Raw genomic sequence first — 57,671 nt, 5'->3', positions numbered from 1 at the left:
CCGGAGCAGTAACCGCAGCACCAGCCAGAGAAACAGCAGTTCCGCCAGCAGCAGTGCCAGCGACACCGCCCAGCTGTAGCGCTGCAGCCAGTCCTCCTGAATCACGGCGGGTACGGGAGACTGCCCGTGGAGGATCCGCAGGACGTTGGTGTCGATGGACTTGAGCCGCGACGGGGCAGCGGTGTCGTTGCCGTTGATGACCAGGGCGACGCCGAGGCCGGAATGCGGAACCAGGGCCAGGTAGGTGTGGCTGTTGCCCCATTCGCCCTGATGCTCCAGGAGCGTCGGCAACGCCTCCTCAGGGACGGGCTGGGCTGCGGGATCGGCGGATTCCACGAGCGGCCGGGTGAACCAGCCCATGGCGTACCCCTTGGAGCCGTCCACCTGCACCCCCGGTTCGAACATCGCCGCCACGCTCCCGGGCCGAAGGATCCGGGCATCACCGTACCTCCCGCCGTCGAGCAGTGCGATCAGCTGATGGCCCAGGTCTTCAGCCGACGCGTACAGGGTGGACGACGGCATACCGGTGGTGGGTGCAGGCACGTTGGTCTGGCGCCAGAACGAGCCGAACCACAGCGCGTAGCCGGCGGCCGCATTGTCCGCGCGGGCGGCAGCCTGCGTCGGATGGCTGTGGGCCATCTCCAGCGGCCCGAAGACGTGCTGCTCCAGGTAGTCACCGAACGGCTGGCCGGAGACTGTCTGCACCAGGAGGCCCAGGATGTTGAAGTTGGCGCTCGCGTAGCGGAAGGCCTCGCCCGGTTCACCGGCCAGCGCGGAGCCCGACAGGGCGCGGACCCCTTCTTCGAGAGCCTCCGGGCCCTGAGCGTCGGAGGCTTCAAAGGCCGTGTCCTTGGATGACATGCCGCTGGCCTGGTGGAGCAAGTGGCGGACCGTGATGGCTTGCGAGCGGCTGTCGTTCAGCCTGAACCAGGGCAGGTACGTCTGCACCGGCTCATCCAGCTGCAGCCGACCGGCCTCCACCTGCTGCATCACGGCGATGGCGGTGAGGGACTTGCTGGTGGAGGCCAGCAGCACCGGCGTCTGGACGGTCATCGGCCGCCCGGATTCGTCGGCGCGGCCGAATGCGGCGGAGTGCACCTCGACGCCGTCCCAGACGACGGCGATGGCGGCGCCCGGAATCCCGAGGGTGTCTAGTTGCTCCCGGAGGAAGGTGTCCAGCGCGTCGTAGGTCTGCTCGGGGCTCTCGGATCCTGTGGCTGGCGGGCCGGAAGGGGCCGGTGCCGGTGTGGTGGCGCCGCCAAGGATCCCCACGGTCAGCAAGCACAACAGGAGACAGCGCGCTGACCAGGAAATAGCTCGCATGCCCGCACCTGCACTTCGGCTGACCGTCCCTTCACGGTATGGCCTGGCCGGGTGGAAAACAATGCATCCAGGCCCCGGCGTGGGGGAGTACGACGGCGTCGCCCGAGTTGGGTGCCGACGAAGAAGGGTGATGATCGTGAACGGCCTTGCCGAGCTCATCAACGCGAGCCGTCACACCATCGTCCGCCTGGAACAGGGCGAGAACGTTTCTTTGGAGACGGCTATCGCGGCGGTGCGGGCCTCGAGCGGAACATTGCCCTTATTCCGCGGTTCTCACGTTTGGACGTCAAGAGGTGACGCGGAACGAGCGGCTGGCGGTCTGGCTGCATGGCCGGCGGATTGCATGGCTCACGGGAACATCGTTGCGTCCGCGGCTTGAATACCTCCCGGACCTTGTGGCCGAGTACGGTGCCGGCGCGGCCCTGCTCTCGCTGTCCTTGCCGTTGCAGTCCAAAGCCATCAACGGTCCGGCAGGGAGGCTGGCAGCTGGGGGATGGACGTCGAGGAAGCCCGCTCCGGCGTGACGGGCCTGCTCGTTGCGGCGGCGGAGGCCCCGACATCGGTTCCCGAGCACCTCGCGCACCTGCCCGCCCTGTTGGCTGCTCGCGCCGAAGACCTCATTGCTGGCGGCACGGCACGCAGGCAGCTGTGACAGCACCAGGCCCGCCGCTTGGGTGCCGCAGCCGCGTGGGGAAGCGGAGCCTCTACGAACTGTCCGCTCAACGCTGGTTCGGTACCACTCGGCGCATGAACCGTACGTTTGCTTAGTATCTGCACGATGATTGCCGGAGGCATTGACCTGAGGGGAGGTCTGGCCTCCAGATCGCTGGACACAGGCGTCTTCGACAAACAATGGAGCAAATATGGGCTGGCTGGACCGTGAACACACTATTGCCCCGCCGGGGTTTAACCGCTGGTTGGTACCGCCAGCGGCGCTCGCAGTGCACCTCTGCATCGGCCAGGCCTACGCCACCAGCGTCTACAAGACGGCACTCGTCAAGCATTTTGATGCCAGCCTGACCGAAATCGGCCTGATCTTCTCCATCGCCATCGTGATGCTGGGCCTCTCCGCCGCGATCATGGGCACGTGGGTGGACACGAACGGCCCGCGCAAGGCGATGTTCACCTCGGCCATGTTCTGGGCGGGCGGCTTCCTTATCGGATCGCTCGGCATCTTCACCCACCAGCTGTGGCTCGTCTACCTCGGCTACGGCTTCATTGGCGGCATCGGCCTGGGCATCGGCTACATCTCACCGGTTTCCACCCTGATCAAGTGGTTCCCGGACCGGCCCGGCCTCGCCACCGGCATGGCCATCATGGGCTTCGGCGGCGGCGCGCTGATCGCAAGCCCGGTCTCCACTGCCCTGCTCAAGGCGTACGACCCCAACTCCGGCGCCAAGGACTGGGTGGCCAGCGGCGATGCCGTGGGCAAGCTCTTCCTGACCCTCGCCGTCGTCTACGTCGCCTACATGCTTTTCGGCGCCCTCACCATCAAGGTCCCGGCCGCAGGCTGGCAGCCGGCAGGGTTCGACCCCGCCAAGGTCAAAGCCGCCAAGCTGGTCACCACGGAAAACGTCTCGGCCAGGAACGCCGTCAAGACGCGCCAGTTCTGGCTGCTGTGGATCGTGCTGTTCTGCAACGTCACCGCGGGCATCGGCATCCTGGAACAGGCCGCGCCAATGATCCAGGACTTCTTCCGCCAGTCCGACGGCGTGTCCCTGGTGAGTGCCGCCGTCGCCGCAGGCTTCGTGGGGCTGCTCTCCATCGGCAACATGGCGGGGCGCTTCGTATGGTCCTCCACCTCCGACGTCACCGGCCGCAAGCGCATCTACATGGTGTACCTCGGCGTCGGCGCCGTCCTGTACACGGTGCTGGCGCTGGCCGGATCCAGCACCACGTTCCTCTATGTGGCGCTCGCGTTCGTCATCATTTCCTTCTACGGCGGCGGCTTCGCCACTGTCCCGGCTTACCTGCGCGATCTCTTCGGGACCTACCAGGTGGGGGCCATCCACGGCCGGCTGCTGACCGCCTGGTCCGCCGCCGGGGTGGCCGGGCCGTTGATCGTCAACGCGTTCCTGGATGCCCAGGGCAAGCCCGGCCAGCTGGATGCCGCGTCCTACCAGCCGGCACTGCTGACCATGGTGGCGCTGCTGGTGGTCGGCTTCCTGGCCAACCTGCTGGTCAAGCCGGTGGACGCACGATTCCACGAACCCCGCCCCGACCGCGGACGGGCACACGAACCTGCCATGGAGGCCTGAGATGAGCACTGCATACACCCCTGGCGCGGAGGCGCCCGCCAAAGTATCCATCGGTAAACTCGCCATCGCCTGGGCGCTGGTGGGCGTGCCGCTGGCATACGGCATCTATCAGACCCTGACCCGAGTGGCGGCGCTCTTCGGCTGAAGCCGGAGAACCCAGCCACATGCAGAAGGCGGCCGCCCGGTACACCCGGTCGGCCGCCTTCCACGTTTTAATCGGACCAGGTCTACTCCGTCACAGCCCACGGGAGCCGGCTCGCCAGCGCTTACAGCAGGTGTGCTGCGGCGGCGCCAGTAGGCGGACAGGACCGCGCCGGATACGTTGTGCCAGACCGAGAAGGTAGCGGCGGGCAGGGCGGACTCGGGAGTCAAATACTCCGGGACAGCGCTGCTGCGAGGCCCGAGTTCTGCATGCCGACCTCGATTGCGGTGGTGCGCCGCACGGGGATGGGCAGCCGGAACAGGCGGGCCGCACCGTAGCCGAGGGCGTATCCCAAGCCGTTGTGCAGGATAACGGCCGCGAGAACCAGCAGTCCGGCTGCGAAAATGGCTTTTGCGCTTCCGGCAACGACCGCGACCACCACAAGGGTGATGGCGAGGACGGAAATCCAGGGAAGGGCGGGCAGCGCCTTGGTGACGAGCCGCGGGAGGAAGGTCCGGAGCACGAGTCCCAGCAGTACAGGGATCAGCACAACCTGGACGATGGACCACGCCATCGAGCCGGCGTCCACCGGGATGACGCCCGCGGCCAGCGCCGGCGGCAGGCCGAGCGCCGCGGCGATCAGCCAGCCCAGGAGCGGCATGATGGCATATTGCGCCACAACCCCGATCACCACGGGGACCGGGCGTTTGGCGATGACGGCGAAGTCCGGGGGCGTCAGCGTCAGGCCCATGCCGAACATGATGACTCCGAGCAGGGGAGTGATCCTGGGGGCTAGCCCGCCCTAGTCCCACTGTTTAAGACCTCGACCCCAACCTCTGGCTGGGGTTTCGTCCTTGCCCGGGCCGGGCGGCGGGTGGCGACCATGGCACACCTGTATCCTGACAATGCAGGTTGAATGGCTACAGCGGCCATCAACCAAGCTCGGTTCGCGGCCGGATGACGGTCCGGAATCTTGGGCCGTAGCCTTGGACGTCGTGGAATCACCGCCGCAATCGCCAGTCTCCGATCGGCCCCCCGGACTCTTGGAATGGATCTTTATCACTACCGACACGCCAGCTCCCGTGGGAATTCCGACGTCGCCCCTCAAGCCCTCGCGCAGAGCTGCGGTGGATGAGCGTGCCCTCGTGACCTGGGCCGAGGCTGGTGACAGCATGACCGCGCGATGGCGTTCGGCGAACGGCAGGCCGGCGCCGGCGCGCGTCGAAGTGGTCGCCGACTCCCTCACAGCCGATGAGGCCAACCGGATGGCGTCACAGGGGATCGCGATGCTCTGGCACGGTGACTTCCACAACGCACGGCAGATCCTCAACGCCATGGACCGGCGGGTAAGCGCCGGAAAGAAAAAGTTTGCAGGATCTCCGGCCGATGGGTTCTATCGGCATCGCCAGTCCCGCTCGCATCGTGCACGCATTCTCGGCCTGCTGCTGATTCCTCTCGATCCGGGCCCTGTGGTGCCGCTGCGCCGCGCACCGGATATCCGAGAGGCCGCCGCTGAAGCGTACGGCGATATCGGCGAAGCTTCCGTTGTGTCCCTGCATGAGCTTGTCGGGGCAATTGGCGCCCACGAGTGGCGACGGAATGGCGTCTACGTCGATGCCCTGCAGGGCCGCATCCACCCGCACTATGGCACGTTCTTCCCCACCCGGAGTGAGTATGTGGATCTCGTGGCCGCCGCGGCGCTGCCCTCTGACACGCTGGCGTTCGACGTCGGAACCGGCACCGGGGTGCTCGCTGCCGTCCTCGCGCGCCGTGGCGTCCACCGCGTGGTAGCGACGGACAATGAACCGCGTGCCATCGCCTGCGCCGGTGAGAATTTCCGGAACCTCGGTGTCCAAGACCGTGCTGAGGCCGTCCTGACCGACATGTTCCCGCCCGGACGGGCACCGCTCGTTGTGTGCAACCCGCCCTGGATTCCGGCCACGCCGCATTCCACCCTGGACAGTGCCGTCTACGACCCCGGCAGCAGGATGCTGTTCCGCTTCCTGAACGAACTCTCCGACCATCTGGAGCCCGGCGGTGAGGGCTGGCTTGTCCTCTCCGACTTGGCCGAGCACCTTGGCCTGCGGTCGCGTGACGATCTGCTGGCCGCCATCAACGCGGCTGGGCTGAAAGTGATGGAACGGCTCGACACCAAGCCAACGCATCCGAAGGCATCGGACCGCGACGATCCTCTGTTCGAGGCGCGCACGGCCGAGGTCACGTCCCTGTGGCGGCTTGTTCCCCGGTAGTCACAAGCTTCGCCGCACGCGCGCCAGCCACCGGACAGAAGCAGGCTCCTTCGCCGTCCCGCTGGTGCTGGCGCTCACCGCGCTGATGGGCATTCCGTTGAGCGTGGTGAGCATCGCCTCGAGCCAGGGCATGTACGTGTCCACCCAGCCACATGAGCGCGGAGTGTCCGCCGGCATCTTCCAGACCTACCGCTACCTTGGCGCCATCACAGCCACGGTGATGATCGGCATCTTCTACGGAACCGGCGTGACCCAGGCCAATTGGGGACTCATGGTGATCACCATGCTGGTGCTCGGCGCCGTCGCGTTCGGCGTGACGCTGCTGTGGCGGGAGCGGAAGTAGGTTTTCCGGCTGACCCGGATCGCGCTCTGCGAGGCTGGTTTAGCTGGCCTATGACATGGCCGGCACTTCGCCGGCATCCAAGGAGCCGCCGTCTGCCTCCGGCAGTGTCAGGGTGACGGTGGTCCCCCGTCCGGGGCTGCTGGCCAGGGCGATCGTCCCGCCATGGTTTTCGATGATGGTTTTGGTGATCGGCAATCCCAGGCCCGCACCAGGAATGGCGGATGCGTGTGCGCGTGCGGCGCGGAAGAATCGGGTGAAGGCCTGGGCCTGTTCTTCCTGGGTCATCCCGATCCCGGTATCGGCGACCTCGCATCTGATGTTGTCCCCGTCCCGGCGGGCTCGGACCGTAACGGCCCCGCCGTCGGGGCTGTATTTGATCGCGTTGGAGAGCAGGTTATCGATAACCTGGCCGATGCGGGCCGGATCGAACCGGCCGGTCACGGGTCCGGACGGTTCAAGGTGCAGGCTGATGCCCGCGGCACTGGCGCGCGGAGTGGCGGATTCGATGCTGTGGCGGATCACTTTGGTCAGGTCTGCTGGCCGGGGGTTGATGACCAGGGTATCCGAGGCGACTGAGAGCAGGTCGGTCACCAGATGCAGCAGCCGTTCGGCGTTGCGTTTGGCCACCACCAGGTACTGGGCCAGGTCGGCGGGAAGGTCGGGGTGTTCGTCCAGGGCCAGGCCGAGGTAGCCCAGGATCGAGGTCAGGGGGGTCCTCAGCTCATGCGAGACACTGGCGACGAACTGATCCTTGGCTGCAAGGGCTGTGACCAGTGCCGTCACGTCGGTAAAAGCCAGCACGGCGCCGGAACTCCGGCCGGTGCCGTCCTTGATCAGCCGAGACGTTGCGGAGAAGGCGCGTTGACCGGTGCCGGTGCCGATCCAGATCAATTCGTCGGTGAACGCCTCGCCCCTAGCGGCTCGGCGCAGTGGGTGCCGGGCCGGCGGCAGCGGGCTGCTCCGGTCAACGCCGAACACCGGCACCTCCTCACTCCCGGGCGCCCGCGGGTTTTCGCTGAGGGTACCGGTGAGGTGGTGGCTTTGCTGCTTGTTCATGAGAATTTTCCGGCCCTGTTCATCGACCGCGCACACGCCGACACTGACGGTATCCATGATGGTGCCCAGCAACCGCTCGCGCTGTTCGCTGGCCGCGAGCAGGTCCTGCAGTTCCTTGTCCTGGTTTTCCAGCTGCAGCCGCTGACGCAGGACAGCGTTGGAGACCACATGCGCGGTGAGGGAGATCACCCCGAGGATGACCGGGAGCATTACGATCCGGATGAACGACGGCCCTGTGAAGCCCGTTCCAAGGATCAGCGGCGGAAGGACCGCACTGAGAATCGTGGCCGATACGGCCATCACAACCCCGCTACGGTGGCGGCCGAGGGATAGCCAGACGACGGGAAAAACCAGCAGGAAACCCAGCACAGTGAGGTATTGATCCGCCGCTTCGCGGGAGAACCCGATGGCCAGGCAGTCCAGGACCGGAATGACTACCCAGGCGCGGGTCGGCAGCCGCCCCCACGGCACCATTGCGCACGCGGCCAGAAGGACCAGATGGGCGCCCAGACCGTACAGGAACGGACCGGGCTGCAGGAGCCCGGGGCGAAATGCCTCCGCCAGGACGGTGACCAGCACCATCGTCACCGACAGCGGCAACTGGAATATCACCATCCGACCCCTAAGGTCCAGGCCCCGGAAGTAATTATCGAGCGAAAGGAGCGGCATCGCGTTACCCATTCGTGCTTCCTTTCAAATCTGTCCTGCCGTTTGTTTCCGCCGCCTGCAGTGCCGGGAGATTTCTGAATCCTACTGCCACCATAGGCCCGCTGGCATGATCCGTATTAGCGGTGAGTTCTTCTGAACCCGACGAGAGCACCCCTGGTTTATCAACCACAAGGGACCCCTTCCTCGCCCTGTTTCCTCGGCGTATTGACACGCAGATTTCGCAGGAATACTGTCTGCCTTAACGGGGCTTTCCGCCCCGTTCCTGAGTATATTCGGCGCTGGAGTCTGGGCCGCTTCTGCTAGGCGAGGGCGCCAGCAAGGAGTTCTAATGTCTTGGGAAATGACCGGAAAGTATGTCGCCAACTGCAATTGCCAGCTGATTTGTCCGTGCCCGGTGGATGGTACGCCCACGGGATCGGATGGCGAGTGCCGCGGCGTGGCTGTGTTCCAAATCGCGAGTGGCAAACTCGATGACACCGATCTGTCGGGCATCGCGTTCGCCTTCTGCAACTGGTTCCCGTCGAACCTCTCGGCCGGCGGCTGGAAGGTGGGAGTCGTCCTCGACGACGGCGCATCGGCTGCGCAAGCCACTGCCTTGGAAAGCATCCTTCATGGTGAGGCCGGCGGCCCGTTCGCGGATTTTGCGGCGTTGTACGGAGAATGGCTGGGAGTGGAGCGCGCCAGCGTCACATTCTCGGACGGCGACACCCCGTCCGCCTCGGTTGCCGGGCGGGTGAGCTACACGTTCGAGGCCCTGCCGGGACCCGACGGTGGTGTCACCACCGTCAAGAACGCGATGTTCGGGTTCGCCCCGGAATTCCGGATCGGCAAAGCGCAGGTGCACTCGGACCTCTTTGGCCTTGACTTCGACGGCGTCTACGGTGAGACCGCGGACTTCACCTTCGCCAGCGCGATGGCCGAAAACGCCCCCAAGGGCCGGGCATGAGCGCCGACAGCTGATGCTGCGCAGGAAGCAGTCCACCAGAGGCGGCGTGCGCCCGTCTGCGCGCGCCGCCGTTTCGCCTGCCACAGCGGCCGGTTCTACGGCAGCCGCGTCCCGGGTCGACCCGCGGGAGGCCGGCCTGATCGCGGTCCTGCTGATACTCGCCGCAGCGAGCTGGGTCTTCACGTCCACCCAGCTGAGCGGGATGGACATGGGCCGGTGGACTGAGCCGGGGCCGCTGGGATTCTTCGTCGCCACGTGGGTGGTGATGCTGGCGGCCATGATGTTCCCGTCCGTGGCACCCATGGTGGTCGCATATGGCCGGATTCAGAGCCACCGACGCAAGATGGCGCGGTATGCTCCGGCAGGATCCACCGCCGTTTTCGTGGCCGGTTACCTGATCACTTGGACGGTCTTCGGCGTCGTGGCGTATTCGCTCTACATGTCAGTAGCGTCGCTGGCTCCCGGGCTCTTCGCCGCGGATCAAGGCGGCCGGTACCTGGCGGCCGGGGTGATTATGGCGGCGGCGGCCTATCAGCTCACGCCCGCCAAGAACGTCAGCCTGATGAAATGCCGGACGCCCATGGACTTCATCCTGCACCGCATGCGCCCCGGATACCGTGGCGCGCTGCGCATGGGAGTTGAGCACGGGGCGTGGTGCGTCGCATGCTGCTGGGCGCTGATGGTGGCGCTGTTTGCGCTCGGTGTGATGAGCATCGGCTGGATGGCGCTGATTGGGGCCTTCATTGCAGGAGAGAAGATGCTCCCGTGGAAGCGGCTCGCCAACCGCTCGGTTGCGGTGGCACTGGCCGTGATTGCGCTCGGAGTTGCCCTCACGCCAGCGGCGTTGGTCGGGATGGGGATGTAAAACGGGGGGTTCTTGAATGGTCTCATGTACTAGAGGAGTCGGAAATGTCTGACGGGAATGGACTGATCCAGCGGTTTTACAAGGAGATAATCGAGGGCGGAAATCTGTCCCTCATTGACGAGTTGGCGACGGATGACTATGTCGATCACGAAGAGGCTCTTCCAGGGCAACCGCCCGGCAAGGACGGCGTCCGGTACTTCGTGAACGCGTTCCGGACGGCGTTCCCCGATATTAAAGTCAAGACGATGGAAGCGTCATTGGCTGAAGGAAACATGGAGGCGTGCCACGTAATTCTCACGGGCACTCATCGTGGCGAGATGGCCGGCATGGCAGCCACCGGCAAAAGCGTCGAATTCGGTACCACCGACATTATTCGCGTCGAGGACGGCAAGGTGGCCGAGCATTGGGGAACCACGGACAACCTGAGCCTCATGCAGCAGCTCGGTGCCATCCCTGCTTAGGGCTCATCTGACGGGCGTCCGCAATCGGGCCAACACTGGAAGGACCTTCCGCCGTCGTCCTAGCCGACGGCGGGAGGCCCCCTTGTGCGGCAGTGTCCCGTGGCGGTGCCGCACCCCTTGGGACCCGAAGGTCACTCTCGGGGTGCGGCTGGTCAGCACTACTGCCGATTGCCTCCAGCACGTGGGGCAGGCCGCGTACGCCAAGGGCCTGAACCCCTGACTGATACTGCCGAGCTGCTGGTGTGAGATCCGCCGTCGTGGGCCAGACGGACGGCGCACCGGGGAGATGGACGCATGGTGAAGATGTTGAACATTCCCCAATGACTGCAGGTCCGCGTAGTTGCAGCCCGGCCGAAGCTACGCGTCAGCATCAGGTGTCGGCCGTCCTTTACAGCCACAACGACCACGAAGGCTTCGTCACGATCGGCCCTGATGTGTTCACTGCGTGAAACGATGTGCTCATGGAGATTCCAGGGACGTTGGACGCGCATCGCCTTGGCGACGAACATCCTTCCGAAGCGGACATCGATCTGTACCGCGTGCTCAGCGCTGACATCTCAGCCGGCGTCGCCGTGGTTTCTACATTGCTGCACAAGCGCGACTACGCAGCAACAGTGACTGCTTTTCTCTCCGTCTCCTATGACCCGCCTACGATGCTTGTCAGTCTCTACGCGGGCTCACGCATTGGCGAGGCAATTGCCACGAGGGGTACGTGGGCGTTGAGTCTGCTGCGCAGCAAGCACCAAGGCGCGGCGGATTGGCTGGCCAGTCAAGGGACCCCCGTTCAGGGCCTGCTGGCCCAGGTTCCCTACCGCCGCGGCCCGGCCACCGGATCGGTGATCCTCGACGGATCGATCGCGTACTTCGAGCTGCGAACGGTTGCCATCCATCCGGCGGCAACGCATCTGCTCATCGTCGGAGAGGTACTTGCGATGGGTAGTGACGCTCCAGCGGCGGAAGTACCGGACCCCCTCATACATTTTGCTTCTGCCTACCACCGGCTGGCGCCCTAGAAGTTACCCACAAAGGCGGCGAAGACCGCTGATCTCCCGGGTTACCACCTGCCCGCACACGGCACCCCGACCTGAATCAAAAGCCACCATTGCCGGAGGCACAGCGGCACCTCAAGTGCCGGATGGGTCCAGTTGAGGGCAAGGGCCACCACGTCAAAGCCGGCCTGAAGCAGGCCGGCGAAAAAGTCAAAGGCGCCTTCAGGAAGCACGGACCGTAGCAGCACCCCGGCTGGATCCTCAGGGCGTCATGGAATCCTTCGCCTGCAGGGCAGCGGGGTGAGGCACACCGGACTTCAGCCCGCCTCGACGGTGGTCAGACGTCGTTTTGCTGGTTAGCTCGCGGCCGGCAGTGCGTCCGGGATCCGGGGTTTCGTGTTTCCTGCGAAGGTGAACTGCGCGTCGTCGCCCTCGCCGTCAACGTCCACCACAACGATGTCGCCCGGGTGGATCTCTCCGAAGAGGATCTTCTCGGACAGCTGGTCCTCGATTTCGCGCTGGATGGTGCGGCGCAGCGGTCGGGCACCCATGGCCGGGTCGTACCCGCGGGTCGCCAGCAGCACCTTGGCCGCGGTGGTGAGCTCGATGCCCATGTCCTTGTCCGCCAGGCGCTTCTCCAAGCGCCCAACGAACATGTCCACGATCTGGATGATCTCGTCCTGGGTCAGCTGAGGGAAGACAATGACGTCGTCAACACGGTTCAGGAACTCCGGACGGAAGTGCTGCTTGAGCTCTTCCGTCACACGGGCGCGCATCCGGTTGTAGCCGGTCTGCGTGTCCGTGCCGGACTGGAAACCGGTCGCGACGCTCTTGGAGATGTCCCGGGTGCCCAGGTTGGTGGTCATGATGATCACGGTGTTCTTGAAGTCCACCACCCGGCCATGGCTATCGGTCAGGCGGCCGTCTTCCAGGATCTGCAGGAGCGAGTTGAAGAGGTCCGCATGGGCTTTTTCCACTTCGTCGAACAGGACCACGGAGAACGGACGACGGCGGACCTTCTCGGTCAGCTGCCCGCCCTCGTCGTACCCGACGTAGCCCGGAGGCGCACCGAAGAGCCGCGAAACCGTGTGCTTCTCCGAGTACTCGGACATGTCCAGCGTGATGAGGGCGTCTTCCTCACCGAACAGGAACTCAGCCAGGGCCTTGGCGAGCTCGGTCTTGCCGACGCCCGTGGGGCCGGCAAAGATGAACGAGCCGCCCGGACGCTTCGGGTCCTTCAGGCCCGCACGGGTACGGCGGATAGCCCGCGAAACCGACCTAATCGCCTCCTCCTGGCCCACCACACGCTGGTGCAGCTCGTCTTCCATCCTTAGCAGACGGCTGGATTCCTCCTCGGTCAGCTTGAAGACCGGGATGCCGGTGGAGTTCGCCAGCACCTCGGCGATCAGTTCCTCATCCACTTCGGAGATGTCGTCCATGCCGCCGGTCTTCCAGTGGCGCTCCTTCTCTCTGCGCACCTGGACGAGCTTCTGCTCCTGGTCGCGGAGCGAAGCGGCACCCTCGTAGTCCTCCGCATCCAACGCGGACTCCTTCTCCAGCTTCATGGCGGCGATGCGCTCGTCCATCGTCTTCAGCTCCGGCGGGGCGGTCATCCGGCGGATGCGCAGCCGGGCACCGGCCTCATCGATCAGGTCGATGGCCTTGTCCGGCAGGAAGCGGTCCGAGATGTAACGCTCCGAGAGATTCGCCGCTGCGACCAGCGCGCCGTCGGTGATGGTGACCCGGTGGTGCGCCTCGTACCGGTCGCGGAGGCCCTTGAGGATCTCGATCGCGTCGGCCACGGAGGGTTCCTTGACCTGGATCGGCTGGAAGCGGCGCTCGAGTGCGGCATCCTTCTCGATGTGCTTTCGGTACTCATCCAGCGTGGTCGCGCCGATGGTCTGCAGCTCGCCCCGGGCCAGCAACGGCTTCAGGATCGAAGCCGCATCGATCGCACCCTCGGCCGCACCGGCACCGACAAGGGTGTGGATCTCGTCAATGAACAAGAGAATGTCGCCGCGGGTGCGGATCTCCTTCAGGACCTTCTTCAGCCGCTCCTCGAAGTCACCGCGGTACCGGGATCCTGCCACGACGGAGCCCAAGTCCAGGGTATAGATCTGCTTGTCCTTGAGAGTCTCCGGCACATCTCCGCGGACAATCGCCTGGGCGAGGCCTTCGACGACGGCGGTCTTGCCGACGCCGGGCTCACCGATCAGGACCGGGTTGTTCTTGGTGCGGCGCGAAAGGACCTGCATAACGCGTTCCATCTCGGACTCGCGTCCGATCACCGGGTCCAGCTTGTTCTCGCGCGCAGCCTGGGTCAGGTTCCGGCCGAACTGGTCCAGGACCACGGAACCGGCAGGAGTACCTTCCGCCTGGCCGAGGCCCTCGCCTGCGCCCGTGGTCTCCTTGCCCTGGTAGCCGGAGAGGAGCTGGATGACCTGCTGGCGGACACGGTCCGGGTCCGCGCCGAGCTTGACCAGCACCTGAGCGGCCACACCCTCACCCTCACGGACGAGGCCCAGCAGGATATGCTCGGTGCCGATGTAGTTGTGCCCCAGCTGCAGGGCCTCGCGCAGAGCCAGCTCCAGCACCTTCTTGGCCCGTGGGGTGAAGGGGATGTGGCCGGACGGGGCCTGCTGGCCTTGGCCGATGATCTCCTGTACCTGCTCGCGCACGCCGTCGAGCGAAATGCCCAAGGACTCAAGAGTTTTGGCGGCAACACCCTCACCCTCATGGATCAGACCCAAGAGAATATGTTCAGTACCGATGTAACCGTGGTTCAGCATGCGTGCCTCTTCCTGGGCAAGCACAACAACGCGACGGGCACGGTCCGTAAATCGCTCAAACATTTCACCACACTCCTGGCTGCCGCCTACCTTGATGCTACGTCGCCGCGGGCCCTCATGGGGGTATTCGCCGAGAGGCAAGGTATTTGTGAGTTTTCAGCGGTAAGTGTCCTGTTTTCGCAGCATTACTTGTCCTGGCGCATCAACTGGTGACTTGATGAATTCGCGACCTTCCTATTTGGTGTGAAGTTCCCGTGGCCGTCGGTGTCTGTGGTGCAGCGCGTAGCTGTCAAACACCTCCGACGACGTCGTCCCTGGATGGCCGAACTTGCCGCGGAGTACCTCTGCGAGATCGTCCAGCGCTGCATGAAGCATCCGTCCGGCAAACCGGAGTTCCGGGTTTTCACTGAGTTTGGCCTCAGACGCCAACTGGTGGGCATAGGCAACGGTGGCCGGCAGGGAACCCCTCTGCTCGACTTCGCGGAAGTAGTAAGTTTCATGGAACGACAGCAAATCTATGCTGACGGAAGCCACGTTTTGGGCCAGCGATTCGAGTAGCCCGGCGGCATGCCGTGGTTCCAGCGAAGTTAAGCCCTCGGGACCTGCCGCTTCCCTGAACAGGTTCAGGTGGTGGGCAACAGCCCGGCGCCGGCTAAGGGCCGGGTATGTTTGCAGGATCCAAGTGACCGTGGCCGTCAGCAACCCGAACCCTGTGACGGCCTGGAAGGCCGCGACGAGTCTGAGCAGCGGATGCGCTGCGACAATTTCGCCGAACCCCACGGTGGAAAGAGTGACCATCGAGATGTAGAGCGCTTCGGCGAAGTCGCCCCGCTGTGGCACCCCGCCTTCGTAAACGAAACCTTGGGGCAGATGTGGCAGGTACAGCAGGGCCCAGCCTATGGCCGCCAGGCCGGCCCAGGCGCCGATAACGGCAGCCATCGCCAGGGGTGCCGCGATGGTGGAGCCCCGGCCCCTTAACCTTCTCGACAGAAGCCAGAATCCGCGCATTATCGTCCGGCCCACAGGACCGGACCCGTGCGGATAAAGGAGCGTGTGAAAGACGTCTGCGGCCATCAGCAGAATCAGCCCGGCGCCCATCACCGTCCAAAGCGCGTCCTCGAAGTCCATGCCTCATCTTAGAGGCGGAGAATTCTCTTGCGGTCTTCATGGCACCGGTGAATCCAAGCTTGTTCGTTGTCGAAGGGCTCTCCATCCGACACCCCCTTGGCAGCGCAGGCAAACGCGGGTGCGGTGGCCTCATGCAGAAAATGTATTAACACGATGTAAGCCTCCCGGATGGGGAAGTACGACGGCGGCGCCCGGGGTTGGGTGCCGCCAGTCGCTTTTAGGTGTACATGAGGGAGCCCGGGGTGGTGAGCTTTTCGCCGGTTTCCAGTCAGGTCTTCAGCCCAGCGCCGGCCGGGCAGTCAGTTCTTGTAGTAGCCCGCTACTGCGCAGCCGGGGCATCCATCGGCGTCTCCCGGATCGAACGTCTTCGGCAGCACTACCTTGACCTTCCTTGCCGATGTTCAGCGGCAGGGTTGGGTATGTGATGCCATGTCCGTTGTCGCGCTTCTTATCAAAGCGGTCGAGGCCGGCGATCAGTTGGCCGCCGGAGTTGCCAGGCTGTTCCCTCAAACGAGGCTACTAGGTGCGTGACGGGTGAAGATCGTGAACATATCAGAAATAGCTACGAATGTTCACTATCTTCACCATCTGTTTCTCATGCCTGTTATGGTGAATATATGGAACATCCGGCTGATACTCCGTTCTTCCGCGCCATGGATTCGAAATCCTTTGGCGCTTCGGTCCGTAGCGCCCGTCAGGAGCGGAAGCTGACGCAGAGCGGCTTGGCCGAGCTCATCAACGCGAGCCGTCACACCATCGTCCGCCTGGAACAGGGCGAGAATGTTTCTTTGGAGACGGCTATCGCGGCGGTGCGGGCCCTTGAGCGGGACATTGCCCTTATTCCGCGGTTTTCACGTTTAGACGTCAAGCAGTGAGGCGGAATGAGCGGCTGGCCGTCTGGCTGCATGGCCGGCGGATTGCCTGGCTCACGGGAACGTCGTTGCGTCCGCGGCTTGAATACCTCCCGGACCTTGTAGCTGAGTACGGTGCCGGCGCTGCCCTGCTCTCGTTGTCCTTGCCGTTGCAGTCCAAAGCCATCAACGGTCCGGCAGTGCTGAACTTCTTCGATGGACTCCTCCCGGAAGGTCAGGTTCGTGCGCACTTGGCCGACCTGCATGGCGTTGCTTCCATGGACATCAAAGCGTTGCTCGCGGCGGTGGGCGCTGACTGTGCCGGCGCGGTGCAGGTCCTTCCCGACGGCGTGGATCCCGAGGAGGGGGGAGAACTGCTGCCGATGACCGAGCAGGAAGTCGTGGCCGCCGTCGAGTCCCTCCCCGCTTGGGACCTCCCTGCGGACTTCGCCATCACCACGTCCCTTGGCGGTGTCCAGTCCAAGGTCCTGTTGTCCAGCAGCTTGTCGCCAGGCGACAGTGGCTGGTATTGGCCGGCCCGGGGCGCCGCCTCCACGCACATCATCAAACCCGACCCGCTTGATTCACCGATCCCGGACTTGCTGGCGGCCGAACATTGGGCGCTTGAGCTGGCCCGGGCGGCAGGCCTTCGTGCGGCACGGACACGGATGGAGACGTTCGGCACCCGGGATGCCCTGGTAGTGGAACGCTATGACCGAACCGAGGACCACAAGCGGATTCATCAGGAAGACTTCACCCAGGTTCTGGGGATTGCGTCTGCGGCAAAGTACGATCAGTCGGCCGCGGCACCGTCACGCCTCGCGCAAGTGGCTGCGATCGCGTCGCCGCACAGCCGAAATGCTGCGGCTTTCAAGAGTGAGTTGTTGAAGGCTGTGGCTTTCAATGTCCTTATCGGCAACGGCGACGCCCATTCCAAGAACTACTCGGTGCTTATCCGGGAAACGGGCGAGGTGCAGTTAGCGCCCCTGTATGACGTCGCGCCAACGCTGCTGCTATATGCGCGCAGCTCCAATGCAGGGCATTCAGTGGCCGGTCAGGCCCGGCTGAACTACATCACCCTGGACCATCTTGTGAGGGAGGCTGGCAGTTGGGGGATGGACGTCGAGGAAGCCCGCTCCGGCGTGACGGGCATCCTCGTTGCGGCGGCGGAGGCTCATACGTCCGTTCCCCGGCGCCTCGCGCACCTGCCCGCCCTCGTGGCTGCTCGTGCAGAAGATCTCATTGCTGGCAGCACGGCGCGCAGGCAGCTGTAACCGGACCAGATGGCGCTGGCCGGAGCCGCCTCAGGTGTACATGAGTGAGCCCGGCGTGGTGAGCTTTTCGCCGGTTTCCAGCCAGGTCTTGAGGCCGGAGAGGATCATCGGCCAGCCGCCGTAGAGCTGTTCGTTGGCGCCTTCGCGGAGCTGGTCGTGGGTGACGGTGAGATGGCAGGAATCGCCCACCGGTTCGATCTCCCAGGTGATGCGTGAGGTGCCTTCGGCCTTCACGTCCTCGCCCCAAAGCGCAGTCATGGTCTGAACGAGTTTGCGTGGGGGATCGACTTCGATGTTCTCGCCTTCGCCCAGCAGCGCTCCGTCGGCCTTCGGGTTGCCCATTTCGAAGCGGCTGCCCGTGGTCCAGTCGGATTTGATGCTGTTGCCGAACTGGTACTTGCTGCGGATCTCGCTGGTGGTGATGGCTTCCCAAAGCCGCTCCGGAGTGGTCTTGATGTAGATTTCGAAGATCTTTTCCATGGGACTTTCCAATCTGGTTTTGAGGTCGCTGAGGGCAGCGGCCCATGGTTGTGCGTATTTGCTGACCCAGCGGTCGTGGACCAGGCGGATGGGCACCGGATTGAGGAAATGAAGTTTCTCCCGGCCCCGACGGCGGGTGACCACCAGGCCGGCTTCCTCCAGCAGCTTGAGGTGCTTCATGACCCCGTAGCGGGTCATCTCGAAACGGGCCTCGAGCGCGTGCAGGGTCTGCCCGTCCTCCCGGAAGAGCTCATCGAGCAGGTCCCGGCGGGTGGGGTCAGCGAGGGCCTTGAATACGGCGTCCACGGTTCAAGAATAGGTGACCATTTAGTCACATGTCAACGGGTTTTAGATGCCGTTCCCACGAAGACCTGACCCGGGAAAGGCGTGTCAGTGGGCAGGTCCAGGTGGGACGATGAATCCGTGGACCAATTCTTCGACTTCCTTCGCCACTACTGGTGGCTCGTCTTCCCTCTCAGCGGAATGGCCGGAGGGTGGGCCAGGCAGTGGTCCAAGGCCAGCGAACGCCGGCACCGTCGCCGGCTGGAGCTGTACAAGCTCAAGAACCAGGCGGTGCAGGCGGAACAAGCCAGCCAGGCCCAGGTCGCCGCCCTGTTGGCAGCGCATGATGCCGTGAACCGGCGGTGGCTACGTCGCGGAGCGGGAAGCCAAGCGGATCAAGGACAGCAACTTCACGGGGCCCGAACGCCAGCGGCTGGCAACGGCCAGGAAGCTGCTCAACATTGCCTCGGACAGTGCCGCCACGCCGGCGGAGCGGCAGACAGCGTACAGGCGCGCCCGGCGCGAGCTGGATGGGCTCATCGTCCTGCCCGAAGCGACGCTGGCCGCCCTGGAGCAGAAGATTGCCGGCGAGCTCGACTCGCCGCGCGCCCCGGAGTAGGTTCGTGACCCAAAGCAACGATGCACCAGACTTAGGGGCGTGACGAACAGACCCCGTCCCGGCCTCGCGATCGCTGCGCTCAGCCTCGGCACCTCCCTGAACCCGCTGAACTCGTCCATGATCGCCGTCGCGCTGGTGGTTCTGCGGGAGGATTTCGCGCTCGACGTCGCCACCGTCACCTGGGTGATCACCTCGTTCTACCTCGCGTCCGCGGCCGGGCAGCCGCTCATGGGCAGGCTCGCGGACCGCTTCGGGCCGCGCCGCCTGTTCACGTTCGGGATGGCCCTGGTGGCGGTGACCTGTGCGCTGGCTCCGTTTGCGCCCAACTTCGCGCTGGTCTGTGTAGCCCGCGCGCTCATGGCCGTGGGGACCGCGACGGCGTACCCGTCCGCCGTCGTGATGGTCACCGAACTGAGCCGGCTGGCGAAGCTGCCGTCCACCCGCCCGCTGGGCCGGATCCAGATGGCGAACACGTCAGCGGCCGCGGTGGGACCCGTCGTCGGCGGTTTGCTGGTGAGCCTGCTGGGCTGGCAGGCGCTGTTCGCCGTCAACGTGCCGCTCGCGCTGCTGGCGCTGATTGTGGTGCACCGGGCGGCGCCGGCCGATGCCGGACGCGAAACCGGGAAGCTTTCAACCCTGATCCGTGACTCCGACATCCCCGGCATCCTGGCCTTCGTCGCCTCGCTGATGCTCGCGATGATGGCGCTGCTGAACGTGATGCCGGGATACCGCTGGTGGCTCCTGGGCGCGGCGACCTTCATTGCCGCGCTGTTCGCGTGGCGGGAGCTGCGCTTCCGTCCGCCGTTCCTCGACTTGCGGCTGCTTGGCCGGAACAGGCCGCTGCTGCTGGTGTATCTGGTGTTCGTCGTCTTCAGCGGCGTCTACTACTTTGCGTTCTTCGGCCTGCCGCAGCTGCTGCAGGAGGCGGGACATTACGACGCCGGGCTGGTGGGCCTGCTGATGCTGCCCCTGGCGGCGATGTCCGTGCTGGTCACCCCTGTGACGGTACGGCTGATTGAGCGGTTCGGCGTGCGTTCGGTGATGATCGCCGGCGCGCTGATCCTGCTGGTTGCCTCGGCCGGCCTGGGGGCGTTGACGTTGTCCCTGTGGCCGCCATTGGTCTTTGTGCTGACCGCGTTGATGGGTGTGCCGTACGGAGTGGTGAGCACGGCGTCGAACCAGGGACTGTACGTGTCCGCCCGGCCGGAGGAGAGGGGAGTGGCGGCCGGTATTTTCCAGACCTGCCGCTACCTCGGCGCCATCACGGCGACGGTGCTGATCGGTGTGCTGTACGGGCCGGGCGTGAACCAGGCTAACTGGGGGCTGATGGTTCTGGTGATGCTGGGGCTGGGCGCCGTGGTGTTGGGGTTGGCGGTGGCGTGGAAGCGGAAGGGCGCTTAGGTACATTGACACGGGTGGTCGCATCACCATCAGGCGTCGCTGTGCTGATTCATGAGAAGCCGAAGACCAGCGGGAAGATCACAACCACGATCGCGGCCCTGGCCCCGTAGACCGGGAGGTACCGCGTCTGCCCGCGCTCGAGCACCTTCGCGCAAAGCACGGGTGCTGCGGTGGCGCCAGGAAGCCGCCAGGACGTGCATTCCCTCCTTCAAATCCGGCTTTCGGCCCTCCCAGGGGCGCAGTGCTTGCCCCGCTCGTTGAAACGCCGCTGGACTCCGGTTGTCGTTCCGATCGAAGGTATTGACCCGGTTCCCGCTAGGGGCTATCGTGACGCCGTGGCCACGGCCACGGCCATGACAGGAGGGACCATGAGGATCCGCGCAACGGTTTCGAGGCCGGGCGCCAAGCACCAAGCGTCGCAACCTGTCTGGCCGTCCCAGCCTGGTCGACCGGGCTCGCACGCGACGGCGTGCTGCCGACCCTGAGAAAGGACGCCTCATGAGAAGGCTCCAATTGGAATCGCGCACCGAGCTGGAGTCTCCGGCTTCGAAGGTCTTCGACTTCGTCGCAGACCACACAAACGCGCCCCGATGGCAAAGCGGCATCGATGAGATACGACGCATCACGCCGGGTCCTATCGGCGTTGGCACGGAACATGAACTAACGCGGCGATTCGCAGGGATGAAGGTGGTCGCCCGCAACCGCTTCACCGCCTACGAGCCCGGCCGCTTCGTCGCCTTCGAGATTCCTTCTGGCAAGATGACCGGAGTCGCCTCCTATCTGGTCGAGCCCACGGGTGCCAACAGCTGTCGGCTCATCAGCAACGTGGATTTCCAAGTGGCCGGGCTAGCCCGGTTCGCCATTCCCCTTCTGAAGCGGATATTCAAGCGGGACGACGAGAAGGCCCTGGCCAGGCTCAAGGTCCTTATGGAGCACCCTTAGCGATTGATTGTTCCCCTGTGTCGACGCACCGCCACCTCGACGAAAAAGGGAGGGCTAAGGGGCGGGATCGGCGTTCCGTTTTGTCGGCCGATAGCCGGCGATTGCGGCGCGGACGTCGCCCTCCTCGTGTTCGCCCTTCTTCTTGCCGAACGGCAGAACTTTTAGCAGCGGGTGCACGATCGCCATGACGAGGAGGCCCCATGCGAGTCCGAGGAAGGCCGAGCACAGGGTGTTCACGAGCCAGGCCAGGAAGCCGCCCACCACCGGGATCCCGACGAAGGGGGCCTCGAGGACATGGACGAAGTCATAGGGCGCGTGCCAGCCGAGGTCGTATGCTCCCTGCAGCATGATGTGGCCACCAACCCAAAGCATGGCGATGGTCCCAATAAGGGTGATCGCAGCAAGCACTGAGGGCATCCCCTTGACGAGCAGCTCGCCGAAGCGCTGGGAGCCCGCGGAATCCTTGGCGGCCAGGTGAAGGCCGACGTCGTCCATCTTGACGATGAGTGCAACGGCACCATAGACGAGCACCGTGATCACGAGGGCAACAACGACCAGAATGAGAGCCCGGACCCACAAGGACTCGTCGGCCACCTCGTTCATCGAGATGACCATGATCTCGCAGGACAAGATGAAGTCGGTGGTGATGGCGCCCTTGGTAACCTTCGCCTCCGCCTCCGGTCCCCGTTCGACTGCCGGCGCATCTTCGTCCGCGGAGTGGTGTCCGCGGAGCTTGTGCCAGGCCTTCTCGGCACCCTCGTAGCAGAGGTACGTGCCGCCCGCCATAAGGATGAACGGGATGGCCCATGGGACGAAGGCGCTGATGAGCAGCAGGGCCGGCAGGATGATCAACAGTTTGTTGCGGAGCGAGCCCCAGAAGATCCGCTTGATCATCGGCAGTTCGCGGGACGGGTCCGCCCCCGACACGTACTGCGGGGTGACGGCGGCGTCATCGATTACCACGCCGGCGGCCTTGGCCCCCGCTTTGGCCGCTCCGGCAGCGACGTCGTCCACCGAGGCGGCCGCTATGCGGGCCAGGGCTGCGACGTCGTCCAGCAGGGCGACGAGACCGCCGCTCACAGATCGCCCCGGTGCTGCTCGAGGGCGGACGGCTGAGTGTGGATGCCTCGGTCGAGGCGTCTGATTGGCATGTTTGGAGTATATCGACGGCGGGCCTTCGCTAGCCCGCCACCGCCGCCTTCGCGCTGCGAGGCCTTCATCCACTCGCTCAGCCACGGAGCCCTGCTGGCCGCCTCGATCAGCGAGTCACAAGAGATGTGCGCGCGACCTGACTAGTTAGCAGGCTTTCATACGGACGGCCAGTTCGCGGCGCCCGGTCCGTCTAACAAAGCGCTGGTGCTGCTCTGAGGCACCACGACGTGGACGGCGTTGCGCTGGACGGTGAAGTCAGTGGGCGTGGTGGTCGCGATCTCGCCGTCGAGGTTCACCGGCAGCGGCTGCTCGGTGACGAGCCGGACGCTTCGGCTGGTGAGGTGGTACACCCGGTCGTGTTCGATGAAGCTTCCGTCCTTGAGCAACCGCGCGATACTCACATGCTCCCGGAGTGGCCCCGCCAGGATCGCGTAGATGTCGAGGGTGTGGTCGTCGATCCCTGCCGTGGGGGAGACCGTGTTGCCGCCGCCGTAATGCCGGCCGTTGCCGACGGCCACCTGAAGCAGGCTGTCGAGTTCCATCGGCTCGTGGTCCCCGTCGGGGAACTCGAGACGGGCCCGGAACGCCTTGTGCCGGGCATAAGCCGTTAGCGTGGCGATGCTGTACGCCAATGGCCCGATGTACCGCTTCAAGCGGGGGCTGAGAGCCTCGGTAATAGCCACTGACAGGCCCACGGACGCGACGTTGAGGAATGGCTCACCGTTGGCCCGGCCGAGGTCGATGTCCACCACCTTCCCTTCTGCAACGGCAGCGCACGCCTCGGCAAGATTGTTCGGTATCTCCAGCGTGCGGGCGAAGTCGTTGGCGGTCCCCAGTGGAAGAACACCGAGCACAACGTTGGTGCCGGCAACCCGACCGGCGGCGTAGGACACCGTCCCGTCGCCGCCACCGACAACAATCAGGTCGTGCCCGTCCGCAAGCACCCGATCAAGCGTCCCGGCCAGGTCTGCCCCCGACAGCACGTGGTGCACGGCGGAGATGGGCACGCCTGCCTTTTGCATCGTGTCCACCGCAAGTTCGTGTGCCGCCCCTCGGCGTGATCCGGCGTTGATCACAACGGCGGCAGAGCGTGCGTCCCGGGCAGCCTTCATCTGGACATGTTAGGCCGTGGACCTGTGAATCAGCCCGCCACCGCCGCCTTCGCGGCCTGCGAGGCCTGCATCCACTCGCTCAGCCACGGGGCCCGCACGCTCGAGGTGATCCGGCAGTCGGCCACGAAGGTTCCCTTGGCGCCGGCGTCGATCCAGTCTGTGAGCGCGGCAAGGTCCGCCAGTGAGCGGATGATCGCAGACTCGGCACCGAGCGCGCGGGCGATCCCGCTGAAGTCCACCTCGGGGATCAGCATGGGCTTTTCGGTCAGGCCCTGGGAGCCGTACTGGTGGATTTCGGCTCCGTAGGCGGCATCGTTGTAGATCACGACGACGGCGCTGCTCGCCGCGCCAATGAGCGATTCGAGGTCGGACAGGCCCATCAGGAAACCGCCGTCGCCGGAGGCCAGCACCAGGGTGCGGCCGTCCTCCACTGCGCGGGCTGCCCCGACGGCGCTGGCAAGGCCCAGCCCGATGGCCTGGTAGGCGGTCCCCACCATGACCAGATCCTGCGGCCGCGGGATGCGCCAGTACATGGGTGCCCAGCCGACGAAGTGCCCACCGTCCTGGACCACCGTGCGGCGCTCCGGCAGCACCGCATCCAGTGCCGTGGCCAGGGAGCGCGGGTCCAGCCGGCCGTCCGGGGTCTCGTCGGAGCCCGGGTGATGCGCCGGTGCTTCGGCCAGGCGCCTGCGGGCTTCCGCACGCCAGGCTTCTGCGCTGCTGGCGTCCGGCGAGGCCGGGCCATCCAGCATCCCCAGGATGTGTCCCGCGGCGGACTTCACGTCCGCGCTGACGAACATGTCCACCCGGGGGTGCGTCGGCTGCAGGGCGGTGTCGATCTGGATGACGGTGCTGTCGGGGCCGAGCAGGTGCCCGAAGCGCATGGTGAAGGGGCTCAGGCTGGCCCCGGCCACGAGGACCACATCGGCCTCACCCATGAGCCCGGCCGCGGTGTCCGTGCCGAAGCCGCCCGCGACGCCGAGGTATCCGTCGCCCTGGAGGAGGTTGAGCGCCAGGGCGGTTCCGCCGGTCAGTGCGCCCAGGCGGTCGGCGAGCTCCCGGAGTTCCGGGCCGGCTCCGGCGAGATGCGCACCGCGGCCGGCGAGGATCAGCGGCCGCTTCGCCCCTGCGAGCAGGCGGGCTACCTGCCCCAGGCCGCCGTCGACGTCGTCAATTACCGCTGCTGCCAGCGGCTCGGGAACCTCTTCGTCCGCAGCCTCGAGTGCCGCGAGGTCGTAGGGGATGGCAATGACGACGGCGGTGCGCCGGGTGAGTGCGTACTCCACCGCCTGCCGGGTGATGGAGCCCGCGGCTTCGCGGGTGACGGTGAAGGTGGCCGCGCCGAGGCCTGCGGCGATGGCCGCCTGGTCCACGTCCTGGGGCCGGGCGCCGCTGCTCGGAGCGTCCCCGGTGACCAGCACCACGGGGATTTGGGCCTGGACCGCCTCGGCGAGGGCGGTCAGTGCATTGGTGTAGCCGGGGCCGTAAGTGGTGGTGCCCGCGGCCAGTCGTCCTGACGTCCGGTAGTAGGCGTCGGCCGCGGCGATGGCGGCGCCTTCATGGCGGACGGGGGAGAAGCGGAGGCCCAGCTTTTCCGCGGCGTCCAGGAAGTAGACGTTTCCGTTGCCCATAACGCCGAAGACATCGCTGAGGTAGCTGCTGAGAACCTGTGCCACGCGGCCGGAGACGGTAAGTGAAGTCATGCAGGAAGCTTGTGCGCTGGGTCACGGATAGGCAAGAGAGACGAATTTGAGTGGGATATTTGGCAGGAGGAGGTAGGTACTAGTGAAAATATGCGCACTTGTGGCGTGCATCACCCGTACTTAGCTGGACGGGCGGGATTCCTGCTCCGACAGCCGGCTCAGGAGGCCGTCGTAGCGGGGCGGCATGAGTTCCAGCACGGAAATGGCTGTGCTGGTCCGTTGGATCCCCTCGATTTCCAGGATCTGGTTGGTGATGCGGTAGAGATCGGCCGTGCTGCGGGCCACCACCTTGGCCATGAGGTCCGCATCCCCGGTGGTGGCGTGCACCTCGATGACCTCCGGAATTGCGGCGAGCCCGTCCTCCACCGCACCTGTCCGCGTCTGGCTGATGGACAGTGAGAGGAAGGCCATCAGGTCATAGCCAAGCGCGGCGGGATCCAGTCTCCTGCTGAAGGAGCGGAGGGCGCCGCTGCGCTCGAGCCGTGCCAGTCGGGCGTGGACCGTGTTCCGTGCGACGCCGAGCGTCCGCGATAGTGCCAGGGCGCTGGCTTCCGGATCCTTGTCGAGGGCCAGGATGATCCTGCCGTCGAGCGAATCCACGGTGCGGGGGTTCGGGATGGTCATATTTTCACCACAGACAGTAGAAGTTGAGCAGAAGTCCCAATGGGTTGAGCGTATCTTGCATTGTGGGCCGGGTCACAACATGATCGTTGCTCATGACCCGTGATCAGCTCCTGACCGCACCGGACACTGCGCTTCCCACCCTTCGCAGCGCGGTGTCCGGCCTCCCGCCCTACGTCCCGGGCCGGCGCACCGCCGGCACGGACATCGCGGCCCTCGCCAGCAACGAAAGCCACTACGAGCCACTACCCGCTGCCGCCGCTGCCGTGGCCGCAGCGGCCGGTACGATGAACCGCTACCCTGACAGTGCCGCCGTCGAACTCCGCGAACGGATTGCGCAACACCTCGGCGTCACCGCCGGAGAGGTCGCGGTGGGACCCGGCAGCATTGGCGTCCTCCAACAGATCATCACCGGCCTGTGCGACGCCGGAGATGAAGTGATCTTCGCGTGGCGCTCCTTCGAGGCCTACCCCATCCTGGTTGAGCTTGCAGGCGCCCTGCCGGTCCGCATCCCGCTGGACGACGTGGAGGGCCACGATCTCGATGCCATGGCCGCGGCCGTCACTGCCCGCACGAAGGTGATCCTGCTCTGCACCCCCAACAATCCCACCGGCGTGCCGATCAGCCACGAACGCATCGAGGCCTTCCTGCGAACCGTCCGCTCGGACATCCTCGTGGTGATCGACGAGGCCTATGTGGAATACGCCGAAGCGGGCAGCGGCCCCGATTCCCTGGCGCTATACCGCCAGTACCCGAACGTCTGCATCCTGCGCACCTTCTCGAAGGCCTACGGGCTCGCCGGCCTGCGCGTGGGCTACGCCGTGGCGGCGCCGGCCATCGCCGAGGGACTGCGCCGGACGGCCCTTCCGTTCTCGGTGAGCGCGCTGGCCCAGAAGGCGGCCGTCGCATCGCTGGACGCCGCGGAGGAGATGGAAGCCCGGGTCGCCGCGGTCAGGCAGGAGCGCGAACGGATGGCCGCGCAGCTGGAAGCCCAGGGCTGGAAACTGCAGGCGAGCCAGGGCAACTTCCTGTGGATCCGTGCGGATGACGATCTCTGCGCGAGGCTGGTGGACGCCTTTGACCGCGCAGGCATCCTGGTCCGGGCGTACCAGGGCGACGGCGTGCGGATCACCGTTGCCAGCCCCGCCTTCAACGATCGCGTGCTCCGGCTCCTGGAAGCCCACGCAGCCTGACGAGGCGACTGACCTGAAATTCAATCCGTTCCACCTACAACCAGAGGACTCCCCAATGGAACAACAGACAAAGACGTCTGGCCGCGCACTGGGCGCGGCACTCAAACCCCGCCAGCTCACGATGATGGGCCTCGGAAGCGCCATCGGCGCGGGCCTCTTCATCGGCTCCGGCGCCGGCATCCAGGCCGCCGGGCCTGCGGTGCTGATCTCCTACCTCGTGGCCGGCACCCTCATCATCCTGGTGATGTGGGCCCTCGGCGAGATGGCCGCAGCCAATCCGGACAGCGGTGCCTTCTCCGTCTACACCGCCAAGGCCTACGGGCCGGTGGCCGGTGCCACGGTGGGCTGGCTCTGGTGGCTGCAGCTCGTGGTGGTCATCGCGGCCGAAGCGCTCGGTGCTGCAGGCCTGCTGGCCACCATCTTCCCGGCCCTGCCGGTGTGGCTGATGGCCTTCGTGTTCATCGTGGTGCTCACCGCCGTGAACCTCACCAGCGTGAAGAACTTCGGCGAGTTCGAGTTCTGGTTCGCCCTGCTCAAGGTGGCAGCAATCGTCGGGTTCCTCCTGGTGGGTGCGGCCCTGCTCTTCGGCTGGCTGCCGGGCGTGCAGTCGCCCGGCCTGGCCAACTTCACCGGCCCCGGGTTCGCGCCCGACGGCTTCGCCGGGATCGCCACGGCACTTTTCGTGGTGGCGTTCGCGTTCGGCGGCACCGAGATCGTGTCCGTGGCGGCAGCTGAGACCGCCGAGCCTGCCCGCAGTGTGCGGACAGCAGTCCGGACCGTGCTGTGGCGCATCCTGGTCTTCTACATTGGTGCGATCTTCGTGATCGCGGCAGTGGTTCCCGTGGGTTCGGCGGGGCTGAAGAGCCCGTTCGCCGCGGTGTTGGAGGCCGCCGGCATGCCCGGTGCGGCCACCGCCATCACCCTGGTGGCCGTGGCGGCACTGCTGTCCGCCCTCAACGCCAACCTCTACGGCGCCTCCCGGATGGCGTTCTCCCTCGCCGAGCGGGGTGAAGCACCACGCCTGCTTGCTTCCGTGTCCAAGGCCCGGGTCCCGGTTGTCGCAGTCCTGGCCAGCGTCGCCTTCGGCGTTGTCACGGTTGTGCTGGAGCTGGCTTTCCCCGAGAAGGTCCTTCCCGTCCTGCTGAACATCGTGGGCTCGACCTGCCTGCTGGTGTGGACATCCGCGCTCCTCGCCCAGCTCGCGCTGCGCCTCCGCGCCGACCGGGAGGGAACGGAGCTTCCGCTGCGGATGCCCGGCTTCCCGTGGCTCACGTGCTTTGGCCTGCTCATCCTCGCGGCGATCTTCACGGTGGGCTTCATCGGCGAGGACTCCCGGCCCCAGCTCCTGAGCACTTTCGGGCTCGTGGCGCTCCTGGCGGTGGCGAACTGGCTCCACCACCGTTCCGGCAGGATTGCGCCCGTTGTCGAGTATTCGGATGGTGCCAAGCGGCCGGTGCTCATCGACTGATTCAACAGCGTTGAATCACTTGGGGGTTCGATGCCCGCGGAGGGCGCGTCCGGTTTGGCCGGGCGCGCCTCCGCGAATTACACCGGAGGAGCGTATCGAAACCGGTGTTTCTGTTCGGAATCGATGTCTCTGGTCCTGATAACAGTGGTGACGGGCATGAAACGAGTTATCGAGCTAGCCCTGGTGCGCTTTAGTCTGTCGGTCTAGGAGACCCAATGGTGTTGCTGATGCCAAGCGAAGTAATGTCGCGATTTGTTGTCATGGGCTAGGCACCGTCGGCTTGCAATTGCTTGCCCGCGATCGATCACCACGTACCGGTGAGACTCCTTGAACCTGGTCCGGGAAATGAACTCCTCGCCACCGAGCTCGTGCCATAGCTCTATCGCTTTGCGAATGCTCGGCGACTCTAGATCGGCCCAGGAACTCTTCATACGTTTATTCATACCGGATGTCGGAGTAATAAGCGGTCAAGGCCCTTCGTGGCTCGCGCATTCGAGCTACTAGTGACAACCGCGCTGGCGTTTCCTGAAGAAGGTGTCCTGCATGCCAGCGTCTGCCTGCCCCAGTAGAGTCAGCTCATGATCAACGAAGATTCGGACCTGCCCGACGACATTTTCGCGAAACTTCCAGGTTCCTCCGCTGTTTTGAACCACGCGGTATCCGTGGATACTGACCGCTGGAAACGCGCTCTTGGCGCTCGCGGGTTACCCCCAGCTCAGGGGAAACTTGCAGGATCCGGAACCATATCAGTGACACGCAAAGAAGTATTCGACCTTGGAGACCAGGTCCTGACAGTCGAGAACGCCTTTCAGTTGTTTTACTACTCTCTTGCGTGGGGCTTGGGCACCCGAGCGCCGCGGCTACATCAGCGGCTGGACGGACTAGCTGCCGACCCGGAGAAAGCGGGGAAGCTTCTCCTTGCCGCATGGACTTTGGTGCGGGATGGAGCCCCTGCTTGTGATGCCTACGGCACGCTGACCACCAACCGAGGCGCCGGACGAATACCGTGGTTCGGGCCAGCGTTCTCTACCAAATTCCTCTACTTCGCCCAAGGTAGCGTAGCCAATCCAAAACACATCATCCTGGATCAGGTTGTCTCGAAAAATCTGCGGCTAGACGCGTGGCCACAGGCACCAACTGCAGGTTGGTGGCCAGAGACATACGAACGTTACTGCGGACTACTTGGACGTTGGGCTGATCAAGCAGGCGAACGGCTGCACGGGGCACGGCGTGTTCGAGCCGATGAGATCGAGCTAACCCTTTTCAGACGTCACCTTCCAATCACATAGGGTCGTACGAGCCAGCTCGAAGGGGAAGGTTGCTGGCTCCGGAGCCGGAAGCGTGCGCGGAGTTAGGGCCGTTCACTGACGCCGGGTGTGGTGGAAACCTTGGACGAGCGGGCAAGCGTAAGAATCGCTGGTGGCTTCTGGCCGGCCGGCGGCCGGCTGGCTTTACTCCGGAAGATCCACCTTTTCGGCGCGCGGGGCTTCGGGGAATCGACGTTCATCAAGCCCGGCCCGTCCGCCATCCCGGTGGTGTTCGAGCTCGGGGGAGTAGGTTCGGCTTGACGACCTGCTGCGACCTGAGTAAAAACGTACATGCCTCGCGCGTTCCAACCTTTTAGTGACGTCCGCTCGGGTGCAGAGGCCGCTCGGCTAACGCCGCGTCACCAAGCCTGCCGTGAACCACTGAACTAACGTTGCGGCGGTCATGACGGCTACCTCTGCCGCTTCGTGTGTAATCACAAGATCAGGGTCATGATGACCCCCGTGGCGGTCTGCCTGTCCGGCCCAGAGCATCTTCATCATGGACAACAATGTGGAGCTTGCTGGAGTATGTTCGTCTTCGCGTTGAAGAGGGAGAGACCAATCACCTGTATTCCTGATCTGCGAGTTGATCTTTCCCAGCGTCGCGCTGGTGTCATTGGGGCTGACCACCGGAATGGCGGCGTCTTCAACGGCCTTCACGGAAAGCGAGTAAGCAAGCGAAGGATTTGGGTCGATACCATATATGGCTGCCCATGCCTGAGCGAGGCGGGCACCGGCATGACCGCCAAAGAGGATGGCGTTATCCACAGCAGTTTGGACGGAATCTGGCACTCTGCGGACTAAACCTCTTGATCCGGACCGTTCTCCTACTCTCCACATCGATCCCGACTCTTCAAGCACGATATTCAACTTGTCAGCCGCATGCTCGGTAGATCGAGTTGCTAGCAAAAAATCAGCAACGCGCAATTGCGCTTGCACGACTTCTGTTGAGCCTCGTATTTCTGACATCCCAGTTTCTGCACTATATCCACGATATGGAATCGCAACCCTGCACCGTCTCTCCACCTGCCGAACAAGGTCTTGATCCAGGAAGTAGTCCAACGCGCCGGGATACTCCTCTGAGCGTTGAGAGAGCAGGAGCTGTGTCCTCATCCAATCCCAGAACGACTCTGCCATCCAATCGGGGACGCCATCGTGCAGCGCATCGTATGTGGTGGTGTCGGACTCGAATCCGAGCGGTCGCCAGTTGTCATTCACGGCTCAAGTTTGCCAGACAAAATGACGCTGTTGTTGTCAGGGACGTGCCGAAACATGGCCTCAACTTCACGCGGTCGCGTCTTGTGGAATTGGAGATGTGGGATTTTTACCTTTTCAAGCTGGAACTAGTATCAAAAAGGCGATCCTCCCGAGATCAACTGCTCGTGTTAATGAAGTCATGTAGCGACGGCGAAGGACGCTGTTGCTCACCGACCCGGGGAAAGAATCATCATTTTCAATGCGATGGCAACGTGGCGCCAGCGAGCTCGCGGCAGGCCCATATAAGCTCGTCGTGTTTAGACACCTAAACCAGCCGATGGCTGACTAGGTGCCGCGTCAGAGTGCACTGATCTTGTCGTGACGAGGAGATGAGCAATTGGATACCGCTGTTCGAACGCCCTTGGAAGTGTTCACTATGCCTCAACATCTAGTAGTGCCCCTTTTTCAACGCCCTTATGTCTGGGACCAGGAAAATCAATGGGTACCGCTTTGGCAGGATATCCGGCGCTTGGTGGAAGTGCGGCTTACTAACTCCGTTGCCTCCCCGACGCACTTTCTTGGCGCGCTGGTGTTGCAGTCCATGCCCGGCCAGCTGGGCTCTATGCAGTCTTGGTTAATCATCGACGGCCAGCAGAGGCTCACTACGCTCCAGTTGTTGTTTGATGCTGCTGCCTCTGTGTTCGAGTCGAGAGGGTTGGACCAGATTACGGGGCAACTTGAGGCCCTGACGCAAAATCCAAGTGCCTTTGTGCAGGACGATGATGTCTCTCTCAAGCTGCGCCACACCAATCGAGATCGAGCAGCTTATGACGAGATAATGCTTGCAGATCCGCCAGTCAGCTACGCAGCCCTAACCCATGCTTCGTCATTGGTAACCCGAGCCCACCGGTACTTCGCGGAGCAAATCACGTGTTGGACCGGAGAGGCAGGAGAGGAGAAGGCGGCGCTAAGAGCGAGTGCGCTGGCTAATGTCCTCACTCAGTCCCTTCAGATGGTCGTCATCGGGTTGCGTGCGGACGAGAATTCTCAGGAAATTTTTGAAACCTTGAATGCTCGCGGTACGCCTTTGACCGCTGCCGATCTAATCAAAAATTTTGTTTTCCAACGCTTGACGGCAGAGGGCGTCGACACACACATGGCCTATAAGGAGTTGTGGCCTTTTGACACGAAGTTCTGGGAAAAAGAAATCAGTGTCGGTCGATACCCGATTTCACGGGGTTCGCTATTCCTTAACCAATGGCTTGTCTCAAGAGTGGGCGAGGAGATCGGTCCAAAATCAACGTTTACCCGGTTCAAACATTATGTAGAGCACGAGGCCGACCAGTCTATGGCGGCGCTGCTGATGAATATTAAAGAGCAAGCGGGACGCTACCAGGGGTGGACTGAACGAGCAGCCGACCCCCACGCAGCCCTGAACGCCGCTGAAATGTGTGTCTACCGCTCTCAAGCCGCCGAAATTGAAGCGCTTAAGCCTGTTTTGCTGTGGCTTCATGAGCCGGGTTCCTCGATCGCTTCAGGCACCAGGAACTTGGTGATTGCCATGATGGAAAGCTGGTTCATGCGTCGGGCATTGTTGAGGCTTTCCCTGGGGGACATGGGCCGGGTGATAGCGGACATAATTAAGACTCACCGGGGTACTCCTGATTCAGAGCTGACTCAGGGGATTAAGTCCTATTTGACCAGGCAGAACGCCGCCAGCACTTACTGGCCGGGTGATGTAGAGCTGCGAAAAACTCTTGCTGACGATGCGGCGTACCGCCGCTTCAAACGTGGTCGTTTGCGGATGTTCATGGAAGCTGTCGAGGACCATTACCGCGGGTATACCGGCTCAACCCCCTCACGGACTGGGACTCGAGTCCCACGTCTCGGCTTCCCTATCGAACATATGATGCCCCAAAATTGGGCCGAGCATTGGCCGGTCGCCGACCTGGGTCAAGAATTGGAGCGTGAGGCGCACGTCCATCGGCTAGGAAATCTCACCCTTCTGACTTCCTCTCTGAATTCCGCTGTTTCTAATGGACCATGGTTGGGAGAGATGGGCAAAAGAGCCAAGCTTGAGCGTCATGATGTCCTGCTGATGAATCGGCGGATCTACGAGTCCGCCACCGATGGCTGGACCGAGGAAAAGATTGACAAGCGCACCGCTGAAGTTGTGGAGGCACTCATCGCCACTTGGTCGGTGCCGGAGGGGCACACAGGGACCGTTAGCACGGGTACCTTGGCCGCCATTCCAGAGACCACCACGCGAGAGCTGGTCGCCTCTGGCCTGCTTCCTTCAGGCACGATTCTCCGAGCCCGCTATGGACAGTGGGGGGATCGACGCTGTGAGGTTTTGGAGACGGGCGAGCTACGAACTGATGATGGTAAGAGATTCACAACCCCTTCAGGCGCCGGCCACCATATACGCAAAGGCGCAACAAACGGGTGGGCGTTCTGGGAACTGCCCGACGGTCGTCGGCTCAGCTCTTTACGTATCGAATATCACTCCTCACGGCGGAGCTTGGAAGATCCCCTGGGACAAGAACCAACGCTATTTACCTAGTTCCTCCCGTCCCCAGCTGCGACCCTCACCTGCTGCTACTGGCAGGCAGGGGGCTGTTGTATGTGGCGAAGTACTGGGAAATGCAACATTTTTGAAACAGCCAAACAAAGGAATCGTGAGGCTCATCCGCTAACCTGGCGCTGTGACTAATTCCATTGGGGGAGTGGTGGCGGAGCAGCTGCCCGAAGGCTTATACGAACTACTGAAAACCGACCTAGTTGGCCAGCGGTTGGGCCGCGAAGCAGAATTGCAGCCGATCTTCGCGAACGTAGACGACGAAGACACCCCGGCCATCCTCTCCCGCCACGTTGCCGACGCCGTACGTCAAGCCCTCACCATAGCCAAACCCGGCGACAGAGTTGGTCTAGCCAACCGCCTGCTCCAGCAACTGAACACAACAGACCGAATCGAAGACGGCCCCACCCAGCTCCAGTCCCTTCACCGCGCGGACACACTCAAACGCCGCCAACTCCGCCGCCCCACTACGAAGCTGAGTGACTCCGCGCTCCTCACCAACAGCAAGGACGAGCCGAATCTCGCCGCGGAGCTCCGGGCCGAGATCGAGTCCGCCGACAATGTGGATCTGCTCTGTGCCTTCGTCCGGTGGACGGGCCTTCGCCTGCTCGAGCCCGCCCTGGAGCAGCTCAAGGAGCGGGGAGCCCGCCTGAGAGTCCTCACCACCACCTACATGGGCGCCACCGAACGCCGAGCCATCGACGAACTTGTCAATCGTTACGGCGCCGAGGTGAAAATCAACTACGAAACCCAGGCCACTCGCCTGCACGCCAAAGCCTGGCTGTTCCGGCGCAACTCCGGCTTTGACACGGCCTACGTAGGAAGCTCCAACCTCAGCCAGGCTGCGCTGCTCGATGGTCTTGAATGGAACGTCAGGCTCAGTTCAGTCGGCACGCCCACTCTGCTGCAGAAGTTCGAGGTCACCTTCGACAGCTACTGGGAGCAACGCGCATTCCAGAGCTATGATCCGGAACGCGACGGCGAAAAGCTAGATGCAGCATTAGAGCGAAACGGCGGCAGGCGAACCGCAGCGCCGGACGCGACTACCGGACTGGAAGTCCAGCCGTACCTCCACCAGGAGGAGATGCTAGAAGAGCTGGAAGCCGAGCGGCTCAAAGGCTTCAACCACAACCTCCTGGTCGCCGCCACCGGCACCGGGAAGACAGTGATCGCGGCTCTGGACTACAAGCGCCTGCGTGAGGCTGCCGGCCGCGATCTCAAGCTCCTCTTTGTCGCGCACCGGCAGGAAATCCTCAAACAGGCTATGGGTACTTACCGGGACGTTATGCAGGACGGTGCCTTCGGCGAACTCCATGTAGGGGAGCATAAGCCGAACGGTTGGAAACACATCTTCGCCTCCGTCCAGTCCCTGTCCTCGCTCGGCATCGAACAGCTGGAATCGGACTTCTTCGACGTCGTCGTCATCGATGAATTCCACCACGCCATGGCGCCCACCTACCGGCGCCTGCTGGATCACCTGAAGCCACACCAACTTCTCGGACTCACCGCGACGCCGGAACGCGGCGACGGTGTTAACGTCGCCAAGATGTTCTTCAACGGGCGCACCGCCAGCGAACTGAGACTGTGGGACGCCCTGGACGCTGACCTGCTGGTTCCGTTCCACTACTTCGGCGTCTCGGACGACGTCGATCTGAGCCAGCTGGAATGGAAGCGCGGCAACTACGACGCAGCCCAGCTCAGCAACCTCTACACCGGCAACGATGCCCGTGCTGCCAAGGTGATCCGCGAACTCCGCGACAAGGTCACCAGCACTGACCAGATGCGGGCCCTTGGCTTCTGCGTATCGGTCCAACACGCCCACTACATGGCTGAGGTGTTCAACCGTGCCGGAATAGCGTCCGTTGCCGTCGACGGCAGCACCGACGATGCCGACCGGGCAGCGGCACTAGAGTGCCTCCGCCGACAGGAGATCAACTGCATCTTCGCTGTGGATCTCTTCAACGAAGGCCTCGACCTGCCGCAGGTGGACACCATCCTGCTGCTCCGGCCCACGCAGAGCGCAACAATCTTCCTCCAGCAGCTGGGGCGGGGGCTGCGCCGTGCTGAGGGCAAAGCCGTGCTGACAGTCATGGACTTCATCGGCCAGCAGCGGCGGGAGTTCCGCTTCGATTTGCGCTACCGGGCGCTGACCGGTTACGGGCGCAAGGAGCTGGAGAAGGCTGTCGAGGATGAGTTCCCGTACCTGCCGTCCGGCTCCCAGATCGTGCTGGACCGGGTGGCGCAGAAGGTGGTGCTGGACAACATCAAGGCACAGCTGCGGTTCAACCGGGCACAGCTGGTCCGGGACATCGCCTCGTATGCGGAGACCGAGCTGGAGTCCTATCTGGAGCAGTCCGGGAACAACGTGAAGTCGATCTACCGTTCGACCAGGGACTCCTGGACCGGCTACCTTCGACAGGCGGGGCTGATCGAAGGGTTCTCGCCGCTGGAGTCGGTCCTCCGCGGGAAGATCCAGGAACTCTCAGATGCCGATGAGAGTAGGCTCCTGGGCCGCATGGCTGCGCTTATCCATGTGGACGATCCGGAACGTGCCGAGGCCTATTCAATGCTGGTCAGCCCCGATGCGCCCCGATGCGCGGAGCTAGGAACGCGGGAGCAGACTTTCGCCCGCATGCTGTTCTACACCCTGTGGGACGACGGCGGCGGTTTCAAGACGTACGACGCCGGCCTGGACTACCTGCGCGGCTACCAGTTTGTCTGCAGCGAGATCCGCCAGCTCGTGAAACTCGGAGTGGCCGCGTCCAAGCACGCTGCAAAAGGCCTCGGAGCGGGGCTGCAACATGTGCCGCTGCTTTCCCACGCGACCTACCGGCGCGAAGAGGTCCTGGCGGCCTTGCAATATGGATCGCTGGAGCTTGGCAAGAACGTGCAGCACCGTGAGGGCGTGGCCTGGTGTCCGGCGACATCCACCGATGCCTTCTTTGTCACCCTCAACAAGGATGACAAGAAGCACTCGGCGACCACAATGTACAAGGACTACGCCATCAGCCCGGAACTGTTCCACTGGGAGTCGCAGAACGCGACCTCGCCGGGGAGCCCAACGGGCAAACGGTACCTGGAGCGGGCCTCGCACGGCTCGAAGATCCTAATATTTACGCGGGATACTGCGGACGACGAGACCGGACTGACCGTTCCCTACACGTGCCTCGGACAGGTGGACTACGTTCAGCACGCGGGCGAGAAGCCGATTGCCATTACGTGGAAGCTGCACCGGCCGATGCCGGCTGATGTGTTCGCGACTGCCACCGCCGTAGCTACATGATGTGCCCGGAGGTCCTGACATGCAGGATGCAACTAAAACCACAGGGGTCGAATCGTGTTTAGTGGCTTTCTGGCGTAATTGCTTCGAAAACATAATGGAGTCGCCACACTACTGTAGCGACCCTATTACGACCGGTAGGTCCAATGATAATGACTCTAAATGGACGAGGTCCTAGGATGCTACTCGAAGCATGGTTGCCACAAAATTGAGCAGATGATGACCATCGCGGCCGCCATGAAGCGGATGGACTCGGGGCACGCAAAGCCGCGACCACAGCATGCAACGCGCAAGACTCAGAGATACCGCCTTACCGACCGCTTCACGGTGGAAGAACTGGCACAACTCGTCGCCCGGTACCAAGCTGGCGAGATGAGCACGGCGCTGGCTCGTGAGAAGGGCGTCGCCAAGTCGACCTTCCTGCGCCTGCTCGCCGAGCACGGTGTCTCATCCAGGCATCGCGGTCTGACGCCAGACAAGGAGAAGGAGATTCTTCGGCTCCGGAAGCCTAGAATGGTCATCCGAGAGATAGCCAAGCGCGTCGGCTGCAGCTATGATAATGCCCGATTGTTTCTACTAGGTAGTACTTCAGACTAGTGTGTGGACTTATCGTCCTTGTTTCGGTCTTCGTGCGGCGGTGAGAGTGTCGCTTTGGTGACTGTGCTGAAGCCCGGCTTCGATCCGGACGATGCCGTAGGCAATGATTGCCGCGCCATCAGCGCTGCGCATATTCGCGTAGCTTGTCCTCGATCCAGTGCCCTACCTTGGAGGAGATCTTGTCCGGGTGCTTCTCCCGCATGTATTCCATGAAAGGGAGCATGCCTGCCTCCTGATTATTACCGTAGGCGTCCACCGTTGGACGCTCGATAAGATCATCTAGATCAGCTTTGGTTAGTTCTTCAGCTATAACTTCAAGCCTCATCAGCATGACGTTGCTATGATCATAGCTACGGGTGAAGTCGGCTTCTGCAAGCCATTTTTCCTTCAGCACTCGGCGCACCGATGATGACTTCAATTCCTCTGGCAGGTTGATGCTATCGAGCCATCGCCCGCCTTCGAACAATCGGTAGAAGGCAGAGGCTGAAAGGCTACGTCGCTTGGCGCTGATGAGATCCTCGACCTCGGCAATCACTTCGTCGCTCACGTAGCGTGTGATCAGATCGTAGGCGAGACTTGCGAGTGAGATGTAGTGTAGCGCGAGGTTTGACTCAAGCGGCGTTGCGGGAGTGTGCGCTTTCTCGTTCCGCAGGAATTGAATCGACATGTTCAGATACTTAACTCCATCATAGAAGTCTTTCTCGGAGGGGTTGCGGCTAGCATGACCGAAAATCTTCGCCTGGTTTGATGCTGCGAATGCATCAGTGGCCTTCTCGCTGCCGGTCTTCTCGCGGAGCTTTTCTCTCACGAGCTTGTACGACTCCTCAACCGCGTGAAAGTAGTCTCCATTGACCAGATACTGGTCAATATGGTTGTAGATGTCCTCATGGATCTCGATCTGAATCTTATTGGCCGCGACTGTCGCCTCCGTAGTGAAGCTAGCGTGTACGCCACCGGCTAACGGTGTCTTCGTATCTTCCGCCTGCTGGCTGCTCAAGCTGCGCGCGATGTCATGTATTCGGACAACCTGCTCATCAGTGATCTCGGCTCCCAAAGCAGCTGCCGCTTTCTTGGCATCGAGGTACTCAGCGAGTGCATGCAGGGAAGTGGCAACCTCGACGTCGGATCCGCTTTTCCAGAGAGCACGGATCCGATTTGCCTTTGAATCGCCGAATCCGGGGTAGCGTTCAGCATCGTAAATATCGATGTTGAGTTCACGAAAGAAATTCGCGAACGAGGCGTTCGAGAAGTCAAGAACGTACCCACTTGTCATGCCGAGAAGGGCTTCGAGGTACGTCTTGTTAGCTACGCTGAGTCGGCTCATTCGATATCTTCTTTCCTTGTCTGGGCGTCCTGACCGAGTGCTCGGGCGGCGTCCGACATTTCAGTTTCGTTTCGATCACGAAGCAGGTTGTAGAGCCAGTCAGGAACAAGTGGTGCATCACGTCGAAGTGCAAAGAGCTGCGACTGCCATGCGACGAGTTGCTCCGGTTGAATCGGCGCGGTGCGATTGGCAGAGATTGCGTCCTGGATTTCGTTAGCGAGTGCCTCTCTCTCGCGTCCAGCGGCACGCACTTTTTGAAACTCATCCCAAGCGTCCAGTAGAGGGGGCATGACCGGGATGGCAACGACCAGCAAGAAGGTCGCCAGGCTGAAGCCGCTAGCAATGGAGATTGTTACCGCCATAATCGCCCACGCGACCAGCAGGCCAAACCACAGGGCCGCGTTCCGGTCAAGGAGCCGTCGGGAATACGCGACGTTACCGCGTTGGGCAATCGCGATAGCGACGGCGCCAGGCACATTCTGCTGAATCGAATACCAATCGCGGAGTCTCTCTATCGAGTAGGCATAGCGCCTGCTCGCTCTTGCGCCAGCCCCAGCACCGGTGAGCTGCGATATGTCTTCGGGAAGCACGCGCAGTTCCCGCACTGCGATCGTCGGCATTCCGAAGATCGTTGTATCAAATTGCTCCTGTATGGTCGCCGCGCGGGTTGCACCACGACGCTCCAAGAATTTGAAGAGAACATGATTTAGGGCGTACCAGACTGCGGCCACGGTAGCCGCGGGGACCGCAGCCTCTGGCCAGATAGCGGTCAGGATCGGTGCGCCGATCGCTACGACACCAACTCCCACTCCACGAACGCTCGTCCAAATCTTCGTCTTTGAATAGAGTCGCCGCTGAGCGAGTAACAGCTTTAGGTTGGCATCAAGGTTCTGTGCCTTCGCAACATCGTTTGCTGATGGGGGCTTGTAAGACGGATCTGCCATTGAGCTCACCTGTTGAACAGCAGCTTCAACTGCTCGATTGCCATAGCCTCATTGCCTTGCTTGTAGTGGTCGAGTGCCTTACTCGCCCTGCTGACAGCAGTCGAGAGCTTGGAGAGGGCGTCGGCCCTAGTTGCGTCAGAGGAACAAGCCGTGAACCGTGAGCCAAGCCCGGTTGGATCGTTCATAGCAGCCAGGCTGGCTGTGTGGAGATTGCTCAACGCGAGGTATAGATCGTAGATATGGATGTACGACTGCTGTCCATCCATGTACTTCGCGGCGCGCATTTCCAAGTAACAAGATGAGATGGGCACTTGACGCTTGTACTTCCAGACCTTGAGATGTCGCGCGAGAGTCTTGACGCCGCCGTTGAAATTCTTGTTCACGGTGTTCACATACTCGTTGTGGGCTGCTGGGTAGGTCTTCATCCACCCACCAGGCAACGTAGGGTCGGCAATCCAGTACCCATAGCCGCTGGTCGTATCAGTCACGTAGCCTGGCACAACCTCGACCTCGCAGTCCGAGAAACGGCACACGACCGCTGGACTGCGAACTGAGATCGTCGTAGTCGGGAACCGAGCCATTAGGGCCTCGCGAACCTTGTTAAGCATGGTCGTTGAGGATGCCGGCCGAATGCCTTTCAAGGAAGCGAGGTAGTCGGCATCACTGAACTGCCAGACGCCAGTACCTTGGCGAAGCGAGCCGATCTCAAACATGCGATGGACGCCGATCACGTAGTCGAGCCGCACCTCGATCGAGGCCCTATGGCTCTTCGCGGCGTCGAAATGAGTAGGTAGCGGCGTGTAGAGCGAATTCAAACCTGCAAGCCACGAAGCTACAGACTCTGCCATTACTTATCCCCCTGACTGCTCAGTCCGAAAAACCGTTCAAAGAAGGCGCCGAGCTTTTCGAGTACGCGTTGCTTCTTCTCGCCATGGCCGCCCTTGGCTGAGAATCGAGAAACCGGAGGGAGTACTTTCGTGATCGCAGTGCCTGTTGTCTGGATGCTACCGTCGCGGAAGGCTGTCTCTACAAACACGCGGGTCTCATCCGGTCGCAGGCTCTCGGACTCGATGATCGCATCAAGTTCGGCATCTTTGCGGCCGGCGATGAACGCGCGCCATTCCTCGTCAACTTCTCCGGTCATGGAGACAGAATCGACGAACGCTTCGATGAGATCCTTCTTGTTGCGCAGGCTCGGGCTGGCATCGATGGCACGCGTAATCTCGGCCCTGATTTCTTTGTCATCGCCGTCACCACGCTGATCACGATATTTCTGAACGAGCATGAGGATGTAGTCGACGTTGATCTCAACCTGCTTGATTAGCTCGATCTCAAAGACGACGTCATCGTTTATCGACTCTTTGTCCGAGACCTTGTCACGGCGGAACTCGGCATAGAGGTCGAGATAGACGCTGCGGTAGTCCTGACCTTGTCGAGCCGTCAGAATCTCTTGGCCGGCAAAGTCGTCAAAGGACGTCAGGATGTTCTGGAGCCGAAGGATGGTGCCGAAGAGGGCGATAAACGTCTTCTGTGCCGCCTCGCCATTGATCGGCGTACCGAGCGGGAAGTTATCCAATAGCTCAGTGACCTTGTCGGCGTACTCGTCGTAGTACTCGCCGTATGGCTTGAGGATCACGATGCCCTGGGCACTCTTGTTACCAAAGAGCGCGATGGCGTCGTTGGTCTCTTCCTCGAGATCGCGGAAGGTGATGATGTTGCCGTAGGTCTTGACTGAGTTGAGGATGCGGTTTGTTCGCGAATAGGCCTGGATGAGACCATGCGCCCGCAGATTCTTGTCAACGAACAACGTGTTTAGCGTCGTGGCGTCGAAGCCGGTGAGGAACATGTTTACGACGATGACGACGTCGATCTCGCGTTGCTTGAGGCGCAGCGAGAGGTCCTTGTAGTAGTTCTGGAACTTGTCAGCGGACGTGTCAAAGCTGGTGCCGAACATGTCGTTGTAGTCCTGGATTGCATCCTCCAGGAAGTCGCGCGACGATGCGTCGAGTGCGGTTGTTTCGAAGCCCTCCTCGTCGAGTGCGCCGTCCTCGACTGCTTCGTTCGCTGCGTAGGAGTAGATCAGACCAACCTTTAGCTGGCGAGCCGGCGGGAGGTCACGTTGCTGGATGAAGAACTGATTGTAGTAGCGCTTGGCGGCCTCAATCGAGGCGGTCGCAAACAGCGCATTGAAACCATGCACGCGCTTACCAGCGAGCGAGTAGTGCTGAGCGCGCTTAGTTTTCTGGTCGAAGTGCTCAAGTATGTAGGCGGTGACCTGTCGCAGCCGCTCCGGTGCAAGCAGGGCCTGTTCCGTGTCGATGGCGGACACCTGTTTGTCCGTGAGAGCTTCCGGGAGTTTGATGGTGTTGACGTAGTCGATACGGAACGGCAGAACATTCTTATCGGTGATCGCGTCAACGATCGTGTAGGTGTGCAACTTGTCGCCAAAAGCCTGCTCAGTAGTCTTTAGCTGCGGGTTACCACCACTGCCGGCATTTGCGGCGAAGATTGGTGTGCCCGTGAAGCCGAAGAGGTTGTATCGCTTGAACGCCTTCGTAATTGCGGTATGCATGTCACCGAACTGTGAACGGTGGCATTCGTCGAAGATGATCACAATATGGCCCGAGTAGATCTCGTGGCCCGTGTTCGCCTTGATGAACGTCGCAAGTTTCTGGATCGTTGTGATGATGATCTTTGCCTGCTGGTTCTCGAGCTGCTTCTTGAGCACTGACGTTGAAGTGTTCGAGTTGGCAGCGCCCTTCTCGAACCGGTCGTACTCGCGCATCGTCTGATAGTCGAGGTCCTTGCGGTCCACGACGAACAGCACCTTGTTCACTGTCGGCAGTTTTGAGGCAAGCTGCGCGGTCTTGAAGCTCGTCAGTGTCTTGCCCGACCCCGTGGTGTGCCAGACATAGCCGCCCGCGGCGACGGAACCCAGCTGCTTGTAATTGGTGGAGATGTCGATCTTCTTCAGGATCCGCTCGGTGGCCACGATCTGGTAGGGCCGCATGACCAGCAGCATCCGGTCGGCAGTCAGGACGCAATACTTCGTGAGGATGTTCAAGAGGCTGTGTTTTGCGAAGAAGGTCTTTGCAAACGCCGTCAGATCCTGGATCGGCTTATTCTGAGCGTCGGCCCACCACGAGGTGAATTCAAATGAGTTTGATGTCTTACGCGCTTTCTTCAAGCCCGCTGCATCGGCCAAGTGCTGACGACGAGTCGTGTTGGAGTAATACTTCGTCAGTGTCCCGTTGCTGATGACGAACAGCTGCACGTACTCGAATAGGCCAGACCCAGCCCAAAAGCTGACGCGCTGGTAGCGGTCGATCTGGTTGAACGCTTCGCGGATATCGACTCCACGGCGCTTCAGCTCGATGTGCACCATGGGAAGACCGTTGACGAGAACGGTCGCGTCGTAGCGTGTGGAACGTGTAGCACCGCCTTCGCCCTGGCCGATCTCGTACTGGTTGATGACTTGGAGGCGGTTGTTATGGATATTCGCCTTGTCGATGAGCAGGATGTTCTTCGTCGAGCCGTCATCGCGTCGCAGTAGCTGAACGTGGTCTTCCTGAAGGCGCAGGGTTTTCTCGGCAATGCCGTCATGGGCGCCGACGATTCGTTCCGTGAAGAAACGATCCCATTCGCTGTCGCTGAAGGTGATGCCATTCAGTGCTTCCAGCTGCGCGCGGAGGTTTGTGATTAGTTGCGGCTCACTCGTAACAGGCAAGTACTCGTAGGCCTGCGACTGCAGGAGCTTGATGAATTCACGCTCCAGATCGGCCTCGGATTGGTATGCCGCCTCATTGGCGCTATCCGGCACATATTCTGCGACGACGGTGCTCTCGCTGCTAACCGCAATAGGGTCGTATTTTCGCAGGGTTGCTTCGCTCATGATGCTAGCTCCGCGAACGTCAGCATCTTGCCCTTGTAGTACTCGAACTGTTTGCAACGAGCATCTATCTCGGCGGAGAGAGTTACTGAGAGGTCATTAATCAAGGCATCGAGTTCATCAAGAACTGCGACAATGCGTTCCTGCTCCTCTGGTGGTGGAATAGGGATTGTTAGCTTTGCCAAGCCGCCGCCTGAGAGGCGCTTTACTTTAGCGCGTGCGACGTGCTTACCCTTTTCGGAGTGAAACGCATTAGTTTGCAAGTAGTACGCCACGAACTTAGGGTTCATAGGGCTCCGGAAGATAAAACAGTCGTCATGAACTGCCACCTCTCCGCTTCCGAGCCACGCGACCGCCTTTCCAACATCCTCGACAGTTTCCCCCACGGCCGCGATAACGACGTCGTCTGGACTGGCATAGCGAAGCTGCGAAGCCAACCCCTCACGAACATGCGAGATAGTTGACTTAGTGGCGGTTCCGTAGTGCGTGTAAATCTCACCATAATGAATACTTGGAATGCCGACCTCTGTGACATCGTTCTTAGTGAACCGGCGGCCGCGAATGAACTCACCGATCTCGCCCATTGGTACCCGGCCATCTTGATTCTGGCCGTGAAGAGTTAGAAGCGATTCGCGGTAGTGAGCGTACTGACGATGTCTGGCTTCGAGTTCTTTCTCAAGTTCGCGCTCAAACTCCTGCGCCATTGACGTAAAGAGATTCAAAATACGAGCGATCTCCCGCTGCAAATCGATTGGGGGAACCGGAATCTTGAGCCGCTTGAAACCGCTTATGTCGATATTCTTCTGCGCCGACTTGGTAGAAGTAGCGAAGATAGTTGGCCGCATGTGTAGCAGAACCTGGCCGACATACTCCTTGTCGAGATCGGGAAGGGCAACATCGAAGGTGAATCCAGAGTCGAGCATCCAAAACTTGCCCGAGACCCACCGGACACAGTCTCCGGACATCGCAAATCGTGAAATGACCCACTCATCTTCGCGGTTGTGGGTGTTAGTTCGAAAGCTCTCGCCGCCCCCACCGTAAACGGGGTAAAGCGTACCCGTGTCTTTCGCCTTTGTGATGCGAGTTCCAAAATTAATCTGGATGAGATCCCCGAGTGGGACATGAGGCACCCCCACGGGGCACAGCTTATCGATCAGGTCATTGATTCGGTTCACGCCACCCCCTCCAGGTCGGACACAATGGTGTCGATCTGCTCACGGAGTTCAGCCTGCCTTATGATGGTTCGGGCAATCTCGGCATTCAGTTCGGTGATGTCTACGGCCACGCTCATATCTTCGGCCGCCACATAGGATGAAACCGCGATGTTGTAATTGTTCTTAGCGATCTCCTCGTTGGATACGAGGTTCGCAAAATAATCGGCATCGTCGCGGGTGCTGAAAGTTTCTAATATCTTTTTCTGATTAACTTCGGTGAGCTTGTTCTTGTTGCCGGCGCGAACGAACTCGGCTGACGCGTCAATGAAGAGTACCGAATTGTCTTTTTTCGATTTTTTCAGAATGATGATACAGGTCGCAATCGTGGTGCCAAAGAAAAGATCCGGCGGAAGCTGGATGACAGCGTCGACATAATTATTGTCAATGAGGTACTTGCGAATCTTCTGCTCGGCACCGCTGCGGTAGAGGACTCCAGGGAATTCGACGATCGCGGCTGTCCCATTTACCGCGAGCCAGGAAAGAATGTGCATTGTGAAGGCGAGATCAGCCTTAGACTTCGGTGCAAGGACCCCAGCCGGCGCGAAGCGCGGATCGTTAATGAGGAGAGGATTGCTGTCGCCGTCCCACCTGATTGAGTAGGGTGGATTGGAAACGATCGCTTCGAATGGCTCGTCACCCCAGTGGGCAGGATCGATCAGTGTGTCGCCATGTGCGAGGTCGAACTTCTCGTAGTTGATGTCGTGCAGGAACATGTTGATCCGCGCAAGGTTGTATGTGGTCAGGTTGATCTCCTGGCCATAGAAGCCCTGGCGGACATTCTCCTTGCCGAGCACTTTGGCGAACTTCAACAGCAACGAGCCTGAGCCGCATGCCGGGTCGTACACCTTGTTCACTGATGTCTTGCCGACTACCGTGAGGCGGGCGAGCAACTCTGAGACCTCTTGAGGAGTGTAGTACTCACCCCCGGACTTACCCGCAGCCGACGCATACATCTGCATGAGGTACTCGTACGCATCGCCGAAGGCGTCGATAGTGTGATCGGCGAAATTACCCAGCGTAAGCTCGCCGATGGCGTCGAGGAGCTTCACGAGCTTCTCGTTCCGCTTGGCGACCGTGTGGCCGAGCTTGCTTGAGTTGACGTCGAGGTCGTCAAAGAGACCCTTTAGATCGTCCTCAGCATCGGTACCGACGGCCGACCCCTCGATGTTCTTGAAGACGTTTTCGAGCGTCTCGTTGAGGTTCTCGTCGTTCTCAGCTCGCTTACGTACGTTTGCGAAGAGCTCAGAGGGGAGGATGTACACACCCTTCTCTGCGACTGTCTCTGTGCGCCCGAACTCGGCTTCGGAGTCCGCTAGTTCTGCATAGTCGAAGTCCGGGTGACCGGCCTTTCGCTCGCCCTCGTTAATGTAGGCCGTGAGGTTCTCTGAGATGTAGCGGTAGAAGAGGATCCCGAGCACATAGCTCTTGAAGTCCCAACCATCGACGCTTCCGCGCAGGTCGTTCGCGATCCGCCAGATCGTCTTGTGTAGCTCCGCGCGCTGCGCTTCCTTAGTTGTTCCGGACATCTCGGTTTGTGTACTCCTTTGCGCATGGCGCTTATTTTGACCTTCTGGGCGGTGCTCTCAACTTAGCAGCACATATTCGTGCACCAATCCTCGGGCTTTCCAGTTAAGGGAAGGGGTAGGACGAGAACGGGTTACACGCCAATGGGGGACTGGTCGACGAGGGCATCCACGCGGCGATCAAGTCGGGGAAGTGGCCCCTGGCTGGCCCCCGTTGGGGATGAATAATGGGTTCTGCACTAGCTTTTCATCTCGTGGTTCGAAGGAAAGCTAGTGCCGATGGTGAGCCTCCACTGCATCGCGTCGCAGGAGGTGCAAAGCGTGAAGATGTTCAGCTCCCGCGGGTGCGAATTAGGTTTTGGTGACATGAACGGCTCCGGCGGCGACTGCTTCGGCCAAGATGTTGCGGGTTGCCTGCGCCTTCGCTGCCAATGTCTTCGCCCTTTCGTTCAAGGCGCGAGTCTCGGTCAGCACTGCTACGAGGGCATCCTGCTCGGGGCGTGGGAGAAGCGGGACGGGCAGGTCACTGATCTTGACTCGCCGATGGGAAGAACCCTGGGAGTAGGAGTTCAAGTTATGTTCGGTCGCGATGATTTCGGCCAAATAGGCCGGGATGAGGTTCTCGTCGTGCACGCGCAGCAACTGGTAGGTGGAAGTGTGGAGAATTTTGCCGCCCTCCTCGTCGACGCGTGATGCCAAGCCACCGAGGGTCTGGACCAACACGTCCCCAGGCTTGGTGAGTACTGGCTGTTCGACAAGTGCTGGGTTGACGAAGCTGCTCGTCGGGCCTGATCGGCGTATCCAGTCTCCTGTGACCACGGGGGTGCCTACGGTTGTGGATAGGTCAGATTCGGGAACGCGGTACTTGGGGCGAATCTGCTCGATGCGGCCGTCTTTTATCAGCTGACCCACCGTCGTCTGAGCGACAGGCGCCGTGCGGGTTCTGATCTCGACGCTGGTCTGCAGGTGCAAATTAGACAACTCCCGGATGGCTTGGCCCAGTGCTGCGAGTTGATCGCGCACCTTGGTCGCCTTAGGTGCCTCTGCAGGCGACTGAACCCAGTGCTGCGGCGTGAGATTGCTTCCGTGGGCTAAGACTTCCTCCACACTCACGGCAGTGGCAGGTATATTTCCGGGTACTGTCTGGTCGTGTCGCCAGGATTGCAGTGCCTCGGCGATGGCCGGGATGTCGACCGTGAACGCCGTCCGGTCCAGTCGATCGCCCTGGTCGGTTTGGTCGATGAGCAATACGCGGCCGGGATCCGCAGCCTCACCTGGACGAGCGAGGATCCACAGGGTCAGCGGGATCTGGGTTGCGATCGCCATGCCCGCGGGAAGGGCTACGATGGCTTCGACGCTGCCGGCCTTCAGCATGTTTTGACGAATAAGTGCTTCTTCGCCACCGCGAAAGACGGTGCCTGCGGGCAAGTAGCACGCACAGCGTCCGCCGGGACCGAGATGCCAAATACCAATCTGGGGCCAGGCAAGATCCAACACTCGCTTTGGAGCGCCGAAGATGAACCGTTGATCCCAGGTCAGGTCTCGTCCGGGGTTGCGGAGGCCGTACGGTGGGTTCATCACCACGACTTGTGCGTGGCCTTGGGCATACGCGTCGTCGGCCAGGGTATCGCCAAGGTGCACGTCGAAGTTGTCCACGCCGGCGAGTAGGGCTCGCTGCAATGCCATCGATCGGCTGGAGCGGCTGATTTCCTGACCGGTCACGCGGTTGCGGGCTATGCCTTCCGTAGTAGCGACGAGCAGCAGCCTACCCGTGCCGGCCACCGGATCGTGGATAGGGCCAGGAATATCAGCTATAGCCAGGGCTGCCAGCTCAACCAAGTCCTTGCTGGTTGCGAACTCGCCGGCTGATTTACCCGTGGCTTCGGTCACGCGGTCGTAGAAGGCTTCGAAGGTTGTGATGAATTCGTCAGGCCCGATCATGCCGAGGGCATCCATGACCGGATAGAGGGATTCCTTCAGGTCGCGTGGGTTGCCTGCAACAGAGCTGTCCTGGAGGGAGTCGAAGAGGCCCTGGTTGTTCATCTCATGCTCGAAGTACTCCATGCCGCGTTGGATTTCGCTCAAAGGGTTGCCGGTCGTCCAGTCTCGCCAGGACTGCCAGCGGAACTCCGTCGGCAGGTCCTTGTGGAAGCCTGGGGAGGTTGGGTCGGATACGTAGCGCCATACGATGAGGGAAGTTACTACGCCGACGCCGCCACGGTAGTCGAGTCCATGGTCACGCCAGGTATTCATCGCAGCCCATAGGGCACGGTATGCGTCGTCGCCCACAATCTTCTTGCCACTGGCCTTCATCCAAGCGCGGACTTCGTCTGCGCTGTAGCGGGGACTGTTGGAAGTGCCCAAACCGGGCACGGGTTTGGGGAAGTCTTCAGCATTGGCCCATTTGGAGGCCGCCGGACGACTGACGCCGCCGAGCTCAGCAATCTGTGCCTTATTAAGGCTCAAGCCGGTGGTAGTCATGCGATCTCCTTGAAGCTGGGAAATGGGGTGATGATGTTGGCAGGGAACGGCGAGCCCAGACGGACTAGATCGGGTCCGGCGGCCAGACGCATGCGCTTAGACAGGCCCACATCGGGGACGATGACGGTGACGGGGCAGCCAGCAGACTTGATTGCGGCCACGGCGTCGGCGAAGGAGTGGTCTCCGGAGGCAATTACGACGTGGTCGTAGCGGCCAGCGACCCAGACCGGGTCATGCAACTCCTCGAGCAGGGCTTGATCGGCGCCCTCCTTGCCGGCGCGGATCCTGCGGCACGCGGGACCGTTCCAAGCGAAGCAGACGGCTGCCGCGTTGTTCTGGTTGGAGGCGATAACGGTGTGATCACCGGTCGCGAACTTTACGGCTGCGTTGATGCGGGCTTGGACCTTGCCAACCTGGCGTGCAGTGAGCTGTGTGCTGACGCCAACCATGTTTTCGATATCAATAACGAAAAGGGTTCGTCCAGGGATCCGGTGATAGAGGGCCGGTCGACCTGCTGTCCTGCGGACACGTGGCCGATCGCTTTCTTGTACGTTAGCCCTCCCAGTTGAGGTTTCTGTGTTTGTTTTCATATCTAGAACAGTACATTGGTTACCCATCAACCGTCAAGTTAACGGGGTAAACCAATTTTTGCTACGTTCTGCTCCTGAGCGCTTTGGAAAAAGCAGATGAGCGATTGAGTGTTTTATGGAGGTTCTTCCCAGTGACAGGTGCAGGAAACGCGCGGGCATTCCGGCCAGAACTACGCCTGGGTCGGCACGTGCCGGAACACCTTGGCATGGAATGACTCCATCGAAGTCCAGTCCTGTGGTCCCGGGTTCAATCAGGACGTGACTATGGAACATCTTCTCCGGCCGCAGGTGACCCTGGCGCGGCGCAGCCAGCCGCGCGAACGTTCAGCAGTCACGGTTACGGTGAAGCCAAGAACACTGCACCTACCAGGAAGCAGAGCATGGGAACCGACTACGTCCTGACCGAGGACGACCAGGACCCCCGGCCTGGCTGAAGACACCATCGAAGTGCCGGCACGCCGCAGGATGAATCAAACTGATGATCTTTTCATTACGAGATAGAGGGTTGGTGTTTATAACGCGGCTCAACCCGGTGCGAGGCCAGGAACGAAAGATACCGCGCATCCCCGCGACCCACCAGCCTTCCCAGTGCCTCGACTGCCTCAAAATCCGGGGAGCCCATATCCGTGGACAGCCACCGGATGAGGAGCCCGGCGTGGCCGCTGGAACGCACAGCCGATCCGAGGGCCAGGTCCAGCTGGTCCCGGAGCAGCTGGACCGCCAGAGCGCCCGAACGGCTGAGCAGGGGAGCGGAGTACGCTTCGAGTGCCTGCGCCACTTGCCCTTCGCGCAGCAGCCGCAGCACCCGCCCGGCATCGGAACAATCGACCAATCCTGCAGCAAGCCGGTACGGATTCGACTCCACGGCATCGCCCAGCATGGAGCGGACCCGGAACATCTCGGTCCGGATGGCCTGCGGGGTGCCCGCGTCCCCATAGAGCTCATAGGCCAGTTCCTCAGCGGTCCAGCCCTGGGCGCGCGAATCCAGCAACGCCAGGATCTCCGCGCGGCGCAGGGTCAGCGGCACGCGGCTGCCGTCCCGGAATTCCGCGGCAGGTTTGTCCCCGAGCAGCTCCAGTGACTTCACACCAACAGAAGGCCGGCGGACGGCCTGCCGGGAGGAGGCCCGGGCAGGGGAGGCACCCAAGGACGTCCCGCCGTCGGGCGTTCCCAAAAGCGCTTCCGCCACCCGGACCGCGCACCGCACCATGCGCAGCGTGTCCGCGCTGAGGGTGTCCAGCGGTCCGGAGACGTCGAGCACGCCCAGCAGCCGGCCCGTGGCCGGGTCCGTGATGGGCGCCGCGGTGCATGCCCACTCATGGTGGGTGCGGACCAGGTGCTCGGCGGAGAACAGCTGCACCGGCCGGCCGGTGACCAGCGCCTCGCTGATGGCGTTGGTGCCGATGCCGGCCTCGGACCAGTCCGCCCCTTCGGAGAACTCCAGCCGGTCCGCCCGCCGCAGCACCTCCGGGCTGCCCACCCGCCACAGGATCTCGCCGCGGGCGTCGGTGAGCACCAGCAGGTGCCGGCCGGAACTGGAATCGTCGGCCAGCAGGTCGTTCAGCGCCGGCATGACATGCTGCAGCCGGTGCTCCCGCCGCAGCTCCAGGACGTCGGACACGTCGTGCAGGTGCCGGGGGGCTGTGCTGGTCCGGGCTGATGCCCAGGGCCATGGAGCGGCGCCACGAATCCGCCAGGTCGTTGGGGATCTCCGGGCGCGGGACTCCGGAGATGACCAGTTCGTGGGCGCGGCGCAGGACCCGCGAGTATTTCGCCGGGTCCGAAAACCTCAGGCCGTAGTCCAAAACAGTGTCCTCCTCACCGGCGGCGTCCTTGGCCGGCAGTGCCCGTGTAACGCGGCTGTTACCCCCACTGCGTTGCAATAGTGATGCAGCTCACGCCCGTCCCAGCATAGCGCAGGGGATTCCGGCGGGACGGGGCCGCCGGGACCACCAGAGACACGGACCATGACACACAAAGGAGTGGCAATGACCGAAACACCCACCGCAGCCGCGCAGGCCTGGCTGACGGAACTGGATGCCGCCCTGCAGCGGCGCGACGTGGACGCTGCGCTGGAGCTTTTCGAGGACGAAAGCTACTGGCGTGACTTCGTGGCGTTCACCTGGAACCTGAAGACGCTGGAAGGCAAGGCGGACATCCGGCAGATGCTCGACGCGACGCTGGACCACGTGCAGCCCTCCAACTGGACATTGGCCGAGGACGCCACGGGCGACGCCGGCACCACGGAAGCCTGGATCACGTTCGAAACCGCCGCCGCCCGCGGCTACGGCCACCTCCGGCTGCGGAACGGCAAATGCTGGACGCTGCTCACCACCATGCAGGAGCTGAAGGGCTTCGAGGAGAAGAAGAGAACTCGCCGCGATAAGAGCGTGGCGCACGAAATCATCAAGGGCCGCCGCTCCTGGCTGGAACAGAAGGAGGAGCGCGAGGCCCGGCTCGGCTACGAGGAGCAGCCCTACACGGTCATCGTTGGCGGCGGGCAGGGCGGCATCGGCCTCGCGGCCCGGCTGCGGTGCCTGGGCGTCCCCACCCTCGTCATCGAGAAGAACCAGAAGCCGGGCGACTCCTGGCGGAACCGCTACAAGTCCCTGCACCTGCACGACCCCGTCTGGTACGACCACATGCCCTACCTGAAGTTCCCCAACGACTGGCCCGTCTTTGCCGCCAAGGACAAGATCGGCGACTGGCTGGAGCACTACACCCGGATCATGGAGCTGAACTACTGGGGCGGCACCGAGTGCGTAGGCGCCGAGTTCGACGACGGCACCCAGGAATGGGTGGTCAACGTCGTTCGTGATGGGGCGCCGGTGACGCTGCGGCCCAAGCAGCTCGTGTTCGCGTTGGGCGTCTCGGGCTACCCGAACATCCCTGCGTTCGACGGCGCGGGGTCCTTCCTGGGGGAGCAGCGCCACTCGTCGCAGCACCCGGGCGGCGGGGACTGGACCGGGAAGAAGGCCGTGGTGATCGGCTCCAACAACTCCGCGCACGATATCTGCGCGGACCTGTGGGAGCACGGCGCCGACGTCACCATGGTGCAGCGGTCCTCCACTCACATCGCCCGGAGCGAGTCGCTGATGGACCTGGCTTTGGGGGATCTGTACTCCGAGAAGGCTTTGGCGGCCGGCGTGACCACGGAGAAGGCCGACTTGCTGTTCGCGTCGCTGCCGCTGCGGATCCTGCCCGAGGCCCAAGTGCCGGTGTACCAGGAGATGGCTGCCCGGGATGCCGAGTTTTACTCCCAGCTGGAGGCCGCCGGGTTCGACCTGGACTTCGGCGTGGACGGGTCCGGGCTGTTCGTAAAGTACCTGCGGCGCGGCTCCGGCTACTACATCGATGTCGGCGCCTCACAGCTGATCATCGACGGTCGCGTGCAGCTTCGCTCGGGGGAGGTTTCCAAGATCACCGGCAACGCCGTGGTCCTTGGTGATGGCACTGAGCTGGAGGCCGACCTGATTGTCTACGCCACCGGCTACGGCTCCATGAACGGCTGGCTGGCGGACCTGGTCTCTCCCGAAATCGCGGACAAAGTAGGAAAATGTTGGGGGTACGGCTCGGACACCCCGAAGGACCCGGGCCCCTGGGAAGGGGAGCTGCGCAACATGTGGAAGCCCACCAACGTGCCCAACCTCTGGATCCACGGCGGCAACCTGCACCAGAGCCGGCACTACTCGTCGTACCTGGCCCTGCAGCTCAAGGCCCGGATGGAAGGACTGGAAACGCCGGTGTACGAACTGCAGCCAACGCACCACGCGCGCTGAGGCCCGGGGTTGAGCCTGTCGAAACCGACGAAACCCGGCCGCCGGTGGTTGAGCTTGTCGAAACCTCTATAACCGTTCAATTTAGGAGGACCATCATGAAAGCAGCACGTTTTCACGGCAGGAAGGACATCCGGATCGAGGATGTGCCGGAGCCGGAGCTCCGGGCCGGAACGGTGAAGATCGACGTCGCGTGGTGCGGGATCTGCGGCACTGACCTTCACGAATACTTGGAAGGCCCCATCTTCGTCCCCGCACCGGGTCACGCCCACCCGCTCTCGGGGGAGGAGGCTCCGGTGACTCTGGGGCACGAGTTCTCCGGGACTGTCTCTGAAGTCGGCGAAGGGGTGACGGGCCTCGCGAAGGGGGACAACGTCGTCGTCGAACCTTATTTTGTCTGCGACGAATGCGATTCCTGCCAGGCGGGCAATTACCACCTGTGCCGCAAGATGGGGTTCATCGGGCTCTCCGGCGGCGGGGGAGGCCTGAGCGAGAAGATCGTGGTGGACGCCCGGTGGGTGCATCCCATCGGGGACATTCCGCTGGATGAGGCGGCCCTGATCGAGCCGCTGTCCGTGGCGCACCATGCGGTGGCGCGCAGCGGCGTGAAGGCCGGCGACGTGGCCCTCGTGGGCGGGTCGGGTCCGATCGGGCTGCTCACCGCGGCCGTCCTCAAGGGCATGGGCGTGACCACGATCGTCAGCGAGCTGACGCTGGCCCGCAAAGAGAAGGCGGTATCCAGCGGTGTGGCGGACCATGTGCTGGACCCCAGCAAGGAGGACGTCCCGGCGCGGGTGCTGGAACTCACCGGCGGTACCGGGGCGGACGTCGCCTTCGAATGCGCGGGCGTGAACGCGGTACTGGACACCATGCTCGACGCCGTCCGGCCGGCAGGCGTGGTGGTGAACGTGTCCATCTGGGGTGCGCCGGCCACAGTGGACATGCAGAAGCTGGTGCTCAAGGAAATCGACCTGCGCGGAACCATCGCGTACGTCCGGGACCATGCTGCGGCCATCAAACTGGTGCAGGAGGGCAAGGTGGATTTGAAGCCGTTCATCACGGGGCGGATTGCGCTGGAGGATCTGGTGGAGCGGGGCTTCGACACCCTGATCAACCGCAAGGAGACGGCGGTGAAGGTGCTGGTGCACCCGTAGGGGTGCACGGTGGTTGAGCTTGTCGAAACCCGCGGTTTCGACAAGCTCAATCACCGGCTTAGTCTAAGGAAGCGGCTGCCGCTCGCCGACGCTAACAGGACCGTCGGGCGTGACGTAGTCCCGCCGTCGTCGTTCGATCCGACCCTGCTGCCCTGGGGAAGGAATCCTGGCGCCCTTCGCCCGGTTGCACCTGGCGCAGGCGGCGACGAAGTTCTGCAGGCTGGTGGATCCGCCCTTCGACCATGGATAGAAATGGTCGCCGTGCTCGGCGGGCCGGGAGCAACGGCGGCGGAATCCTGCCTCCATTTCACACAGGCCTGTGGCCCGTGACATGCCTTCGCGGCGCTGCTGGCGGGTGAAACGGCGGACCGAGTCGCGGCGTCGGAGGTCCTGGGTGCGGAGGACGACCGCTACGACGGCTAGGACCACCACGAGCACGCCCGGCACGGCAACGGCACCTAGGACCCGATCGAACATCCCCCGCAGTGTCTCTGTGACAACGGAAATGCCTTGGCCTTCGACGGTCGTGCCCTTTTCCGGAATCAGCGCCACAATGGCTGACGCGAGAAGCCACACTGTCGCAGCCAAGTAGGCTGATTTGATTGCCTGCCTCGTCCAGTAGATGCGCTTCAGTTCAAGCATCGCCGTACCCCAATCAGTGCAGAGTGCCCAGAACCGAATGGGCAATCAGCATGTCCAGGCGCCGAATGTCCGTCTTCTTGCCCACCTTGATTTTGATGTGGCCGGCACGTGTCCACAGCTCTAATTCAGCGTCCAGGTCGAATGTCCCGGCATTCTCCGAGGACCACATGTTGATGGCAGAGTAAGGCAGGGAGTAGACCTCCACCTTCTTGCCGGTCATTCCCTGGGCGTCACGCACAATCAGTCGTTTTGTCGTAAAGATGGCGCTGTCGCGAAATGTCTTGTAGGCGGCCACCGGCTGCTCGCCGGGGACCATCAGCTCGGCGACATCGTTGGGAATAGGACATTCGGCGACGAACATCCAAGTGGTGACAGCTGCGGCTTCCAAGGGGTCTCCTTCAATTGTGAGAATGTGCGAAAAATGGCTAGATATGTTGAAGCTTCTGCTTGCCTGCATGGTTGGCGTGTTTGACGGCCAGGCGGGGCTTATTCAGTGGAAAATGCCGCTACGGCTTTGGTGAAGTTCCGCGAGAACAGATGGAAGCGGCGTTCGCGCCAACCATCTCATCTAGAACTCGATCAATCTCCCGGCAGTCGGCAGGTGACGTCTAGTATCTTCATCGGTCACCGCGAATGTCTGGCGACGAGTGTCTCGGTCGCTCAGGTCCAGTGGGGCGTCAGTTTCGGTACCGCCGCCACTGGAACTGATACAGACCCTAGAGACCCGTCTGGCTAACTCCGTACTCGGCCTGCTCTGGGGTGTAGCCCTCGTAAAGCAGCTGGTCGACCAGGCCGGATCGCGAGAAGGAGGTGTACTCGAGGTACGACTTGGCCTTCTTGGCTGCCTGCACGTTCCAGTCCACTGTCACCCGGTCCACAGCCCACGTCGCATCCTCGGCCGAATACTTCTCGTACTCCAGTTGCCCGATCAGGCCGGTACGGGAGAAGGCGGTGTACTCGAGGTAATCAGCAGCTTTCCGCAGGGCGTTCTGCTGGCTTATCGTCCCCCTCTTAGCAGCGGCTTCAGCCTCAGCAGCAGCTTTCGCAGCGGCGTCTGCTGCAGCCTTCGAGGCGGCGTCGGCATCAGCTTTCGCCTTCGCAGCAGCGTCCGCTTCGGCCTTGGCTTTGGCAGCAGCATCGGCGTCAGCCTTTGCCTTAGCGTCGGCGTCAGCTTGCGCCTTGGCCTCAGCCGCGGCAATCGCAGGGTCCTTCGTGGGCGTTGCAGAGGGGGTAGCGCTGGGAGTCGCCGCGGAGACCTTTGGAGTGGGAGCGGGAGCAGGCGCTGGAGCGGAGCCTGCACGGGCCGAGTTGACGACAATGCTCAGGAGGATGACCACGCCTGTGACGATCAGAGCGACCTTCTTGTGCTTCTCGTAGCCCTCCAGCGGAAGGCCCTGCTTGTCGCGGGTTTTGTTGGTCAGCACGAGGATCAGGTCGATGAGGGCCCAGATGCCGATGCCACCCAGGGTGATCAGCTTGAGAATGCCCGTTCCAACTTTGCCCAGGTAGAACCGGTCCACGCCTAAGACGCCGAGGAGGAGTGACAGCAGCCATGTCACGAGGAACGACTTATTGCCCTGTTGCGCTTGTCCGTAGCCATGCGCTGGAGGATAGGGGGCGAGATACGGGTTTTGGCTCATGAGAGTCCTTTCAGGGGACACCTGACCAACGAGCGATGCGAAGCGTGCGTGGTGGGTGCGGTGATGGACGCCGAATGAGGGCAACCCGGTTCGGAACGCCGATCGCAGAAGCGGTATGCGGCGCGCTGAAAGGCTTGGAATGACATGATCGCTTCCCCCAATAGCGTCACGGGCATCTTTGCCCGTAGAACGGATGCTACACCTTGTCCGTTGAAGGGTAAAGTAAAACGATTGATGAAGCGTTTCCAGGCGGCGTTTGGACCACGACCATGTAGTCGAGTTCATTTCATTACTGGCCAGACCCGCTTACGCTCTAACCACTTCGGAAAGAAGGACACATTGACAGCACCCGAAACGCCAGGGCATCAGCGCCCGCCGGACCCTCCAGGCCCGCCCTCTTTCGCACGTCAGTCCGGGCAGGACCTGCCTCCTGCAGGACAGCCATACGTATCGGTCGGTGACGGCGGACAGCACGGAGATTCAGGCCCGTTAGGGCCGGGGGATCCGGCGCTCAGGAAGCGTTTGCCGAAGGCGGTCATGTTCGGCGCGGCAGGTCTCGTCCTGGGAATCTTGCTCGGAATTGTAGGGACCACAGCTGTGACGGGGGCAGTGAATGATGCCAACGCGAAAGCCGCTGCTGAGGCGGAAGCGAACAAACCGCGGCCCCTGCCAGACGCCGTTGCCAAGTGCAAACTCACCGCAGAGAAGGCCTCAGCCAAGCTTGGCGACGACGGCCACAGTCTCTCCCTCGACAACGAAGGGGAAAAGGACTCCTCCGGTCTATCAATGACGCAGATCGACTGCGTTCTAGAGGCCATAAATATGCCAGACTCCATTTACGACCAGATGGGGACCACCCGAGCTCTGGACGGTACGCAGCGGGATAGCTGGGACGGCTTTAGTGTCTCTTGGAATTACCACCCGAGCAGCGGTCTCAATGTGAACCTAAAGGAAACGGGAGACTAAGGGGGACTCGGCGAGTCACCATCTGACTGAAGGTCAACGCCGAAACCCCCGGTCGAGCGGACTCGGACGGGGGTTCGACGGGCTGGTTACTGACAGGCTCAACCACCGAAGGTTACGGCAAGCTCAACCACCGAGGGTTTCGACGGTTTCGACCGGCTCAACCAACGACCAGCCCCGGCACTCCGTCCTGGATGGCGAAGGAGGCTTTCGTGCTGACGGGGGATCCCGGCGTCGTGACGTAGTCCAGCACCCG

45 protein-coding genes and 4 pseudogenes (1 of these 49 running past the window's edge) are annotated in these 57,671 nt (G+C 62.4%); 25 read left to right on the top strand and 24 right to left on the bottom strand.

The annotated features are described in order from the left end of the window. Positions 1-1,323: the 5' portion of a serine hydrolase domain-containing protein gene (locus NG701_RS01295; RefSeq protein WP_252563719.1), read on the bottom strand. Its footprint begins 393 nt before the window's first position; the window shows 1,323 of its 1,716 coding nt (coding positions 1-1,323); the start codon lies at positions 1,321-1,323; its stop codon lies off the left edge, out of view. A gap of 293 nt (positions 1,324-1,616) precedes the next feature. Between NG701_RS01295 and NG701_RS01290 the strand changes: the two genes are divergently transcribed. The 3 genes from NG701_RS01290 to NG701_RS01280 all read left to right on the top strand — a co-directional run bounded on the left by NG701_RS01290 (position 1,617) and on the right by NG701_RS01280 (position 3,726). Continuing rightward, on the top strand, positions 1,617-1,847 hold the full coding sequence (locus NG701_RS01290) for a hypothetical protein (RefSeq protein WP_252563717.1): 231 nt from the start codon (positions 1,617-1,619) through the stop codon (positions 1,845-1,847). A gap of 339 nt (positions 1,848-2,186) precedes the next feature. Next, on the top strand, positions 2,187-3,581 hold the full coding sequence (locus tag NG701_RS01285) for an OFA family MFS transporter (RefSeq protein WP_252563715.1): 1,395 nt from the start codon (positions 2,187-2,189) through the stop codon (positions 3,579-3,581). Position 3,582: 1 nt separating this feature from the next. After that, entirely contained in the window at positions 3,583-3,726 is a 144-nt protein-coding gene (locus tag NG701_RS01280) for an MFS transporter small subunit (protein WP_252563712.1), read from the top strand. On the opposite strand, the pseudogene NG701_RS01275 reads toward NG701_RS01280, so the two are convergent. Next, positions 3,690-4,519 (bottom strand): annotated as a pseudogene (locus tag NG701_RS01275) (bile acid:sodium symporter family protein); the annotation flags it as partial. The gene NG701_RS01280 and the pseudogene NG701_RS01275 sit on opposite strands and share 37 nt — an antisense overlap. A gap of 376 nt (positions 4,520-4,895) precedes the next feature. Between NG701_RS01275 and NG701_RS01270 the strand changes: the two are divergent. Together NG701_RS01270 and NG701_RS01265 are read left to right on the top strand one after the other, a co-directional pair. Continuing rightward, a complete protein-coding gene (locus NG701_RS01270; RefSeq protein ID WP_256475379.1) occupies positions 4,896-5,972 on the top strand; it encodes a methyltransferase in 1,077 nt (358 codons plus the stop codon). A gap of 46 nt (positions 5,973-6,018) precedes the next feature. Next, a pseudogene (locus tag NG701_RS01265) lies at positions 6,019-6,315 on the top strand (MFS transporter); the annotation flags it as partial. A gap of 48 nt (positions 6,316-6,363) precedes the next feature. On the opposite strand, the gene NG701_RS01260 reads toward NG701_RS01265, so the two are convergent. Beyond that, positions 6,364-8,052, bottom strand: coding sequence for a PAS domain-containing sensor histidine kinase (locus NG701_RS01260; protein ID WP_252563706.1), 1,689 nt, complete (start codon positions 8,050-8,052; stop codon positions 6,364-6,366). A gap of 316 nt (positions 8,053-8,368) precedes the next feature. On the opposite strand from NG701_RS01260, the gene NG701_RS01255 reads away from it, so the two are divergent. The 5 genes and pseudogenes from NG701_RS01255 (at position 8,369) to NG701_RS01240 (ending at position 11,325) form a co-directional block, all read left to right on the top strand. After that, the gene (locus tag NG701_RS01255) at positions 8,369-8,986 is read left to right on the top strand and encodes a DUF1326 domain-containing protein (protein WP_252563703.1); all 618 of its coding nucleotides are present in this window, start codon (positions 8,369-8,371) and stop codon (positions 8,984-8,986) included. 46 nt (positions 8,987-9,032) lie between these two features. Continuing rightward, positions 9,033-9,851, top strand: a complete 819-nt coding sequence (locus tag NG701_RS01250) for a DUF2182 domain-containing protein (protein WP_252563701.1) — start codon at positions 9,033-9,035, stop codon at positions 9,849-9,851. 44 nt (positions 9,852-9,895) lie between these two features. Beyond that, a complete protein-coding gene (locus NG701_RS01245; RefSeq protein WP_252563698.1) occupies positions 9,896-10,312 on the top strand; it encodes an ester cyclase in 417 nt (138 codons plus the stop codon). Positions 10,313-10,424: 112 nt separating this feature from the next. Next, positions 10,425-10,532 (top strand): annotated as a pseudogene (locus NG701_RS21505) (mycothiol transferase); the annotation flags it as partial. Between the two features lie 241 nt (positions 10,533-10,773). Further along, positions 10,774-11,325 (top strand): flavin reductase family protein, encoded by a 552-nt coding sequence (locus tag NG701_RS01240; RefSeq protein WP_252563695.1) that lies wholly within the window; start codon positions 10,774-10,776, stop codon positions 11,323-11,325. Positions 11,326-11,657: 332 nt separating this feature from the next. On the opposite strand, the gene NG701_RS01235 is transcribed toward NG701_RS01240, so the two are convergent. Next, positions 11,658-14,153 (bottom strand): ATP-dependent Clp protease ATP-binding subunit, encoded by a 2,496-nt coding sequence (locus NG701_RS01235; protein ID WP_252563692.1) that lies wholly within the window; start codon positions 14,151-14,153, stop codon positions 11,658-11,660. Positions 14,154-14,324: 171 nt separating this feature from the next. Then, positions 14,325-15,218: a potassium channel family protein gene (locus NG701_RS01230; protein ID WP_252563689.1), complete on the bottom strand. Its 894-nt coding sequence runs from the start codon at positions 15,216-15,218 to the stop codon at positions 14,325-14,327. Positions 15,219-15,745: 527 nt separating this feature from the next. On the opposite strand from NG701_RS01230, the gene NG701_RS21115 reads away from it, so the two are divergent. Together NG701_RS21115 and NG701_RS01220 are read left to right on the top strand one after the other, a co-directional pair. Further along, positions 15,746-16,093, top strand: coding sequence for a helix-turn-helix transcriptional regulator (locus NG701_RS21115; protein ID WP_252563686.1), 348 nt, complete (start codon positions 15,746-15,748; stop codon positions 16,091-16,093). Beyond that, positions 16,090-17,343: a type II toxin-antitoxin system HipA family toxin gene (locus tag NG701_RS01220; RefSeq protein ID WP_252563684.1), complete on the top strand. Its 1,254-nt coding sequence runs from the start codon at positions 16,090-16,092 to the stop codon at positions 17,341-17,343. Before NG701_RS21115 ends, NG701_RS01220 begins: the two co-directional genes overlap by 4 nt. A 30-nt stretch (positions 17,344-17,373) precedes the next feature. On the opposite strand, the gene NG701_RS01215 is transcribed toward NG701_RS01220, so the two are convergent. Further along, on the bottom strand, positions 17,374-18,129 hold the full coding sequence (locus NG701_RS01215; protein ID WP_252563681.1) for an ArsR/SmtB family transcription factor: 756 nt from the start codon (positions 18,127-18,129) through the stop codon (positions 17,374-17,376). 117 nt (positions 18,130-18,246) lie between these two features. On the opposite strand from NG701_RS01215, the pseudogene NG701_RS01210 reads away from it, so the two are divergent. From NG701_RS01210 to NG701_RS01200, 3 genes and pseudogenes are all read left to right on the top strand, one after another. Next, positions 18,247-18,724, top strand: a pseudogene (locus NG701_RS01210) (hypothetical protein). Positions 18,725-18,763: 39 nt separating this feature from the next. Continuing rightward, positions 18,764-20,125 carry an MFS transporter gene (locus NG701_RS01205; RefSeq protein WP_252563678.1) on the top strand — a complete coding sequence of 454 codons (1,362 nt, stop codon included), beginning with the start codon at positions 18,764-18,766 and terminating at the stop codon, positions 20,123-20,125. 498 nt (positions 20,126-20,623) lie between these two features. After that, complete coding sequence (locus tag NG701_RS01200) at positions 20,624-21,067, top strand: SRPBCC family protein (protein ID WP_252563675.1); 444 nt, start codon at positions 20,624-20,626, stop codon at positions 21,065-21,067. Between the two features lie 54 nt (positions 21,068-21,121). Here the strand turns inward: NG701_RS01200 and NG701_RS01195 are convergent, their stop codons facing one another. From NG701_RS01195 to NG701_RS01180, 4 genes are all read right to left on the bottom strand, one after another. Then, the gene (locus tag NG701_RS01195) at positions 21,122-22,147 is read right to left on the bottom strand and encodes a DUF808 domain-containing protein (protein ID WP_252563672.1); all 1,026 of its coding nucleotides are present in this window, start codon (positions 22,145-22,147) and stop codon (positions 21,122-21,124) included. Between the two features lie 227 nt (positions 22,148-22,374). Further along, positions 22,375-23,331 (bottom strand): lipid kinase, encoded by a 957-nt coding sequence (locus NG701_RS01190; protein WP_252563669.1) that lies wholly within the window; start codon positions 23,329-23,331, stop codon positions 22,375-22,377. 29 nt (positions 23,332-23,360) lie between these two features. Further along, entirely contained in the window at positions 23,361-25,034 is a 1,674-nt protein-coding gene (locus NG701_RS01185) for a thiamine pyrophosphate-binding protein (protein ID WP_252563666.1), read from the bottom strand. Between the two features lie 120 nt (positions 25,035-25,154). Beyond that, a complete protein-coding gene (locus tag NG701_RS01180) occupies positions 25,155-25,658 on the bottom strand; it encodes an Lrp/AsnC family transcriptional regulator (protein WP_252563665.1) in 504 nt (167 codons plus the stop codon). Positions 25,659-25,750: 92 nt separating this feature from the next. On the opposite strand from NG701_RS01180, the gene hisC reads away from it, so the two are divergent. Together hisC and NG701_RS01170 are read left to right on the top strand one after the other, a co-directional pair. Further along, positions 25,751-26,848 carry a histidinol-phosphate transaminase gene (gene hisC / locus NG701_RS01175; protein ID WP_252563662.1) on the top strand — a complete coding sequence of 366 codons (1,098 nt, stop codon included), beginning with the start codon at positions 25,751-25,753 and terminating at the stop codon, positions 26,846-26,848. Positions 26,849-26,903: 55 nt separating this feature from the next. After that, the gene (locus NG701_RS01170) at positions 26,904-28,316 is read left to right on the top strand and encodes an amino acid permease (RefSeq protein ID WP_252563658.1); all 1,413 of its coding nucleotides are present in this window, start codon (positions 26,904-26,906) and stop codon (positions 28,314-28,316) included. Positions 28,317-28,519: 203 nt separating this feature from the next. Here NG701_RS01170 and NG701_RS21545 read toward each other — a convergent pair whose 3' ends face one another. After that, entirely contained in the window at positions 28,520-28,747 is a 228-nt protein-coding gene (locus tag NG701_RS21545; protein ID WP_509908562.1) for a ScoMcrA-related endonuclease, read from the bottom strand. A gap of 147 nt (positions 28,748-28,894) precedes the next feature. Between NG701_RS21545 and NG701_RS01165 the strand changes: the two genes are divergently transcribed. Next, positions 28,895-29,605 (top strand): 8-oxoguanine DNA glycosylase OGG fold protein, encoded by a 711-nt coding sequence (locus NG701_RS01165; RefSeq protein ID WP_252563655.1) that lies wholly within the window; start codon positions 28,895-28,897, stop codon positions 29,603-29,605. A 99-nt stretch (positions 29,606-29,704) separates the two neighbouring features. Then, on the top strand, positions 29,705-29,884 hold the full coding sequence (locus NG701_RS01160) for a hypothetical protein (RefSeq protein WP_252563652.1): 180 nt from the start codon (positions 29,705-29,707) through the stop codon (positions 29,882-29,884). Positions 29,885-29,971: 87 nt separating this feature from the next. On the opposite strand, the gene NG701_RS01155 is transcribed toward NG701_RS01160, so the two are convergent. After that, complete coding sequence (locus NG701_RS01155) at positions 29,972-30,841, bottom strand: hypothetical protein (RefSeq protein WP_252563649.1); 870 nt, start codon at positions 30,839-30,841, stop codon at positions 29,972-29,974. Between the two features lie 415 nt (positions 30,842-31,256). Between NG701_RS01155 and NG701_RS01150 the strand changes: the two genes are divergently transcribed. The 3 genes from NG701_RS01150 (at position 31,257) to NG701_RS01140 (ending at position 37,275) form a co-directional block, all read left to right on the top strand. Further along, a complete protein-coding gene (locus tag NG701_RS01150; RefSeq protein WP_256475375.1) occupies positions 31,257-33,383 on the top strand; it encodes a GmrSD restriction endonuclease domain-containing protein in 2,127 nt (708 codons plus the stop codon). Between the two features lie 178 nt (positions 33,384-33,561). Then, the gene (locus NG701_RS01145) at positions 33,562-36,681 is read left to right on the top strand and encodes a DEAD/DEAH box helicase (RefSeq protein ID WP_305884415.1); all 3,120 of its coding nucleotides are present in this window, start codon (positions 33,562-33,564) and stop codon (positions 36,679-36,681) included. 213 nt (positions 36,682-36,894) lie between these two features. Beyond that, positions 36,895-37,275: a hypothetical protein gene (locus NG701_RS01140; protein ID WP_252563640.1), complete on the top strand. Its 381-nt coding sequence runs from the start codon at positions 36,895-36,897 to the stop codon at positions 37,273-37,275. Between the two features lie 118 nt (positions 37,276-37,393). On the opposite strand, the gene NG701_RS01135 is transcribed toward NG701_RS01140, so the two are convergent. From NG701_RS01135 to NG701_RS01095, 9 genes are all read right to left on the bottom strand, one after another. Beyond that, entirely contained in the window at positions 37,394-38,599 is a 1,206-nt protein-coding gene (locus NG701_RS01135) for a TIGR02391 family protein (protein WP_252563637.1), read from the bottom strand. After that, the gene (locus NG701_RS01130; RefSeq protein WP_252563634.1) at positions 38,596-39,543 is read right to left on the bottom strand and encodes an S-4TM family putative pore-forming effector; all 948 of its coding nucleotides are present in this window, start codon (positions 39,541-39,543) and stop codon (positions 38,596-38,598) included. Before NG701_RS01130 ends, NG701_RS01135 begins: the two co-directional genes overlap by 4 nt. A 5-nt stretch (positions 39,544-39,548) precedes the next feature. Further along, on the bottom strand, positions 39,549-40,391 hold the full coding sequence (locus NG701_RS01125) for an SMODS domain-containing nucleotidyltransferase (protein ID WP_252563631.1): 843 nt from the start codon (positions 40,389-40,391) through the stop codon (positions 39,549-39,551). Next, on the bottom strand, positions 40,391-43,435 hold the full coding sequence (locus tag NG701_RS01120; protein ID WP_252563629.1) for a type I restriction endonuclease subunit R: 3,045 nt from the start codon (positions 43,433-43,435) through the stop codon (positions 40,391-40,393). Before NG701_RS01120 ends, NG701_RS01125 begins: the two co-directional genes overlap by 1 nt. Beyond that, the gene (locus NG701_RS01115; protein ID WP_252563627.1) at positions 43,432-44,607 is read right to left on the bottom strand and encodes a restriction endonuclease subunit S; all 1,176 of its coding nucleotides are present in this window, start codon (positions 44,605-44,607) and stop codon (positions 43,432-43,434) included. The genes NG701_RS01120 and NG701_RS01115 overlap by 4 nt, the downstream gene beginning before the upstream one ends. After that, a complete protein-coding gene (locus NG701_RS01110) occupies positions 44,604-46,172 on the bottom strand; it encodes a type I restriction-modification system subunit M (RefSeq protein WP_252563611.1) in 1,569 nt (522 codons plus the stop codon). Before NG701_RS01110 ends, NG701_RS01115 begins: the two co-directional genes overlap by 4 nt. A gap of 348 nt (positions 46,173-46,520) precedes the next feature. Beyond that, a complete protein-coding gene (locus NG701_RS01105; protein ID WP_252563608.1) occupies positions 46,521-48,650 on the bottom strand; it encodes an N-6 DNA methylase in 2,130 nt (709 codons plus the stop codon). Continuing rightward, positions 48,647-49,240: an NYN domain-containing protein gene (locus tag NG701_RS01100; RefSeq protein WP_374208639.1), complete on the bottom strand. Its 594-nt coding sequence runs from the start codon at positions 49,238-49,240 to the stop codon at positions 48,647-48,649. Before NG701_RS01100 ends, NG701_RS01105 begins: the two co-directional genes overlap by 4 nt. A 490-nt stretch (positions 49,241-49,730) precedes the next feature. Next, complete coding sequence (locus NG701_RS01095; RefSeq protein WP_252563602.1) at positions 49,731-50,861, bottom strand: GAF domain-containing protein; 1,131 nt, start codon at positions 50,859-50,861, stop codon at positions 49,731-49,733. Between the two features lie 367 nt (positions 50,862-51,228). On the opposite strand from NG701_RS01095, the gene NG701_RS01090 reads away from it, so the two are divergent. Together NG701_RS01090 and NG701_RS01085 are read left to right on the top strand one after the other, a co-directional pair. Beyond that, positions 51,229-53,019 carry an NAD(P)-binding domain-containing protein gene (locus NG701_RS01090; protein WP_252563599.1) on the top strand — a complete coding sequence of 597 codons (1,791 nt, stop codon included), beginning with the start codon at positions 51,229-51,231 and terminating at the stop codon, positions 53,017-53,019. A gap of 95 nt (positions 53,020-53,114) precedes the next feature. After that, a complete protein-coding gene (locus NG701_RS01085) occupies positions 53,115-54,170 on the top strand; it encodes a 2,3-butanediol dehydrogenase (RefSeq protein ID WP_252563596.1) in 1,056 nt (351 codons plus the stop codon). Between the two features lie 63 nt (positions 54,171-54,233). On the opposite strand, the gene NG701_RS01080 is transcribed toward NG701_RS01085, so the two are convergent. The 3 genes from NG701_RS01080 to NG701_RS01070 all read right to left on the bottom strand — a co-directional run bounded on the left by NG701_RS01080 (position 54,234) and on the right by NG701_RS01070 (position 56,452). Beyond that, positions 54,234-54,812: an HNH endonuclease gene (locus tag NG701_RS01080; protein ID WP_252563593.1), complete on the bottom strand. Its 579-nt coding sequence runs from the start codon at positions 54,810-54,812 to the stop codon at positions 54,234-54,236. A gap of 13 nt (positions 54,813-54,825) precedes the next feature. Continuing rightward, on the bottom strand, positions 54,826-55,200 hold the full coding sequence (locus NG701_RS01075) for a PH domain-containing protein (RefSeq protein ID WP_374208638.1): 375 nt from the start codon (positions 55,198-55,200) through the stop codon (positions 54,826-54,828). A 328-nt stretch (positions 55,201-55,528) separates the two neighbouring features. Further along, entirely contained in the window at positions 55,529-56,452 is a 924-nt protein-coding gene (locus NG701_RS01070; protein WP_252563590.1) for an Ltp family lipoprotein, read from the bottom strand. Positions 56,453-56,989: 537 nt separating this feature from the next. Here NG701_RS01070 and NG701_RS01065 point away from each other — a divergent pair. After that, the gene (locus NG701_RS01065; protein ID WP_252563588.1) at positions 56,990-57,418 is read left to right on the top strand and encodes a hypothetical protein; all 429 of its coding nucleotides are present in this window, start codon (positions 56,990-56,992) and stop codon (positions 57,416-57,418) included. Positions 57,419-57,671 lie beyond the last annotated feature (253 nt).

The organism is Pseudarthrobacter cellobiosi (genome assembly GCF_023913815.1).
Lineage (GTDB): Bacteria > Actinomycetota > Actinomycetes > Actinomycetales > Micrococcaceae > Arthrobacter > Arthrobacter cellobiosi.
This window is presented reverse-complemented; position numbering and strand designations above follow the sequence as displayed.

Coding starts and splice junctions, on each gene's coding strand:
- NG701_RS01170 (WP_252563658.1), top strand. CDS start 26,904: ATGGAACAACAGACAAAGACGTCTGGCCGCGCACTGGGCGCGGCACTC.
- NG701_RS01100 (WP_374208639.1), bottom strand. CDS start 49,240: ATGAAAACAAACACAGAAACCTCAACTGGGAGGGCTAACGTACAAGAA.
- NG701_RS01240 (WP_252563695.1), top strand. CDS start 10,774: ATGGAGATTCCAGGGACGTTGGACGCGCATCGCCTTGGCGACGAACAT.
- NG701_RS01070 (WP_252563590.1), bottom strand. CDS start 56,452: ATGAGCCAAAACCCGTATCTCGCCCCCTATCCTCCAGCGCATGGCTAC.
- NG701_RS01150 (WP_256475375.1), top strand. CDS start 31,257: ATGCCTCAACATCTAGTAGTGCCCCTTTTTCAACGCCCTTATGTCTGG.
- NG701_RS01255 (WP_252563703.1), top strand. CDS start 8,369: ATGTCTTGGGAAATGACCGGAAAGTATGTCGCCAACTGCAATTGCCAG.
- NG701_RS01140 (WP_252563640.1), top strand. CDS start 36,895: ATGATGACCATCGCGGCCGCCATGAAGCGGATGGACTCGGGGCACGCA.
- NG701_RS01230 (WP_252563689.1), bottom strand. CDS start 15,218: ATGGACTTCGAGGACGCGCTTTGGACGGTGATGGGCGCCGGGCTGATT.
- NG701_RS01200 (WP_252563675.1), top strand. CDS start 20,624: ATGAGAAGGCTCCAATTGGAATCGCGCACCGAGCTGGAGTCTCCGGCT.
- NG701_RS01120 (WP_252563629.1), bottom strand. CDS start 43,435: ATGAGCGAAGCAACCCTGCGAAAATACGACCCTATTGCGGTTAGCAGC.
- NG701_RS21545 (WP_509908562.1), bottom strand. CDS start 28,747: ATGAAGAGTTCCTGGGCCGATCTAGAGTCGCCGAGCATTCGCAAAGCG.
- NG701_RS01080 (WP_252563593.1), bottom strand. CDS start 54,812: ATGCTTGAACTGAAGCGCATCTACTGGACGAGGCAGGCAATCAAATCA.
- NG701_RS01125 (WP_252563631.1), bottom strand. CDS start 40,391: ATGGCAGAGTCTGTAGCTTCGTGGCTTGCAGGTTTGAATTCGCTCTAC.
- NG701_RS01260 (WP_252563706.1), bottom strand. CDS start 8,052: ATGGGTAACGCGATGCCGCTCCTTTCGCTCGATAATTACTTCCGGGGC.
- NG701_RS01280 (WP_252563712.1), top strand. CDS start 3,583: ATGAGCACTGCATACACCCCTGGCGCGGAGGCGCCCGCCAAAGTATCC.
- NG701_RS01180 (WP_252563665.1), bottom strand. CDS start 25,658: ATGACCATCCCGAACCCCCGCACCGTGGATTCGCTCGACGGCAGGATC.
- NG701_RS01190 (WP_252563669.1), bottom strand. CDS start 23,331: ATGAAGGCTGCCCGGGACGCACGCTCTGCCGCCGTTGTGATCAACGCC.
- NG701_RS01285 (WP_252563715.1), top strand. CDS start 2,187: ATGGGCTGGCTGGACCGTGAACACACTATTGCCCCGCCGGGGTTTAAC.
- NG701_RS01110 (WP_252563611.1), bottom strand. CDS start 46,172: ATGTCCGGAACAACTAAGGAAGCGCAGCGCGCGGAGCTACACAAGACG.
- NG701_RS01165 (WP_252563655.1), top strand. CDS start 28,895: ATGATCAACGAAGATTCGGACCTGCCCGACGACATTTTCGCGAAACTT.
- NG701_RS01135 (WP_252563637.1), bottom strand. CDS start 38,599: ATGAGCCGACTCAGCGTAGCTAACAAGACGTACCTCGAAGCCCTTCTC.
- NG701_RS01065 (WP_252563588.1), top strand. CDS start 56,990: ATGTTCGGCGCGGCAGGTCTCGTCCTGGGAATCTTGCTCGGAATTGTA.
- NG701_RS01270 (WP_256475379.1), top strand. CDS start 4,896: ATGACCGCGCGATGGCGTTCGGCGAACGGCAGGCCGGCGCCGGCGCGC.
- hisC (WP_252563662.1), top strand. CDS start 25,751: ATGACCCGTGATCAGCTCCTGACCGCACCGGACACTGCGCTTCCCACC.
- NG701_RS01105 (WP_252563608.1), bottom strand. CDS start 48,650: ATGACTACCACCGGCTTGAGCCTTAATAAGGCACAGATTGCTGAGCTC.
- NG701_RS01090 (WP_252563599.1), top strand. CDS start 51,229: ATGACCGAAACACCCACCGCAGCCGCGCAGGCCTGGCTGACGGAACTG.
- NG701_RS01130 (WP_252563634.1), bottom strand. CDS start 39,543: ATGGCAGATCCGTCTTACAAGCCCCCATCAGCAAACGATGTTGCGAAG.
- NG701_RS01245 (WP_252563698.1), top strand. CDS start 9,896: ATGTCTGACGGGAATGGACTGATCCAGCGGTTTTACAAGGAGATAATC.
- NG701_RS01085 (WP_252563596.1), top strand. CDS start 53,115: ATGAAAGCAGCACGTTTTCACGGCAGGAAGGACATCCGGATCGAGGAT.
- NG701_RS01235 (WP_252563692.1), bottom strand. CDS start 14,153: ATGTTTGAGCGATTTACGGACCGTGCCCGTCGCGTTGTTGTGCTTGCC.
- NG701_RS01185 (WP_252563666.1), bottom strand. CDS start 25,034: ATGACTTCACTTACCGTCTCCGGCCGCGTGGCACAGGTTCTCAGCAGC.